This window comes from Nocardia sp. NPDC059154 (assembly GCF_042755705.1).
Lineage (GTDB): Bacteria > Actinomycetota > Actinomycetes > Mycobacteriales > Mycobacteriaceae > Nocardia.
On record NZ_JBHZCS010000021.1, the window covers coordinates 8,969 to 62,019 of the forward strand.

Genomic DNA, 53,051 nt, shown 5'->3' on the forward strand with positions numbered 1-53,051 from the left:
GTTACACCCTCGGCGAGCCATTGCCCGCCGGGGCGGATGCGGCGGAGGTGCTGGTGCCCGCCTTCCTGGCCAGCCGGCCGGAGAGCATGGCGGTGGCGCGGTCGCTGCCGAAGCTGCGGCTGGTACAGCTGTTGACTGCGGGCGCCGAGGCCTGGGTGGGCGCGCTGCCGGATCAGGTGATGATCTCGACGGCCCGGGGTGCGCACGGGGCGAGCACCGCCGAGTGGACGATCACCGGATTGCTCACGGTCTACCGGGAATTCATCGAATTCGCCGTGGCCCAGCGTGAGCACCGCTGGATCCAGCACCGCACGGACACCTTGCACGGCAAGCGAATTCTGATCATCGGTGCGGGTGATCTGGCGACGGAATTGCAGCGCATGCTGCTGCCGTTCGACACCACAGTCGAACTGGTCGGTACGCAGGCCCGGGAGGGCGTGCACGGCGTCGGTGAAATCCCCGACCTGCTCCCGCATTTCGATGCGGTCGTGCTCATGGTTCCGGTCACCACGGCCACCATCGGCATGGTCGACGCGGCGTTCCTGGCCCGCATGCCCGACCGCGCGATTCTCGTCAATGCCGCCCGCGGCCCCGTGGTGCGCACCGACGACCTGCTGGCCGAACTGCAATCCGGCCGGCTGCGCGCCATCCTCGACGTCACCGATCCGGAACCACTGCCCGCCGGGCACCCGCTGTGGGACGCACCGGGCCTGCTGCTCACCCCGCACGTCGGTGGCAGCAGCAGCGGAAACCTGCAGCGCGGCTGGACCATCGCCACCGCGGAGATCGCACGCTACCTGGCGGGCGAGCCGCCACAGAACCTGATCGACGGCGAATACTGAACCGGCGCAGCCGATCCCACCCCGCTACAGGGTGTCCTTCCCGATCGGCCGATTGATGCCACGCCACTCACGCTCCCAGCGCGCATAGCGTCTGGCATCGAACACCGTACCCGTGAACCATACGGTCGCGGCGGCCGCACACCACGTCTCGACCAGCACCGCGAGCCCGGTCCCGATCCCCTCGGCGGCCGCGGCTCCCGGCCGTGCGGGCGCCTGCGTCGGCTGCCCGTTCTTGATCCACACCGTCACCGTGGCCCCCGCGACCTGCGGCCCGGGCACGTCCACGGTGGCGGTCTCGGTCTTGCCGTCGCTGTTCCACTGCACGGGCGCCTGATACCGCGCCTGGTTGCCCGCGTAATGATCCGAATCCGGCAACCGCACGGCATCCGCGGTCTCGGTGGCCGTCACCCTGACCTTCCCCGCATCCTGCGCCGCGATCCGATCCTGCGCGCCGGTATAGCTCACGCTCCCCACCGCCCCCGCCACCGGCACCGCCGCGACCACGACCACCACGGCCACCGCCCGCAGCACCACCTCGGCCCGATCCGAGACACGCAGCAGCGGATTCCGGTTCCACGGCCGCACCCGCCAGAGCCGAGTCGGCAACGAAGGACGCATCGACACCTGGACCGCCTCTCTCCACGCGTCGTCGTACCGCTTACATAGGTAGCTCTACCCCATTCGATACGCCACCAACCGGCCGAACGTCAAGGTCACAGCGTCGCTCCCGCTTCACGCGGCCTCCAGATTCACACTTTGCTCACGTTTTGAGGGTCGCAGCGACTCCATTGCCACCACGTTGTCCACCGCTGGACGGGTGTACCCCTCCGGGTCGATGTAGTGCACAGTCACGATCGTGGACGCCTCTCTGTGCCCCAGCTGAGCGCTTGCCCGCAGCGGATCGTTCGTCTTGCCTGTTACGTGTGTCGCGGCAGTGTCTCGCAGGTTGCCGTACTGCACCCATTCCAGGGCTGTGCCCCGAACCACCTTCTGCAGCAGTTGATCCGCGGCGGCCGTCGACACCAGGCACGCCCGCTTGCTGACCAGTACATGAGTGGTCTCATCGGTGCGCCGATGCTCCCCTGCTCAGCGCTGCCGACGCACGCTGGTGCTGGGAACAGTACGTCGGCCCGAACCACCCCGGCGGCGATCAACTCGCCGCACCCCTGCGCGCCGCCTCGCTCCGCAACCTCCCACCCGCCCTGATCATCACCGCCGAGGTCGACCCCCTCCGCGACGACGCCGAGGCATATGCGGCACGCTTGTGGAGCGACCCAGGCCAAGCACGCGATCGACGAAATATGCCTGTACCTGCGCGAATTCGCGCACAGGTAGCGGTCAACCGGTTTCGACCGCCTCGCGCAGCGCGCGAAATTCCGAGGCGAGGGCGTCGAGTGTGTAGTGGGCGTTGAGCCCGCTGGGGTTGGGCAGAACCCAGACCGCGGTGTCACCGATCCGCTCGGGTTGGGGGCCGATCGTGGTGCGCGGACGACCGAAGGCCGTGCGGTAGGCGCCGATACCGAGTACGGCCAGTACCCGGGGTCGGTACTGCTCGACCCGATCGACCAGGGCGCGTCCGCCGGCGCGCAGTTCGTCGGCGGTCAGTTGCTCGGCTTTGGCGGTCGTGCGTGCAGCCACATTCGTGATCCCCAAGCCGAGCCCGAGCAGTTCTTGCTGCTCGTCGGGCCGCAGTTGGCGCGGCGTGAAGCCGGACCGATGCAATGCAGGCCAGAACCAATTTCCGGGACGAGCAAAGTGATTTCCGGTGGCCCCGGACCACAGGCCCGGATTGATTCCGCAGAACAGCACATGCAAGCCGAGCCCGATCACATCGGGAATGGTCTTGTCTTGCGCCGCGGCCAGATCCGCAGGCGACGGCCGAGCTGACGAACCAGAACCCATTCCCTCAGTCTGCCGGGTGCCCTGCCTCCCCACTGCGCACGGGTACCGACAGGTGCGCACCGATCCGGTCTACGACTCTGTTGACCTCGTAGGCCGCCATACCGAGGTCGGCGGTCTCGTCGGCGAGCAGGGCCAGGCAGGCGTTGGGGCCCGCAGCGGTGATGAAGAGGACGGCGTGATCGAGTTCGATCATGGTCTGGCAGACGTCGCCCGCCTGGAAATGCAGACCGGCGCCGCGGGCGAGGCCGTGCACCGCGGAGGCCATGGCGCAGAAGCGTTCTGCGTCAGCGCGGGTGAGAGCGGCCGAGCGGCCGAGGAGCAGGCCGTCGGTGGACAGGACTACCGAGTAGCGAACGCCGGGTAGGCGAGCGATCATGTCGTCGAGCAACCAGTCGAGGGTGTTGGCGGCGGTCATCGTCACCTTTCGTGGGGAGGCGTGTCGTGTGGGTCTGGGTCTCGCCGACCAGGAGCGGCGGCGGGCCCTGCGGCTGGCGTCCATCACTGCCGAGATTTGGTCACGTGCCTCGTCCGCGGTCCGTTGCCTCGGTGGCGCGGGCTGGTGACGGACCGGTTCGACGGGACCGGAGCGGCGGATGCGCTGCGGCAGCGGTCGGCGATGGTCGGACGGCTGTGGCGAGGCGGTTTCGAGCGGCGGCGAGCTCGAAACCGGGTGCGGGCGAGCGGATGCAGCGATCCGAGGCGAGACGGCCACGCCCAGCGTGGTTCGCGCCGCCTGCACGAGAGCGGGCTTCGCTGGAACTCGTGTCGGAACGACTGCGCCGAGATGATGCTCGTCGAAGTCGGTGATCACGCTGGACGGAATCAGCACTACAGCTCGGATGCCGCTGTAGACGGACTCGGCCAAGCGAACCGAAATCCCGTGCTTCACAGCGAGCTTCGCGACCACGAACAGTCCCAGCCGGATGTCATCGGTGAGGGCCGCCACGCTGAAATCGGGTGGATGTGCGAGGAGGTCGTTGCGTTCAGGCAACTCCGTGGCCGACATTCGGAGGCCCTGGTCCTCGATTTCGATAACCACACCCCGGCCGACGACAGTGCTCGACACCGCGACCTGCGCGTGCGGAGGCGAGAACGCGGTGGCGTTGTCCATCAGCTCGGCCAAGGCGTGGATGAGATCCGCGACGGCCTTTCCGGCGATATGGATCTCGGGCAGGCGTCCGGTCCGAATCCTGGTGTAGTCCAGGCTCTCCGCTACCGCGCCACGCACGACATCCACCAGCGGCACCGGGGTTCGCCAACGCCGGCCCGGTTGCGCACCGCCGAGAATGATGAGGTTTTCGGCATTGCGTCGACTCACCGGTCGACAAGATGCCGCTGGCCGAGGGCATCGATCCGGCGACCATCGAGCAAGCGGGTTCGCAAGCCGGCTACCCAGCCGCCCCACTGCAGCTCGCCGACGAGCTCAACTTGAAGCTCATGCAGAAGGTCGCGCTCGAGACCCGCGAGGCCGCGGAACGCGGTGACGCGACCTTGCCGTCGGACCATCCCGCGCATCGCGTCATGGAATTCATGCTGGAGCAGGGCGTCCCGACCGTCTCGAACAGGCGGGCTTCTACGAGTACGACGACAGCGGCAAGCGGCTGAGGTTGTGGCCGGGCCTGCGCACGCACTACAACACGACTGCGGGCGAGACCGTGCCGATCCGTGATCTCATCGACCGGATGCTGTTCGTCGAGGCCATCGAAACCCAGAAGTGTTTCGACAAGGGGGTGCTCACGGCGTCGGCCGACGCCAATATCGGCTCGATCTTCGGGATCGGCTATCCGGCGTGGACCGGTGGTGTGCACCAGTTCATCGTCGGCTATGCCGGCGAGGGCAGGTGGCGGTGAATGAGGCAACGTCCTCGGCGAATCGAGCGTGTCGGATCACTCCCATATGGGTCGCTCCGGGATAGATGATCAACCGCGCGCCGGGGATGCCCGCCGCAGTCCTGCGGAAGGTCTCGACGGGGTAGCCGGTGTCGCGGTCGCCGCCGATCACCAATGTCGGCGCGGTGATGTCACCGAGCCGGGCACCGATGTCGAATACGTCTTCCGCACGCAGGAAGGCCACGGCGTCGGCAGCGCAGGCCGGCCGCAGCAACGGGTCCGCGAGCCACATCACGACGCTCGCGAATCCGGCGAGGATTCGAGAGCCGGATACGGCGGGGGCGAGATGATGCAGTCCTCGGCGACCTGCCGCCAGCGCTGATGCGTAGTTCATCTGGGCTGTCCGGGCGGCTTCGGACAGCGCGTCGCCGGAGGACGCAACCGTCAGCGTCCGCACCGCATCCGGGTGATCCGCGGCCATCTGGAGGGCGATCACACCGGTGCCGGTAGCCAGATCCAACAGGCTCCCACCCGCGGGCGGTGCGGCCCGCTCGGCGACTTCACGGCACCATCGGCGGTGCCGACCGAGGGTCATGATGGCATTCATCCGATCGTAGTACCCGGCGACCTTCTGGAAGATCCCGTGCACCTCAACGCTTTTGCCGTGCGGCGTTCGTTCGATTGTCACTTCACGGACCCCTTCGATCGGTTCCCACCCGCCGTGCGGTTCAGGATCAGATCACCCGCGCGGGCGATCACCTCTTCGCGAGTGCGGCCAGGATGGTCGGCGGCGAGGAAGTGGCTACCGATGGCCGTGCAGAAGGCGAGCAGACTACGAGCCTCGATCTCGTCGGGATCCGAGCAGACCGTTGCGAGCGCGTCGCGGAGCAGGTCCATGCGCCGGTTGTCCACTCGACGTAGACATTCGGCGACGGCCCCGTCGCGCCGGGCCCAGTCGCGGATGGCCAGGTCGATGGGGAGCAACCGATCGTCGGAGAAGGTGAGCCGACCGGCCAGCTGAGCCTTGTCCAATGCGCTGCCGCCGGTCCGCTCGAGCTGCTCGAGCACATTGTCGACCGCCTCGCGTTCCCAGGTATCCAGCATTGCCGCCAGGAGCGCTTCGCGGTCGGCGAAGTAGCCGTAGAACCCGCCTTTGGTCACCCCTAGCGCCTTGGCCAGTACCTCGACGCGCACGGCATCGACGCCCTTCGCGGCCAGCACCCGCAGCCCTTCGTCGATCCATGTTTCGCGTCGTGTGCGCAGCGCGCCCATGCCGTGATCCACCTCACCCGTATCCAGCGTTGTACGGAACCGTATAACTGCCCTGGCCTCCAATTATACGCAACCGTATAACCAAAGAGAACGATGCCATGCCATTCGCAGCTGTGCTGCCCAATCGACTCCCCCACGCCGAGCACACCGACCGGCCATGGCGCATCCACGAGCTCGCGCCGGACTTCCGGGTGCAGGATGTGGACATTTCGCGCGCCGGGCGCCGGACCGGACGACTTTCCGGTCGTCCTCGCCGCGATCCGTGCGGGCGCTGGCCCGGCGACCGCTTCCGCGCCGGTGCGATTCCTGTTCGCGGTGCGCCGGCGGCTCGGTGCCCTGCTGGGCTGGAACGAACCCGCGATGATGCGGCGGTGGGATCACGCGTGGCGCCAGCATGATTCGGTCAGGTCCGTCGGGGCCGTGCGCGAAACCGAGGAGGTCCGGTGATCACGTGGGCAGGCCGATTGATCGTGTTGTTCGGTGCCGCACATACGATCCTGGCCCTGACCTGGATGCGCGCCGCGCGCTATGCCGGCGATTGGTTCAGTGGGGCGCTGTGGCATGACGACTTGGCCGCGATGAGCCCGGCCAACAGCGCACTGTGGCTGTCACTGGACAGTTTCGGAATTCCGCTGGTCCTGGTCGGGCTGACCGCGCTGTGGCTGGACCGTCGCGGCATCACGCCACCGCTTTTCATCGTGTGGGTGCTGGGACTGTGGACCGTGTTCGGCGCGGTGGTCCTGGTACTCACACCGTGGCCGATCATGGCGGTGGCGACCGGCCTGCTGGCGGTCGGCATCCGGCGCGCCATCCAGGCATCGGAGATGGCCGAAGCGGTGTAATAACTGTTGTAAGAGGGGGTTTCGACGAAAGCCCGTCGAATCCCCTCCTACAGCGACTCACTCGGTCGATCGGGGAGGTTTCGTCGGTATCGGTTCGCATCGACCGTCGACACATTCACGGATGACCAGCGGCGCCCGGGCCGACAGCGGTGCGTGACCCCGCGAAACATTGCTGTCGGCGAGACGTTTTCGCAGGTAGCGGTGGCGCGCGCAATGCCGATTCCGGCGTAACTCAGCATTAACTCGATACTCCGCCGCGTAACGGCGTGAGCATGCAACCTGGCGTCATGCACGATCATCGACAGCACCGGGTTCCAGGTGCGAACGTCGGCGACCGATCTGGCCGCCTGACGCTCCGCCGTCGGTTCGATCAGTTGTTGCCCGGCTCCATCCAATTGGCGGCACGGCGGGTGCGCGACCTGTTGCGGGCCGAGATTCGCCGAGGCGCTTTCGTCGATGGCCGGCTTCCGGCCGAATCCGAGCTCATGGCGCAGCATCAGGCGTCACGGGAGACGGTGCGTGAAGCGCTCGACCTGCTGCGCCGCGACGGACTCGTCGAACGACGACGGGGAGTCGGCACCATGACGATCCGCGAGGAGTACGTGGTGCCGGGTGTCCTTCCGCCACAAGGCAACTTGTTCGAGATGTATCTGGCCGACGGCCACATCACGCCGCGTCTACTGCGCTGGAACTGGATACCCGCGCCGAGCGCGGTAGCTGCTCAGCTCGACGGTGTCGCGGTCGACGACGACTGCCTGTGCATCGACTACGTGTTGCTCATCGACGACCGGCCGATGGCGGTTTTCACCAACTACCTCCGTTCCACGGAGGCGTCGCGAGTCGACCAGCAGGAGTTTCGGACCGACTTCTACTCGCTGCTGCACTCCAGCGATGTCACTGTCGCGGGCTTCGATCTGGCCGTACAGGCCGCCGCTGCCGACGATTGCTCCGCCACACTGCTCCACATCGCGCAGGGTGATCCGATCCTGCTGTGGGAACAGACGATTCGCAATCCAGACGGTGAGGCGGTCGACTACGCACTCGGTGCTCTTCGCGGTGATGTCGTCATGAAGTTCGGTGACATACCCCGCATCGATTTGACCCGCTCCCTGCCCCCGCGACAACCCCGCTGATGAGGACACCCATGACCACGACCACCCGGATCACCACCGTCACCGATGCCACGGCAGCACTGCGCCATGGCGAGATCACCGCGAGTGAACTACTCGAACAATGCCTGGCCACCGCCGACGCCCTCGACGACCGCGTCGGCGTGTACCTGACCCGGTTCGACGATATCGCCCGCGAGCGGGCCGCCCGGGTCGATGCAAAGATCGCGGCCGGGCGTCCCCTGGCGCCGTTGGACGGAATCCCGTTGGGCATCAAAGATATTCTCATCAGCCGGCACGGACCGACCACCGCACAGAGCCTGGTGCTCGACCCCGCCTGGGCCCTGGCCACCGGTGATGCCGCGGTGGTGAAACGGCTCGAGCAGGCCGGTGCGGTCATCACCGGCAAGACCACCACCATGGAATTCGCTGTCGGCGTGCCGGATCCGGACAAGCCCTTCCCGATTCCGCGCAACGCCTGGGACACCGACCGCTGGGCCGGCGGGTCGAGCTCCGGATCCGCCAGTGGCGTCGCGACCGGCATGTGCTTGGCGGCGATCGGCACCGACACTGCCGGAAGCATCCGAATCCCCGCCGCGTTCAACGGAATCACCGGACTCAAACCCACTTTCGGCCGCGTGCCCAAGTCCGGCGTGGTGCCACTGGGCTACACCCTCGATCACGTGGGGCCGGTGGCCCGCAGCGCCGCCGATTGCGCACTGCTGCTTTCGATCATCGCCGGGCACGAGCCGGCCGATTCCTACAGCGCGACAACACCTGTCGACGATTACCCGGGCGTGCTCACCGGTGATCTCGAGGGCCTCACCATCGGAGTCGACAACCTCGACCGCTACGCCGACGCGGGCATCGACCCGGCCCAGCCCGAGCGGTTCACCGCGGCACTAGATGTCCTCGCCGCGGCCGGGGCCCGCATCGTCCCCGTCGAAGTGCCGATGTATCCCGAGGTGGTGGCCATCGATGTCGTTGTCATGCTGGCCGAGGCTCATTCGTACCACCGTCCGGCATTGCGCAATCGCTGGGAGGATTACGGACAGGCCACCCGCATCATCCTGGCGTCCGGGTCGGCCGTCTCTGCATCGGATTACGTGCAGGCACAACGTGTCCGGCGGATCGCCGCGGCCCGCATGGCCGAACTGCTCACCGCCGTCGATCTGGTCGTCACTCCGACCGGGCACCTCGGCGCACCCCGGCTGGACGCCATCGATCAGTTGCAGCCGCTGAATGTGCTGGCTTCCCTGCACACCCCGTACTGGAATCCGCTCGGCAACCCCACTCTCGCCCTCCCGATCGGGCTGTCGGCGGACGGCATGCCGCTGTCGATGTCGATCAGCGGCAAGCACTTCGACGAGGCCACCGTGCTGCGCGCCGGCGACGCCTACCAGCGCCGCACCATTCACCATCTGGCCACCCCCACCATCCGGTGACACACGATTCGGAGCCGACGATGACCGAGCCGACCACCTGGTCCACCGACCCCGCCGAGAACACCGCGATCGAAGCCCTCGGCGGTGCCCTGCACGCGATGACGGAACTTCTGCACAGCGTCGCCGACGCTCAATACCTCGACCCTGCGGGGAGTTTCGACAGTCTTCGCTGATAGCCGCGGTGACGCGTACTAGCTGCTCGCGGAGCCATCGGGCAGCGTGACATTTCCACCGACCGCGCCGCGGACGATCCGGTCGACAGCCTCGGCGGCGTCGGCCAGGTCGGCGTCGGCATTGCGCGCGCAGCGGCGTACGGCCGCATGAGGCAACTCGATGATCAGCAAGGCCAACCGCTGTCGGTCGGCCGGGCTGCGATAGCCCAGCCGGTCGCCGAGTTCGCGCATGGCGTCGTCCAGCCGGGCCTGCTGCGCCGCTGCCATGTCTCGGGATTCCGCGCTCCACTGTGCGAACCCGAAGGATTCGCGGCCCCAGAGCAAGACCGCCGCGTCCGTCGGATGCTGTCGCGACCAGTTGGTCACGTGATGCGCGGCCCGCATGGCGGCCTGCTGCGGCGGATCGACCCGCAGTGCCGCGAAAAACCCGCTCTGGAATCGATCAATGGTGCGCAACCACAGGGCTGCCAGCAGCGCGGCTCGATCGGGAAAGCGGTAGTAGACCGAGCCGCTCGGGGCGCCCGTGGCTGCGGCGACCGCGCTCATGGTGACCGCCGCCGCGCCGTCGGCCGCGGCGAGGTCGGCGGCCGCGTCCAGTAGCGAGTCCGGGGTGTGGGCGGGCATTCTTGACATGCATTAGAGAGTAGCCTCTAATTGAAATTAGAGATTATTCGCTAAATGAAAGGTCCAGCTCATGGTGCGCAATGTCCACAGCCGGGTGATCGCAGCCGATGCCCGGGCGGTCGGCCGACTGCTCGATACGCTGTCCACCGACGACGACCGACTGTGGCCGGTCGGACAGTGGCCCGCGATGCGGTTCGATCGGCCGCTGGGCGTCGATGCCACGGGCGGCCACGGACCGATCCGCTACACCTGCGTGAAATACGTTCCGGGACGGGAGGTCCTGTTCCGTTTCCATCGCCCGCTCGGCTTCGACGGGACACACGGATTCATCGTGGAGGAACTGGACGCCACCCATACCCGCCTGACCCACGAGCTGGTCATGCGCACACACGGCAAGGACCGCTTCACCTGGGCACTCCTGTGGCGATGGCTACACGACGCCGCACTGGAGGACTCACTCGATCTCGCCGAGACAGCCCTGGTTCCGGGGACGGCCCCCAGGAGCCGCCACAGCCGATACGTGCGCTTTCTGCGCGGGCGGATTCACCGCGATCAGGTCCACAAGAACAAGGTCCACCAGTAGTAGCGCCGCCGGTCGATGCGGCACGACTTCATGCTGCAGCAGGCACCGCGCCCGCTGTGGAGACGAAAGGCTCGATGTGAATTTCACGATGACTCCGCTGGGCAGATCGTTGACCCGCCTCGCGATCGCGGGTGCAGTAGCCGCGGTCCCGCTCGCGGCCTCGACGGTCTCGGCCGTTGCAGAACCACCGACACAGGTGGCGCCTTCCGATCCGCGGACCTACGACGTGGCCGACTGCGATCGACCAGAACTCAAAGCCGACAGAGCTTTCCAGGACTGGTGCGTCAACGTTTGCTGGGCGAACGACCCTGGCAACCCGGCCAATCCGAACAGCCCGCTCAACCCGAATAATCCGCTCAACCCATCCAACCCATCCAACCCGAATAACCCGCTCAACCCGGCCAACCCGAACAGCCCGTTGAATCAGCACTGACGCCGAAACGCGATCGGCATAAACGTGGATGCCATTCGAATCCGAGCAGAGGAGCCCCTGTCCCCGCGAGCCAGGGCAGGGGCTCCGATCTCGCGGCAACCGACAAGGCGGCAGCACAACGACATCGCGTCTAGACCTCGATACCGTTGTGCTGCCGTCAATCCTGCGGCGGCAGCCCGATGAGTTTGCAGTAGGCATCGGCGATCGACGCGGGATCGAGCGAGCCGTCATGCTGATACCAGCGATGGCTTTCGCTGACCATATTCAGAATCGCGAAGGTCAGCACCGACGACGGCGCGTCCGGTAGCTGTCTCAGTGCCTGCACCTTCTCGACGACACCGCGGACAGTGGCGACGAATTCGCGTTCGTGGAGTTGCACCTCCTCGGCCACCGCCGGCTCCAGCCAGCGCTGCTCGCTGCGATAAACAGCGAAGGTGAGGTGGTTCGCGATCACCGCGTGGGTGAATCGGGTGACGATGGCGCGCAGTTGGGTGACCGGGTCGCTGCCCGCCGCCAAGCCGTCGTGCAGCGCGGTCGTCATGTCCCGATCGACCTGTAATGCGATCTCGCGCAACAGATCTGCCTTCGACCCGACGTAGTGGTAGATGGACGGCTGGCTGAGGTCGAGCTGGGCCGCGATCTCCCTGGTAGTGCCCTTGCTGTACCCGCGGGACGAGAAGACGGCCGCGGCACCGTCGAGAATGCGCCGCCGCTTGTCCTCCCAGGCCGATTCCCCCTCGACCGCCGTGTGCGCAGCCACGCGTGGGCCTCCCAAGTAGTCTCGCCGAAGTAGAAAATGTCAGCTTAGCCCGCGGAAGGATCCGGGAAACCCGCTGGACCAGGTGCCCGAGGGCCGGCTCAGGTGTCTGCCGCCATCTTGCGCAGCGCGAGCCGATCTATCTTGTTCGCGGCGGTTTTCGGCAAGTGCCCCACCACCCGGATGTCCCGGGGTTGTTTGTAGTGCGCCAGATTCGTCGCGCAGTAGTCGGCCAGCGCCGTCCAATCCAGAATCGCGTCGCGGTCGATGACGATGAACGACACCGGACGCTCGCCGCGCCGTTCGTCGGGCACGCCCACGGTGGCGGCATCGACGATTCCCGGAAAGTGGCACAGCGTCTCGTCGATCTCGCGCGGATAGACATTGAATCCGCCGACGATGAGCATGTCCTTCTTGCGATCGACGATGAACAGGTAGCCGTCGTCGTCGAGATAGCCGATATCCCCGGTATTGAGCCAGCCGTCGACGAAGGCCCCGTCGCCGTGCGCCGGGTCGTGGTACCCGACAGTCATGTGCGGCGCTCGAACCCGGATCTCCCCCGCCTCCGGGCTGGGAGCCGATCGGCTCGGATCCTCGAGATCGACCACCCTGACCTCGACCGATACCGCGGGCAGACCGACCGAACCCGGCCGTGGGTCGGTATCCCACCGATTGCAGGTGATCGGCGCGAGCTCGGTCATCCCGTAGGCCTCGCGAATTTCCACGCCGGTCCGGCGCATCCAGCGCTCGTGCAGTACGGCGGAGAACCTCGATCCGCCGCCCGGACAGACGCGAAGGGTGGACAGATTCGCGCGATTGGTGTGCTCACTCGCCAGCAGACCGGCGTAGATCTCGGCCGGACCTCCGCTGAACACGGTGACCCCGTGCTCGCGAATGGCCAAGGCGACCGCATCGGGCTTGAATCCCTGACAGATCACCACGGTGGCGTGGCCGTAGAGCGGGTTGAGGATGCCCATCAGCAATCCCCAAATATGAAACGACGGCGCCACATTCAGCCATACCTCGACGCCGAGCCGAGTCGGCCAGCACGACTCCATGCCGCCGACGGTCAGCATCAGGGTGTGGTGGGTGTGGTCGACCCCTTTGGGCACACCGGTGGTACCACCGGTGAACATCATGGTGGCCAACTGATCCGGCGCGGGTAGCTGGTCGTCGGCAATAGTGAGTGTCTCGTCGCGGCACCAGGATTCGAGAGGCAGGTCGGCCCCGCCGACCACGAGGACCTCGAGACCGAACGACTCGGCCGCGGTGGCGACCGGCCCGGCGACGCCCGCCGCGGCGAGAACCACACTCGCCCCGGATCGTTCGAGCAGCAGGCGCAGCTCACGACCGGTGAAGCCGGGGTTCATCAGGGCCACCTGCGCACCCGCCAGCCAGGCGGCGAAGATCGCGGCCGACAGCTCGAGGCCATTCGGCATGACGACCGCGACCGGGCGCCCAGCCACCACCGCCCCGGATAGTCGGCGGGCCAAACCCACGGCCGCCCGGCCCAGTTCGGCGTAGGACAGTGTCCGGTCGCCGCACACGATCGCGGTCCGATCGGGCGCCTCGGCCATTGCCCGGCGCAGGCATTCGACCATGCTGGCGGACGGCTCGCGTTCCGGGCGGGCCGTCATCTCCTCGGTAGTCACAGCGGCCACCACAACCTCCAGTAGAGCGAATTCAATCTTGTCGAGTTCTTGCGGGGTGATCAATCGGCACGGTGCGCGGCGAACCGCGTGAACTCGGGAATCGAGTCCGCTCGCACGCGCGCCAGCGCCGCGTCGTATTCGGCGCTGAGTGCGGACACCACCTCGGCGATCGATTCCCGCCCGCGCACCGCGCCGACGCCTTCCCCGGCCGACCACACGTCGCGCCAGGCTTTGGAATCGGCGATGGCGCCGGAGAAGTCGATGCCGGTCGGGCCGCCGGTCCTCGACCCGTGCCGGTCCAGGCTCGCGGTGAGCCAGTTCGCGGGTACGCCGGTCACACTGTCGGAGGTGATGATGTCCGCGATCGTCGCGTCGATCACCATTCGGCGATGCCCCTCGGCCGCACGGCTCTCCGCAGTCGCGAGCAACCGCGTGCCGACGGTGACGAGGTCGGCTCCAAGGACGCGCATGGCGAGGACGCCCGCGCCCGAGGACACCGCGCCGCCGGCGATCAGCGGTCCGTCCCAGAACTCCCGGATCGCGGCGATCAGCGCGAATGGACTGTACCTGCCGGTGTGTCCTCCGGCTCCCGAGCAGACGGCGGAGAGACCATCGGCGCCTGCGGCAATGGCCCGGCGGGCCTGGTCGGGTGCGCTGATATCGGCGAAAACCAATCCGCCCCAGCGATGTACGGCATCGAGCGCACGCTGGGGAGTCCCCAGCGCGGTGATCACCAGCGCGGGTGCGGCCTCGCTCAGGAGGGCGAGTTCGGCGTCGAGCCGGTCATAGGTGCGGTGCACGATGAGATTGACTCCCCACGCGCCCCCGTCGGCTCCGGCGGTGATGCCCTCGAGCATGACGCCCAGGTCGTCGATGGTGCGCGCGTTGGCGGCAGGAAAGGTGCCGATGATCCCGGATCGCGCTGCGGCAGTGACCATGTCGGTCCCCGACACCAGAAACATCGGAGCCGCCAGCACCGGAATCCGCAGCGATTCGGCGAGCTCGCCGAATCGTCGATTCGTGGATTTCATCTCCGCATCCCAATTCGTCATTGCGCCACACCGATTTCCGGTCGGCCCGCCGACTGGAGCGCGGTGCGGGCACGACGGACGAGATGTGGTGCGTCCAGGGCCAGTACGGCCGTCGGCTGTCCGCCGCGGGTCCAGGTCACCGCCCGCCCGGAGCGGGCATCCGGGCGGATCTCGCAGGTATCCGCCCGGCCGTGGCGGCCGAGGTAGTGCAGGCTGTGGCCGAGCTGGTGCGACCAGAAGTACGGCAGCGGATCGTAGGATTCGGCTGCGTCGAGGATGTTCCGGGCCGCGGTCTGGGCCGAGTCGGCCGCGTGATGCCAGTGCTCGAGATGCATGTCGCAGCCGTATCGGGCCGAGCGCCAGGCGATCGCGTCGCCCGCGGCGTAGACGCCGGGCAGACCGGTGCACAGATATTCATCCGTGCTGATGAACCCCGCCGGAGTCCGGGCTATCGGGGTGCCGTCCAGCCACGATGTCGCGGGTAACCCGCCGATCGCGGCGACCACCAGGTCGGCGGCGCGACGGCTGGAATCGCTGAGCAGCACTCCGGCGGGCGTGGTTTCGAGGACCTGAACCCCGATCGTGAGACGAATGCCGCACTCGTCGTACCACCCCCGGATCTCGTCGAGGACCGAATCGGGCACGGCGGCCAGGGCCGGGCCGAAGTCCGGTCCGACCACCGAGACCCGGCAACCGGCCGCAGCGGCGGCGGTCGCGACCTCCGCCCCGATCAGGCCCGCGCCGACGATCAGCACCCTTTGCCCCGCAGCCATTTCAGCGCGCAGCCCGACGGCGTCCTCGAGAGTTCGCAGCACCCGGGCTGGTTGCGCGCCGGTGCCGCTCCGCAGCGGCCGTGACCGCAGCCCAGGGGCCAAAACGGCGGCGTCGAACGGAAATGCCCCTGCGGTGGTGAGGATTTCACCGGGCTTGACCCCGACCGCGATGGTTTCGGTCCGCAGTTCGACCTCGAGATCGGCGAGGCCGGGGCTCAGTTGGGGCTGAATCGCGGTTCCCGCCAACAGTTCCTTCGACAGTGGTGGACGATCGTAGGGCTCGGTCGACTCCTGCGTGATCAGAGTGAGGCGCCCCTGGAAGCCGTACGAGCGCAGTGTCACCGCCGCCGTGTGCCCGGCCAGACCGCCGCCCACGACGACCACCCGTTCCGGCCGCGTCATGATTGTTCCTCGGCTCGGCCCGCGCGCGCGGCCCGCCGCCCGCGCACCTCGAGTCCCCCGTCACTGGGAAAGACCGCGCCGGTGACGAATCCGGTGTCCTCGGGGCAGGCCAGCGACACGTAAAGGCCGGTGTGCTGTTCCGGCTCGCTGACGAATCCCAGCGGGATCGTCCTGGCGATGTTCTCGAGCAGTCGAGTCTCCTCGCGCAGGTGGCGGGCGCCGCCGAGTCCGCCCACGCCGGTCAGGCCGCTGCGGGTGGCCCCTGGCGCTATGCCGTTGACTCGCACGTCCGGTGCGAATTCGTAGGCGAGCTGCCGTATCAGCCCCACGACAGCGTGTTTCGAGGCCACATACAGTGCGCCGCCGCCACCCGCGTAGGACCCACTCGACGAGCTGGTGAGAATGATCGAGCCCCGGCTCTTGCGCAGTGCCGCGCTCGCGGCCCGGACGCCGAGCAGGTAGCCCAGCACATTGGTGGCGAACAACTCGTGGAAATTGCCGGGCAGTTCCGCGAGTTCCGCGTCGTCGAGCTTCGCGCCGTAGTCGTACACGCCGACATTACCGACGTAGATATCCACTCGGCCGAACACATCGAGACTGCACGCGGTGGCCGCGAGGTGCGCGGCGGGATCGCGGACATCACCGACGACGGCGGCGACCCGGTCGGCATGCGCCTCTTCGAGCGCGTCGGCCAGCTGCTTGTCCCGTTCCAGCACAACGACATTCGCGCCTTCGTGCACATATCGTTCGACCACGGCGCGCCCGATGCCGTCACCGCCGCCGGTGACGAGGGCTACCCGCCCTTCCAGTCGACCCATCAGATCCGTCCCATCAGAAGAAGGTGTTGATGTTCTTGGCGGGCAGCGTCGCGTGGCTCAGCAGGACCTTTCGCGCCGCGATGCGCAGTCGCCCGTCCACGCGTCGCAAGCGGTCGACCCGCCTGCCGTACAGGACCGCGGAGTCGTTGCCGCCCTGGCCCCGGTAGTTCACGAAGACCGAGCGCACGGTCAATTCCCCGGGTATATCGCACAATTCGACTTCGATATTGGAGATGACATGCAGATGCCGAGTCGCCGGATCCTCGGCCCACGCCGTCGGCGCGGTGAATCGGTCCACCCGATGCCGGAGATCGGCGACGGTGTCGTCGAAGTACGCCATGCGGTGCGGCGCGTGGGTGCCGGAGCGGTCGTGGCGGCCACGGTTCTCGATGCCGGGCACCCAGTAGGTCGCGTCCTCGGTGAACAGCGCCAGCCATTCCGGATAGCGTTCCTCGTCGAGTAGTCGCGCTTCCCGCGCGGCGAATGCCGCGACCTCGACATAGCGGTTGGTATCGATGTTTTCGATCGTTTTCGGGTCAGCGGTCGGTGTCATCGCGAGGCCCCTTGTCCAGGAGTTCGTCCCAGTCGCTCGAGGTCATCATCTTCGACCACTGGCGGTAGAACGCTCGTTGATTGGCGTCGTTGATCTGCCCGCGGTACACGTTGCCGGGCAGTTCGGGGTGGTCGACGCGACTCTCCAGGCCGAGTCCGTAGTGCAGCGGCTGTTGGCGGGTCACGAATCCACGATTGCTGTGCGTCGAACCCTCCCAGTTCTCGCCGTCGTCCATTTCGAAGACGCCGGATGGCGAGAAGGTCAGCATCGCGCCCTTCTTCCAGGCGTCCTTGACCTCTTGCGGCGCATCACGATTGACCAGTACCCAGGTGCGCAGCTCGGTCTTGTGGGGGCCGAGCGGCTGCCAGGTGCGGAAGGTGTTCTGGCCGGGCAGGAACGAGAAGTTGGGGAAAACATTCGCCGAGCTGACCGAGCCGACCATCTTGGCCCGGGTCGATCCGAGTCGGGCCTCGAACACGTCGCGTTGCTCGCGCAGATAGTCCAGGATGCGTTTGTCCCCGAGCGTGGCCGCATTACCGACCCCGTCGAGGTTGAATTCCCAGCAGTGGCCGTTGGCATTGACGTGGTAGCTCTCGTTGGCCTCGTCGCCGAGTGTGGCCACCGGCCCGCCGAGCATCGCCTCGGCTCCGGAGGCGTGTGTCCATCCGGCGTGCAGCGCGTCGCCGGCGAAGTTCTCGGCGGCGATCTTCCAATTGCAGCCGAGAATCGAGGAGATGCAGCCGCCGGCGAATTCGGTTCCGCCCGGATCGTTGTCGAGCATGACGTCGAGATAGAACGTGAAATCGCCGAGGAATTCGGTGAGCGGCGGCGCGCTCGGGTCGAAGGTCGCGAACAGCAGGCCCTTGTAGCCCTCGACCTGGGCCATCGGGGTCAGGCCCACCCGGGAGCGGTCGAAGCCGGGTTCACGGTCGTAGGAACCGGATTCGTGCATGCCGCGCAGCGACCCGTCCAGACCGAACGACCAGCCGTGGTAGTTGCAGACGAAGCCGCGCGCGACCCCGACCTCCGCCGAACAGACACGGTTGCCCCGGTGCGGGCAGCTGTTCAGGAACGCCCCCACCCGGCCGTCGCGGTTGCGGACGACGATCACCTCGTCCTCTCCGATCCGGGTGGTGAGGAACGAACCGGCCTGCGGCAGTTGGCTTTCGTGTGCGATGAACACCCAGGCGCGGGCGAAGATCCGCTCGAGTTCGCGCTGGTAGATCGCCTCCGACCAGAAGATGTCGCGCGGCAGCAGGCCCTCGTTCAACAGCTGGAGGTCCAAGGCCGCCGATAGCGGTTTACTCATTGTTCGTCACTTCCCTTGCTCCTACTACTGCACACATAGATCTGGCCGTCGTCGACCGACGCCTCATAGGTGGCCAGAGCCTGGGTGGCCGGGAAACACAGCGCACGACCGGTGCGGATATCGAATTCGGCCCAGTGCACCGGGCAGACGATGGTGTGGCCCTCCAGCTCGCCCTCCGACAGCGACGCGGTGGCGTGGGTACAGGTATCGGCGGTCACGTAGATCTCACCGTCGACGCGGTAGACGAGCAGCGGCGGCCATCCGTCCGGAGTCACACGCACCATCTCCCGGCCGTCGAGCAGACCGACCGGCCCGAGATGGCACGCGGCCGAGGTACCGGTGGTCATGACACGATCGCTTCCGCGACCCGATTCGGGACGAGTTCGGCGAACCCGAGACCGGTAATCCATTCCGGCACAGCCTCATAGGCGATGACAGTGCCCGTGCACGGGCCGAGCGCGGCCATGGCGGCCACGAAGTTCCTGATCTCCAGACCGCCGTTGCCGCCGTGGTCGAGGATGTACTCATCGCGCAGCGAGGCGAGGGTCTCCACATCGCCCGCGGCGACGAGATCCAGGACCATGCGATCGAAGGTCTCGTTCACCCGGCCCATGTCGCCGGTGCCGACCCAGTGGCTGATGCCACCGCTTCCGATAACGACCACCCGCTCGTTCCCGTCCCAACTCTCCACGGCCTCCTTCAGATTCGCCCCGATCTGCGCGGCCCGCCGCAGCGGCAGCAGCGGCTCGACCCCGCAGGCCAGATAGATCGGAATCACCGGCAACTCCGCATCGGCGCCGATGCGGAAGTATGGGATCGCGACGGAATGGTCGACGGTCAGGGAATCGGCTACGGCCCAATCGATTCCGGTGTGGTGCCCGTGACTCACCAGATGGCGCGCCAGCGCCTGGTTGTCCGGAAACTGCCGCTTGCGCATGCCCGGAAGACGTTCCAGCGGCCCGTCGACATCCCCGATGCCGATCAGCGCCTGCGGCAAGCAGCCCGGGCCGAACAGTAGATAGTGGTCAGTGCCGATAATGATCAGGGTCGTGGCGGCGAGATCCGCTACCCGCCTTGCCACCTCGGCGTACGCGTCGAAGATTCGCTCCCGGATCGCCTCGGGCGGCGCCTGCGGATCGGTGAGGACCATCGGGTCGTGCGGCACAAGGAAACCGCCCACGAGCTCAGCCATTCTTACGGTCCTTCCAGATCGAGAGGGTTTGTCCGCCTTGGAGTTCGGCCAGATAGCCGGGCAGGCTGCGATCGCCGAAGGTTATCCACAGCCCCCACAGCAACATGGGATTCGCGCCCCGGTCCTGCAGCGCGGGGAGGTCGATGCCACCCACGGCCGCGCGCTCGTCCGGGTCGAGCCGGTACCTGTCGAGGAATCCACCGGTGTCCGAGACGAAGCTGTCGCGCGCCTGTTTGCCCGCAACGATGTCGTAGAGCGCCTTGTCCAACCCCGATCGACTCATGACAGCCCGCCCAGGAAATCGCGGACCTCACAGAGGAATTCGTCGCGTCGCTCCAACTGCACCCAGTGGCCGCACCGCGAGAACACTTTCAGGTCGGCGTTCGGGATGTGATGCGCTGCGCGCCAGGCAAGTTCGACCGGAATGACGAGATCCTCCCGGCCATGCAGGACGAGTGTCGGCTGCGCGATGGTGCGCAGCGACTCCTCCGGCACGCCCTTGACCGGCGTTCCCTCCGGGCCGGGTTCGGGAATGAGACGGCGGTAGGCGTCCTGTGCGCCGGGACGGGCACTGGCCTCGTACCGCTCGCGAACCATCTCGTCGGTCACGAGGGCAGGATCGTGCGCGAATATCCGTAGAATCCGGCGCATTTCGGCTTCGCTCGGTTCGTAATGCCAGCCGGAGCGCAGCCCTTCGGTCATCTCGAAGGTTCCGACCGGCGTACCGAGCAGGACGAGCCCGTCGACCCGCTCCGGATGTTTCAGCGCCGCGGCGAGGGACAGGCCGCCACCGAAACTATTGCCCAGCAGGGTCGCTGAGGGCAGTTCGAGCGCGTCGAGCAACTCGACGAGTTGGCGCACCCAGAGCTTGATCCCGTACGTGGTGCCCGCGGACCCGATCGAGGCGCCGAACCCGGCGATATCGGGTGCGATCACCTGGAAGTCCCGGGCGAGCTCCGGGATCAGGCCGGACCAGTTCGCCGCCGCCGAGACCCCCGGACCGGAACCGTGCAGTAGCACGAGCGGGCGGCCCGATCCCGCGGTCAGGACCTTGGTCGGAATTCCCCCGGCCTCGACGACATGTGTTCGCGTGACGTCACGGTCGGCAACGGTTTGCGCCATCTACACAACCTCTTCCGGTCGTTCGATTGATCAATTGATTGATTGATTGAACGATAAGACCGGCTGCGGCAAGGCGTCAAGAGGCGGGGGTGAGTCAGCGGGGATTCGGCCGCGACCGCCGGGCCAGGATGGCTTCCACGCCGACCGCGGCCGCGCGCACCGGACCGATATGTTCGCCGGGGCGAAAACGCGAGGTGGGACCGGTGACCGAGATCGCGGCAAGCTGGCCGCCGACGCCGCGGATGGGGGCCGCGATGCAGGCGATCCCGACCGAGGATTCTTCGTACTCGAAGGCGACGCCGTCTGCGTGCACGCGGTCGAGCTGGGCGCGCAGCAGGCCCGCTCCGACGATCGTGCGCGGGGTGCGGCGGATCAGACGGCCGGACAGGATCCGGTCGACGGTGGACGAATCACAGTGGGCCAGCAGGACCCGGCCGATCGCCGTGCAGTACAGGGGCATTCGACCGCCGACCCGCGATGGCGCGGGCGCCTGGCGGTGGCCGCCGATCTTGCTGAGGTAGACGACCTCGTCGCCGTCGAGTACGCCGAGGTGAACGGTCTCACGGGTGTGGGCGTACAAGTCCTGCATGAACGGGATCGCCACCTCGAGCAGCGCGCTCTCGACGGAGGCGCGCAGGCCGAGTTCGAACAATCCGCGCCCCAGGCCGTAGCCGTCCGAGGACGGGGTGAGCAGGCGCGCCGCGACCAGGTCCTGGCACATCCGGTGCACGGTGGCCTTCGGCAGGCCGGTTCGCCGGGCCAGCTCGGACAGGCCGATCGCGTTGTCCCCGACCTCGAAAGCGTCCAGGATCAACACGATCCGCCCCAGTACCGAGCGCGGATCCAGGCTCGAAGTCATGGGAATGCCTCAATTCCTGCGACCGGTCCACTCACCGGACCGGATTTACTGCGCGGGCCCCGAGGGCCGAGGTGGACTGATCGCCGCCCTCACAGTACGACACCAAGGAGGTTGTCATGTCATCGGTTGTCGACGAGGCGATCGTCGCCCGCGCGGCACGACGTCTGACGGAGGCCACGGCGACCCGCCGCCCCTGCGCGCCATTGCGCGACCTGATCGGCCCGGACGACGTGCGCACCGCCTACCGAATCCAGGAGCACTGCAACGCCATTCGGGCCGGCGCGGGAGCCGAGGTGGTCGGGCGCAAGATCGGCGCGACCTCGGCGGCGGTCCAGCGGCAGTTGGGTGTGGACCAGCCCGATTTCGGAGTCCTGTTCTCCGATATGGCCTTCGCGCATGGCGACGAAATTCCGCTCGCGCGGCTGTTGCAACCGCGGGTGGAGGCGGAGATCGCGTTCGTCCTCGCCGCGGATCTCGCCGACGGGCCGCTCGACGATGCCCAGTGCCGCCGGGCGGTCGGCGCGGCGCTCGCGGCGCTCGAGATCGTCGACAGTCGAATCATCGACTGGGACATCTCGTTCGCCGACACCGTCGCCGACAACGCCTCCAGCGGTGTCTATGTGCTCGGCGCGGAGCAGAAGACCCTCGACGAACTGGAACCGGCCACGGTGACCATGCGCATGGAGATCGACGGCGAGGTGGTGTCGACCGGCACCGGGGCCGCCTGCCTGGGCGATCCACTGCACGCGCTGTCGTGGCTCGCGCGGCAGGCACGGACCTTCGGGAATCCGCTCAGGGCCGGGCAAGTGATCTTGTCCGGCGCCCTGGGGCCGATGCGCCCCGTCCCTGCGGGCGCGGTCGTCGACGTGCAAATCCACGGACTCGGCCAGGTGTCGGCGTCCTTCTCGTGAAAGGTAATCCCTTGAGTGACAGCATTGTTCGCACCAAGGTCGCGATCATCGGATCCGGGAACATCGGCACCGACCTGATGGTCAAGATCCTGCGGCGCTCCCCGGTCCTCGAGACGGCCGCCATGGTCGGCATCGACCCGGCCTCCGACGGGCTCGCGCGGGCGGCGGCCATGAACGTTGCGACGACATCCGACGGCGTGGACGGGCTGCTCCGCATGCCCGGCTTCGACGACATCGACATCGTCTTCGACGCGACATCGGCGAAGGCCCACGAGCACAACCACACTCGGCTCGCACCGCTGGGTAAACGCATGATCGATCTGACTCCGGCCGCGATCGGACCGTTCGTCGTGCCCGCGGTCAATCTCGGCGATCACCTCGACTCCCCCAACGTGAACATGGTGACCTGCGGCGGGCAGGCCACCATTCCGATCGTGGCCGCCGTCTCGCGCGTGACGCGCGTCGCCTACGCCGAGATCGTCGCCTCCATCTCGTCGCGGTCCGCGGGGCCGGGCACCCGGGCCAATATCGACGAGTTCACCGAAACCACCTCGCACGCAATCGAAAAGGTCGGCGGCGCCGAGCGCGGCAAGGCGGTCATCATTCTCAATCCGGCCGAGCCACCGCTGATCATGCGCGACACGGTCTACTGCCTGGTCGACGCCGCCGATACCGGTAGCCACGAGCGAATCCGGGCCTCGATCGAGCAGATGGTCGGCGAGGTCGCGGCCTACGTGCCCGGCTATCGCCTCAAACAACAGGTCCAGATCGACCCGATTCCGTCCGGCGAGCCGGTGCACACACTGCTGACCGACGGCGCGCGCGGCATGCCGACCCACCGTGTCTCGGTGTTCCTGGAGGTCGAGGGCGCCGCGGATTATCTGCCCGCCTACGCCGGGAACCTCGACATCATGACCTCGGCGGCGGTCCGGGTCGCGGAGCGAATCGCGCAGTCGCAGAAGGAGAACGCTCGATGAGCCCGACCAGCCTCTTCATCCAGGACGTCACCCTGCGCGACGGCATGCACGCGGTTCGCCACCGAATCACACCGGAGGACGTCGGCACGATCGTGGCCGCCCTCGACGCCGCGGGGGTGGACGCCATCGAGGTCGCCCACGGCGATGGCCTCGCGGGCGGATCGGTCAACTACGGTCCCGGTTCACACAGTGACTGGGCGTGGCTCGAGGCAGCCGCCGCCAATATCAGCCGGGCCCGCCTGACCACGCTGCTGCTGCCCGGCGTGGGCACGGTCGCGGAGCTGCGCCGCGCCTACGAGCTGGGTGTCCGGTCGGTGCGCATCGCCACCCACTGCACCGAGGCCGATGTTGCCGCCCAGCATATTTCGACGGCACGTGAGATGGGCATGGACGTCGCCGGCTTCCTGATGATGAGCCATATGGCGTCGGCCCCGGATCTGGCCGCGCAGGCGAAGCTGATGGAAAGCTATGGCGCGCATTGTGTCTATGTCACGGACTCTGGCGGCCGACTCACCATGGACGATGTGCGCGAACGCATTCGGGTATACCGCGACACTCTCGACCACGGAACCGAAATAGGCATTCACGCCCACGAGAACCTCTCGTTGTCGGTGGCAAACTCCGTCACCGCCGTCGAACACGGCGCCATCCGCGTCGACGCCTCGCTGGCCGGTCACGGCGCCGGTGCCGGAAACACCCCGATCGAAGCGTTCATCGCGGTCGCGAACTTGCTGGAGTGGCGACACGGCTGCGACGTCTTCGCCCTGCAAGACGCGGCCGACGATCTCGTCCGCCCGCTGCAGGACCGGCCGGTCCGTGTCGACCGCGAAACCCTGACCCTCGGCTACTCCGGGGTGTACTCCAGCTTCCTGCGCCACGCCGAAACCGCCGGCGCGCGTTACGGCATCGACACACGCATCCTGCTAATGGAGGCCGGTCGACGTGGGCTGGTCGGCGGCCAGGAGGACATGATCGTCGACATCGCCCTGACCATCGCCGCAGCAGGGCGTCTCACCTGACGCCGGACATGGTCGGCGGTGTCCAGTAGCCGCAGCCGGATCGCGATCACCGCGATATAGCAGGGTGACGATGCCCCTGCCATCGCGATGGTCGCGATTGACCAATCAACCGAAAGTAAAAGCAGCGCAACATATCTGATTGGCATACCCAATCACAACGTGCCAATCACCACACCCACAGCATCTATAGGGAGCCACATACACGATCGTAAGCTCGGAGTTATACGGTGCCGTATAACTACCTGGAGGTGCGCGATGCAGCAACCCCGTGAGAATCAGATGATCAAGTGGGCAGGCGGCGTTCTCGCATTCATTGGCGCCGGGCACCTGACTGTCGGACTATTGCTCAGTTCGGCGCAGTTCGGGAACTGGCTGTCGCTACAGCTCTGGGGCCACTGGTGGGAAGACACCGAGTCGGCCAACGCCTTCTGGGCGAACCCAGCCGGCTTCGGCCTGCCACTCACCCTCGTCGGCTTGCTCGTGATGTGGATGACCCGGCACGGAATCGTTCCACCCGCCTCCCTGGCCTGGACAGTGCTCGCCTGGGGTGTCGTATGCGCCATCATCGCCGAGCCGACTCCGGCACCCCTGGTGGTGATCACCGCCGCCCTACTCTTGCGCGCCACCCGCAACACCACCAAGGCCGTCGAACAACACCCGATAACAGCCAGCTGAGCAGGTGGCCTCGACCTTACGGTGTCCGCGGCCCTTGCCCCAGATCCGGCCAATGAGTTGGGAACCAACAGAACTCCACTTCCCCAGGCTGCCGCAAACCTAGCGGACCATTTCATCGAATACCTGGCCGACATCGCGGGCGATCCACCCGGACGGGTGCGACTGCCGGAACGCGACGGGCCGCGCGGTGCGGTTCTTCCTCGAATACGACACCGGCACCGAGACCCCTGTCCACCGTCGCGGCGAAACTCGCCGACTACCAGAGCTTCCCGACCGACAGGTTCGGGAACCTGTTGTTCTTGTTCTCAGATACTGCGGTCGCGCCGGTACTTGTGACGCCCCGCCTACGCCGGACAGGGTTGGCGGCGTGCAATAGCCGCAGCCGGATAGCGATCACCGCGAATTAGCAGACGCCGACGCGGGTAGGAGATATAGCCCGCGAGCCGGGGCAGCGGCGAGGTGCCCCGCAACAGAGCCGCCGTCTCCGGGATCTCCGCGACGCCGTCGCGATCGATGAGACCCTCGAAGTCGGCGCGCTCCCGGGGCCCGGGCGCGGGGTCGATCATGAACCGGTCCCACGAGTAGCTCATGATCGCCGCAATTCCCAGCTCCGGCATGGCGGCCGCGAGCATGGCGGCAGTGATGGCATCACCGCCACCACCGGCGGCAATCGCGATCGCAGTGCGCATGACCTCCCGCCAACTGTTCGACGGTCCCCGTCTACAGCCGTCAGCCTTGCACGAATTGGTAGGTGTCGAGCACCAGCCCGTCACCGATCTTTCGTGTGTTGACCAGGTGCAGCGGCTTCCTGTCGCTGGTCTCGTCGAGGATACGCAGGCCGGTTCCCAGCACGACCGGGAAAACTACCAGCCGCAGTTCATCGGCCAGGTTCTGTGCTACAAGTGTGCGCACGAGCTGATAGCTGCCGTAGACCAGGATTTGCCCGTCCACTTGCCGCTTCAGCTCCGAAATCTCTTTTGCCGCATCGCCGTTGAGGACCGTGGTGTTGCTCCATTGAGGATGTTCGAGAGTCGACGACACGACGTACTTGGGGATGCTGTTCATTCTGTCCGCCCACTCGCGGCTTACGCGGACCTCCGCGCCATCGCGCATCCGGGACTCGAACCACTCACCGCTCCGCCTGCCCAGCAGTAGCGCCTCGGCACCCAGCAGTTCCTCCGTCTCGTTGGCGGCCCAGTATTCGAGGTCCTTACCCCCCACGAACTGGTGGAACCAGCCGCCCAGCTTGAAGCCTTCCTGGCCGTCCGGGTCTTGGACCACTCCATCGAGTGTGGCATTGGTGCTGATGACGATCTTTCCCATTTCCGTGCTCCTTTGACAATGTTGTCGGCTATCACTGGTGAAGACGCCCCGGCATCGGAAAAGGGGCGCTCCGCGGCCGCCCCGTTCGCGCCTCGGCCGGCGTCCATACGGGATGGAACTGCACACAAGGAATGAGGTGGCGGGAGTGGAGTTGGCGCGAACGGATCTGATGTCGAGGGCGCAGGCCGGCGACGGCGAGGCATTCCGAGCGCTGACCGAGCCACACCGTCGCGAGCTACAGGTGCACTGCTACCGGATGCTCGGATCGTTTCAGGATGCCGAGGACGCTCTCCAGGACACGATGCTCGCCGCTTGGCGAGGTCTCGAACGATTCGACGGGCGCGCCTCACTTCGCACCTGGCTCTACCGCATCGCCACCAACCGGTGCCTCGACGCGCTGCGCTCTGCTCGCCGGCGTCCTGCAAAGCAGTGGGACATCCCGGGAATCGAACTACCGGAACCCACTGGACTCGGCGAAATCCACTGGCTCGAGCCCTATCCCGACGCCCTTCTGGACGGTGCGATCAGTGTGCCGCTCGGTCCGGAGGCGCGCTACGAGCAAACCGAATCCATTTCCCTGGCCTTTGTGACCGCCCTGCAGATCTTGCCACCTCGCCAGCTCGCCGTCCTCATCCTGCGCGACGTCCTCGGATTCCGCGCGAACGAAGTAGCCGACATGCTGGACACGACCGTCGAATCGGTCAAAAGCGCCCTCAAACGCGCGCGTGCAGGCATGCAGCGCCGATTGCCGGTGACCACTGCCCGCGAGCAGCCGCCTGCCAGCGACTCACCGGCCGAGGACGCGATCGTGGCGAAATTCGTCAGCGCCTACGAATCTGCCGACATCGCCGCGCTGGTGGCTCTGTTGACCGACGACGTCTTCATGTCGATGCCACCGATGCCGCTGGAATACCAGGGCCGAGACATCGTGGCCCGCTTCTTCGCACTCATTTTCGGCTCGGCACAGAGATTCGAACTGGTGCCGACGCGAGCCAACGGTCAGCCGGCCTTCGGGGTCTACCGACACCCCTCCATCGGCATCCACGGATCCGGCCTCTTCGTCCTCACTCTCGCCGGCGACCGAATCGGCGCCATGACCCGCTTCGAAAGCACTGTCCTCCCCATATTCGGCCTGCCGCAATCCCTCCCGAGTGCACAGTAGACCGCCTTCGCTGAGAGTTGGACGCTGATTTGAGCCCGCGCGAGCCGCGGCGCGATGGTCATGCTCGGCGGGGAGGAGCGTTCGGAGCGGGTTGTTGTGTGAAATCGGTTTGGTGACAGTGAAATTCGATACGGGTCAAGGGCGGGTACCGGCTTCGGGCTGGCCGGCCGTGACGTCGTTGGTCGGGCGGGGGGTGTGGAGATGTCGGTGCAGGAAGGACAGTTCTGCTTCGACGGTCTCTTCGTGGGCTTCCAGGTACGTTGCGTAGTGACCGCCGGGTACGCGAACGAGCTCTGACGTCGGGGCTTGGGCGGCGACGCGGAGAGCGGGGCCGGCGAGGGCGGATTGGTCCTGGTTGCAGGCGATGACCAGGAGCGGGCAGTGGATGTCGGAGGCGTGGCGGCCGGGGCGGTAGAGGGCGGTGCGGAGGGCCGAGCGGGCGGCTACGGATTGTTGCCAGGTCGGGTATTTGCCGTGGGGGTCGAGTGCATGCGGCATGTCCGGGGCGTCCGGTGTCGTGAGGGCCGCGACGGTTCCCGGGGCGCCGACCAGGGGAATCAGCAGTGGTGGCCTGCCGGCCAGGCCGGCGGCGATGTCGAGGAGGGCGCGGCCGGCGAAGCGCAGCAGGGCGAGGGGTTTCTGATGGCGAGAGGCATTGCGGGAGATCGCGGGTCCGTCGGCGTGAGGGGATTGGGCGATCGCGGCCGCCACGCCCGGGTGATGCGCCGCGATGTTCAGGACGTGGCCGCCGGACAGCGAGTGGCCCCAGAGGGCGAGCTTGGCGGGGTCGACTTCCGGTAGGGCCGAGGCGAATTCGATGGCGGCCCGCCAGTCGTCGAGTTGCTCGCGGATGCGGACGAGCTGGCGGGGCATGCCGCCGCTTTCGCCGAGGTGCCGATAGTCGAAGGCGAGGACGGTGAATCCGGCCTGATGGAATCGTTCGGCGAAACGGTCGGTGCCGGGCTCCTTGGTGACCGCGATGGCTCCGGCCATGATCACGCAGGCGCCGTTGGCTCCTGGATAGTGCCAGGCCACGCATTCGTCACTGCCGCTGGTGAAGCGACGCTTCTTACGTTCGATGGACATTCGCACACCGGCCTTTCGGTGGGTCCTTTGACATCATGAAGTGAACCACCTGGTTCACTTCATGTCAACGACGAGGACCCCCGCTGTAATACCGTGCGGGACAGAGCTATTCGACGGCCGCTTCTTCCCGGTCCAGGGCGCGGGACAGCGCCTCGAGCCCGGCCTCGGCGCCGGCGGTATCCCCGCTGGTCAGCCAGTCGATCAGGAAGCCACGCAGGGCCGCCAGGATCAGCTCGGCCACCTCCCGCTTCCGGCGCTCCGGCCAGGCCACCGGGCACAGCGAAAGCAACAGCGGCAGATACTGTTTCGAGGCCTCCCGGCCCAGTGCGGCGTGCCGCTGCGGGTCGTACATCGCCAGCCCGATGGCCTGATCGAGAACTCGCAGCCCGGTTTCCGCGTCGACGAGCACCGGCCACAGCGCCCGCACCCGCGCCGACAGCGTCGGTAGCTGCCGGTCGAGTATCGCGAAGGCGGCGCCGATCCGCCTGTCCCGCAATCGCACGATCGCCTGTGCGAGCAGGTCGTCGACGCCGTCGAAGTGGTAGAGCAGCACCTTGTGGGTGGTGCCGGCCGCCCGCGCCGCCCGCCGCAGCGAGAAATCCACCAGGCCGTTGGCCGCGAGATCGTCGGTGACCCGGTCGAGCAGGTCGTCGCGCCGGGCCGTACCACGGGCCGAACCCGTGGATCGCCGGTAGCCCGCGGGCCCCGGAGTGCCGGGCTCGGTGTCCGCTTCCTCGGGCTGGGACGATGTCGTACGGGCCATGCGGATGAACCTACCCGCGGCGGGGCGGCGGGCTCAGCGCACGTAGGACAGGATGCTCATCATGCCCGCTTCTCCGTGGTAGGCGTTGTGGCAGTGCAGCATCCACTGGCCCGGGTTGTCGGCGTCGAGGTCGACTTCGACCGTCTGCATGGGCAGCACGATGGAGGTGTCCTTGCGCGGCCCCGATCCGGCTCGGTTGACGAGCTGGAAGGTGTGGCCGTGCAGGTGCATGGGGTGGTACATCATGGACTGGTTGCGGAAGCGCAGGCGGATCCGTTGCCCCTGGGAGACATTCAGGGCGGTGTGGTCGGGGTAGGCCTTGCCGTTGATGGTCCAGACGTATTTCTTCATATCGGAGCCGAGGGTGACGTCGAGGGTCTGGTCGGGCTGCTTCGCCTGCAGGCGAACCGGTTCCGCGGCGGTGAGGCGATCGGCCGTCAGCGGCGCCACCGCGAGTTCGGCCGGTTGCACGTCGGCCGGGGGTGGGGTGCCGCCGCCGGTGCGGATCAGCGCGAAGCCGCGGCCCGTCTTGCCTTCCGCGGCGGCGACCAGCGGGAAGACGCCGTCCGCCAGTTCGACGATGACGTCGTAGCGTTCGCCCATGCTGATGAGCAGGCTGGAGGTGGTGATCGGCTGCACCGGGAAGCCGTCGGTGTGGGTGACCCGCAACTGATGTCCGCCGACGGCGACCCGGAACGCTGTGTCCGCGGCGGCATTGATGATCCGCAGCCGGATGCGCTGCCCCGGTCGCGCGGTGACGACGGCGGGGTCGCTGCCCAGGCGGCCGTTGATCAGGAAGTACGGGTAGGTGACGTCGCCGGCGTCGGAGCCGAGCGGCGCGTTCGGGTCGGCGGGCGTGGACATTCCGCCCGAGCCCATGGTCATGCCACCGTTGTTCATGCCCGGCATCCCGCCCATGGCCATGCCCGCCATGCCCTTGTCCCGCAGGGCCTGCAACTCCTTGTCCGGGTCACGCCCGTTCACGCCGTCGAGCCAATCGTCCAGCACCACAACGGCTTCGGCGTCGTAGTCGCGGCCGTCGGCCGGATCCTCGACGATGAGCGGCGCGTACATGCCCCGGTCGAGTTGCACCCCGACATGCGGGTGGAAGAAGTAGGTGCCGGAGTCCGGCGCGGTGAACTCGTAACCGAAACTGCCTCCAGCCGCGATCGGCGCCTGGGTGACGTCGGGGACGCCGTCCATATCGTTGCGCAGGGCGATGCCGTGCCAGTGCACCGTGGTCGGAGCCGGGAGCGCGTTGATGACGTTGGCGCGCACCACCTCACCTTTGGCGATGCGGATTTCCGGGCCGGGCACCGTGCCTCCGAAGGCCCAGGTCGGCACCTGTACGCCACCGAGGTCGACGGTGGTCGCCTCAGCGCGCAGCGTCACGTCGCGGACGGTGGCGCCGGCCGTGCGACGCCCGGCCTCCGCGGCCCGGACCGCCTCGGAATCAGGCTGCACGAGGGCGGGTGCGGCTGTCGTGTTCGTCGTGCACGCGGCCAGTGTCGCGGCCGCCGCGGCACCCGCTCCGAGCGCTAGGAATCCGCGCCGGTTCAGCGGCGACGCGAGTGGAAATCGATTGGAGGACATGACTTCTCCCTGGTTGGTCGAATGTGGGGCACGCTGCGCCATGGTCGGCGGCGGCCGGGATCACGAAGTCGGCCGCGACCGCTGGGCGCGGCGGACCTGTCAGATCCGCAGAATCAACAGTTCGGCCAGGGTGGGGACCGTCCACGGCGGCGGACGGGCTCGATGGATTCGCCGGGTCGGGAAGTTCGGTGGGCGGGCGTCACGGGACCGGTCTCCGGCCCAGTGCAGCAGCACAAGGCCGATCACGACCGTCACCGCGGAGAGGACGAAGAATTCGCAGGCGTGGGTGATCCCGTGCCCGCCGGGCTTGTCGCCGTGCATTCCCGCGTCGCGTCCCGGCTGCGGGGCGGAGGGCATTGCCATCGTCGCCGAGGACATCTCGGAACCCGGCGCGTTGTGGTGTGCCGAGAACACACCCGCATGCATGGCGGCGATCCCGAGCAGGAGCGCCAGCACTCCGAGCAGCCGGACGTATCCGGTCACTCGCGGCGCAACGCGCTGATCAGCCACGTCAGCCAGCATAGCCCGACTCGACCCGCCACCCCCTGGGGGTATCTGCCACGCACCTGACGCGCGGTGGCCCGCATCACAGCACGCATACTTGCACATACCCCATAGGGGTATTAACTTCTCCCATGTCGAACCACCCACCGAGGAGCCATGAGATGTGCGAATGCGACTGTCCCCGCCCCCGCGACCCGCCCCAGCCCGTCTCCAGGAAGTGATTCCGATGCGTTCCGCTCCCATGCTCACCTCGCTCCTCCGCAACCGCGACTATCTGCGACTGTTCACCGCCCAGGTCTCCGGGCTCTTCGGTACCGGATTGACCACCGTCGCACTGGGATTGCTCGTCTACGACCTCGCCGGCGGTGCTGCCGCCGCGGTCCTCGGCACCGCGCTCACCATCAAGATGCTCGTCTACGTCACGGTCGCGCCGATCGTGGCCGCGTACGCCGATCGCTTTCCCCGCCGGGCCTTCCTGACGGCCCTGCACCTCACCCGCGCCGCCATCGTCCTGGCACTGCCGTTCATCGACCAGATCTGGCAGATCTACGTGCTCATCGCGGTCCTCCAAACCGCTTCCGCCGCATACACACCCACCTATCAGGCGGTCATCCCCGACATCCTGCCCGATGAGCGGGAATACACCCGGGCGCTCTCGGCCGCGCAGCTGGCCGCCACCATGGAGACCCTGCTCAGCCCGATGCTCGCCGCCGCGGCGCTGACGATCATGAGCTTCCACTGGCTGTTCGTCGGCACCGCCATCGGATTCGCCGTCTCGGCCGTACTGGTCATCGCGACCCGGATCCCGAACGCGACCGCCACCGGCGGAGACTCGTTCCGGGAGCGGATCACGGTGGGCCTGCGGATCTTCGCCGCGACGCCGCGCCTGCGCGGGCTGCTCGGCCTGAACCTGGTGGTGGCCGCCGCGGGCTCGATCATCATGGTCAACACGGTCAACTATGTCCGCGACACCCTCGGCGGCACTCAGACCGGAGTGGCAATGCTGCTGGCGGCCAATGGATTCGGCATCATGCTTGTGGCCCTGTCACTCCCCCGGGTGCTCGACCGCATCGGCGCTCGCCCGGTCATGCTCACCGGCGCGGCCATCCTGCTGGCCGGTCTCGGCGCGGCCATCGCCCTGTCGCTCGCCGGCTCGGGTGACTGGCGGTGGGGCGCGGCCATCGCGGTGTGGGCGACCGTCGGCGCGGGCACCGCCGCGATCCTGACCCCGACCGGCCAGGTGCTGCGCAGCTCCTCGCAACCCGCCGACCGCCCCGCCGTCTTCGCCGCCCAGTTCTCGCTCTCGCACCTGGCCTGGCTGCTCACCTACCCGGTCACCGGATGGCTCACCACCACAACCGGATTCACCACCACCTGGGTGACGCTAGCGGTATTCGCCACCGCGGGAATCACGGTCGCCCACCGGATGTGGCCTCGCCACGACCCGGAGCAGGTAATTCAACTGCACATCGAGCCTCGCCCTCAGGCCACCGCGGACCAACGCCCCGAACTAGCCGCCGCAGCCTGACCATCCCGATCGCCGCGCCGCCCTGCTTCCTGGCTGCGCGGCGGAGTGCAGATATCGACCGCTACTTCCAGGTCAGCAGCTCACCGACCGAGAGCCTGCCGTTCGGAATCGCATTCGGCGCACCCGCCGGCAACGGATCCGGGTACCCGAGGGCGATGGCATGCCGAGGCAGCCATCCCGGCGCGAGCTCGAGCAATTCGGCTGCGCGCGAGACATTCTCGGCGGGATACAGCGTGGTCGGGCAACTGCCGAGCCCCTGTTCGGCGGCGGCCAGACACAGCGACTGGGCCAGCCGGCCCATATCGAACTCGGTGTCGGCGAAGCCGTTGTCCTGCGAGGCCAGGACCAGCACCAGGGGCGCGGCGGCGAGATGGACGGCATAGCCGCCGAGCCGGGACAGCTCACCCCGCGCCGCCGAATCGGTGACGGCGATGAAACGCCAGGGCTGCCGATTGCGCGCGGAGCCGGTCCAGCGGGCCGCATCGACGATGCGCTCGACCACGCGGATCGATACGGGATCCGCCCGAAAATGTCGCACCGCCCGCAGTCCCCGGATCGCTTCATCCACCCGGCAACCCTATAGCCATCCCGCGACCGCCCGTGATCCGCTCTGCCACCCGAAAGCGGGCCGACGCTCCGCCTCAGCGATCGCGTTCTGCTCGCCTACCTAGTCGTTGCGGTACCGTCACCGTTGACGGTGCGCCTCATACCGACCCCGACTACCTCCCTGGAAGCAACGCACCGCCAGATCACCGGATCTGGTGATCCTTCGCAATACCTCGCATCTGCAAACTGCTAGCGCCCGGTCAATCCACCACCGCTCAGGAGGCTGCCATGGAAGACGAAGGTGTCTATCGAGTGCGGTTCAGCGAGTCGTGCAGCGCGACCGCCGCGGAGGCCGCGAAATTCCACGAACTGCTCAGGGCGCTGGGTGGGATGGTCGTGTACGGGGCCTATCCCGGCCCGCTGGTGATCGGTATCGCAGCGGACGCTGCCGGGCACGTCGCGTCCTTCCCGTTCGTCGAATCCGTGGTGTCGGTGACCGACAACTCGGTGGTGAGTGGTTAGCCGACCGCAGCACTAGGGTGTACCGGTGTCCTTCGCACCCGTGTCGACGCACAGCCCCTCGGCCTATCTCGCCGGCGATCCGATCATCGAGGTCGATCACCCGGCGGTCCGGGCACTCGCCCGCGAGATCCGATCGCAGTCCGACAGCGATATCGACTGCGCCCGAAGGGCATTCGAGTGGGTACGGGATGAGGTCGCGCACTCCTACGACGCGCGGGACTCCCGTGTGACCCTGCGCGCCTCGGAAGTGCTCGATCAGCGTGTCGGCCTCTGCTACGCGAAGTCCCACCTGCTCGCCGCGATCCTGCGCGGGCAGGGCATCCCCACCGCGCTGTGCTACCAGCGGCTCACCCACGGCGACGGGCACGTCCTGCACGGCCTCGTGGCGGTTCATCTCGACGGCGCCTGGCATCGTCAGGACCCGCGCGGAAACCGGGCGGACATCGCCGCCGAATTCTCCCTCGGCACAGAACGACTCGCCTTCCCGGTCGACCCCCAGCTCGGCGAGGTCGACTACCCGCGCCTGTTTCTCACGCCGCCAGAGGTCGTCGTCGATGCCCTGCGGCAGGCGACCGACATCCTCGCCATCTACGACGCCGGTCTGCCGACACAGCTGCGGTGACTCGTCCCGGGCTAGCGGCTTACATACCGGTCGGTCTATGTAGGCTGAACTCGCTCCGAGACCACAGTCACCACCCTCGCCGACGGACACCGCGCCGGCCGCCTCGTGGGCTTCTCCACACAGGTCAGCATCGAGCCGCGACGATCCGATCCTGACGGCCACGGCCGGCTGGTTTGTCGGTGAGATCCTCGACCATGCCGATTTCGGCGACCACATCGGCTTCCTTCTCGCCCCCACCGCAGCCCGACCACCCACGCCCGGCACTCCTTCGCTCCGCTACGGCGCGGTCGCCGGCCTCATCCCCGGCAACCAGCCCTGACACCGCATCGACACGTTCGGCAATCGCGCGGCCGGAGTGGACCGGCGGTTCACCGCTCGGCCCGGTGCTCCGGCGCGATCGGGGATGTCCGAACCCTGCGGGCGGGTGGCCGGCAGTTGTTTGCCCAGCTCGCCGCCCGTGCGGCTCTCGGTCTGGGCGCGGCGGAAGTGGTTCCCTTCCGCCGAGTGTTCGTTTCGACTCCCCGCGTGCCGCTTACCCTCGCCCGTGCCGGGTAAGCGGGCGGTATGGAACTTGTACATCTCGATCTCCGTGCCGGACCGAACGCCGTCCCGGTTCCGCCGATACGGCCGTCGGAACCGATCCCGCCGGTGGAGCCGGGGCAACCCATCCCGGAACCCGCGCCACCCGTGCCCTTCCCTGCACCCGGACCACCGATTCCGGCGCCGCCGGATCCGCTTCCGGAGCCCGGGCCATCGGAACCTATTCCGCAGCTGCGCCCGCGGCTGCGGTCGGGTTGGGCAGCTCTAGCGGGCTGTCGGTCAGGGTGATGCGCCGGCCGTGGTGGGTCAGGGTGACGCTGTCGCCGGATTCGAGTCGATAGGTGGTCGATTCGGCGGTGATGTCGACGGATATCCGGCTGCCGTGCCACAGGATTCGGAAGCACAGCCGGTGCAGCTGCTCCGGAAGGCGCGGGGCGAAGCCGAGGTCGCCGTCGTGGTCGCGCATGCCGCCGAAGCCGCCGACACAGCCGATCCAGGTGCCCGCGAGCGAGGCGATGTGGATGCCCGCGGCGACGTCGTGGTGCAGGTCGTGCAGGTCGGTGAACGCGGCCTCGCGGAAATAGTCGTAGGCGAGCGCGAGGTGACCGACCTCGGCGGCGAGGACGGCTTGGACGCACGCCGACAGTGAGGAATCGCGGACGGTCAGCGGGTCGTAGTACTCGAAGTTGCGAAGCTTCTGCTCACTGCTGAAGGCGTTGGGGCACAGGTACATTGCCAGTACGAGGTCGGCCTGTTTGACCACCTGCTGGCGATACAGATCGAAATACGGGTAGTGCAGCAGCAGTGGATAGTTCTCCGGCGGAGTGGCGGCGAAATCCCACGGGGCGTACCGGGTGAACCCTTCGGACTGCTCGTGCACCCCGAGTTCGTCGTTGTAGGGCAGATACATGGAGTCGGCACAGTGCCGCCAGCGGGTGCGTTCCGCGGGCTCCGCACCGAGTCGTTCGGCCAGATCGGGCCGCCGCGTACAGGATTCGGCGGCCTCGCGCAGGTTCCGGGCCGCCATCAGATTGGTGTAGACGTTGTTGTCGGCCAGGGCGGAGTACTCGTCGGGACCGGTCACGCCGTCGATGCGGAAGTCCCCGGCCGAGTCCTCGTGGCCCAGGCTCACCCACAGCCGTGCCGTCTCGACCAGCAGCTCGACACCGCATTCGGTCTCGAACTGCTCGTCGCCGGTCGCGGCCAGGTAGCGGGCGGTCGCGTCGGCGATATCGGCATTCACGTGCACGGCCGCGGTGGCGGTCGGCCAGTACCCGGACGCCTCCTCACCGTTGATCGACCGCCACGGGAACATCGCCCCGGCCTGCCCCAGCTCCCGGGCCCGCTGCCGCGCCTGCCCGAGGATCGAATGCCGCCAGCGCAGCGCGTCACCCGCCGCCATCGGCATGGTGTACGTGAGCACCGGCAGCACAAAGGTTTCGGTGTCCCAGAATGCGTGACCGTCGTACCCGGGACCGGTGAGGCCCTTCGCGGGAATCGCCCGCGCCTCACCGCGCGCACCCGCCTGCAGCACATGGAACAACGCGAATCGCACCGCCTGCTGCAGTTCGGGAGGGCCGTCCACTTCGATGTCGGCCTGCGCCCAGAAGTCGTCGAGGTATTCGCGCTGACGGTCGAGCAGCTGGTGCCAGCCGATCTGCAGCCCGGCCGCGAGCGCGGCCTCCACCTGGGCCCGCAGCGCGGACGCCGAGCGCCGCGCCGACCACCCGTAAGCCAGAAACTTGGTGAGGCACAGGCGATCCCCCGCGGGCACGCCCGCGGCGATCGTCATCCGGGCGAGGTCGTCCTCGGCGTGCACATCGCAGCGGGTGGCCACCCTGACATCGAACTCGTGGTCCATCGCGGCCGCCATACGCAGCTGCGACCGCCGGGTGTGATGGACCAGCACCGCGAAGAGGTCGCGCGCCACGGCGCACTCCCCCACGAGCGGGTGATCGAGCGCCGCGGCCAAGCGGGGATCGTCCGGTATCGCCGGCATCGGTTCATTGGCGAGCAGATCCGACTGCACGACCACCTCGAGATCACCATCGAGCGGCTCGACCTCGTAGCGGATCGCCGCCACCGCCCGCTCGGTGAACGACACCAGGCGCTCCGAGCTGATCCGCACGTTTCGGCCGGTCGGCGACGTCCACACGGTGGAGCGGCGCAGGGTGCCGGACCGGAAGTCCATGACGCGCTCGTGCTCGACCGTATTGCCGTAGCGCAGATCCATCGGCTCATCCTCGACGAGCAATCGGATGATCTTGCCGTCGGTCACATTGACGACCGTCTGGCCCTCCGCCGGATAGCCGTATCCGGCTTCGGCGTACGGCATCTTCCGGGATTCGTAGAAGCCGTTGAGGTAGGTGCCCGGTTTGCCGACCGGTTCGCCCTCGTCGAGGGTGCCACGCAGGCCGATGTGCCCGTTGGACAGCGCGAAGATCGATTCGGTGCGCTGCAGCGCATCGAGATCGAGCCCGCACCAACGCAACTCCCAGGGCGCTACCTCGAATCTCGCATCGCTCATGAGGATTCCTGCAAGTCGGCCAGGTCGTGGACGACGACGTCGGCTCCGGCCCGGTACAGCTGATCGGTATGGTCCGGGTCGCCGGTGCGGTCGACGCCGACGACGAATCCGAACGCGCCCGCGCGCCCGGCCTCCACTCCGGCGACCGCGTCCTCGAATACCGCCGAGCGCCGGGGATCGACGCCCAGGGCGTCCGCGCCCGCCAGGAATCCATCGGGTGCGGGCTTGCCGGGCAGCTCACGCTCCTCGAACGTGTTCCCGTCGATGCGGATCTCGGCATAGCGATCCAGGCCGGTGGCGGCCAGCACCGCAGCGGCGTTCGCCGACGAGGAAACAATGCCGATGCGCAGTCCGGCCTGCTGCACAGCGGTAAGATAGTTCACCGACCCGGGGAAGGCGTGCACGCCTTCTCGTTCGATCAGCGTGTGCACGAGCTCGTTCTTCTTCTCACCGATACCATGCACGGTCTGCGCGTCGGGACCGTCTTCGTCGGAGCCCTCGGGCAGCTCGATGTCCCGCGACTTCAGGAATTCGCGTACCCCGTCCAACCGAGGTCTCCCATCCACGTACAGTTCGTAGTCCCGCTCCGAGAAGGGCTGGAATCCAGCGCCGCAGCGCTGGTGCAGAAAGTCGTCGAAAGCGCTCTTCCACGCCTGCTCGTGCACCCCGGCGGAGTCGGTCAGCACGCCGTCCATGTCGAACAACACCGCGCTGATCGCACCCGGCAGCCCCAGGCGGGTCCCGGTGTCCCGGTCGTCGTGGTCCATACCGGTGCCGTACCCGCGGCAACCCCGAACAAACACGATTTCCCCGGCGCGAGATGTTTCGCGGTGATTCTCCCGGTTACTCGACCGACTGCCGGCAGTCCGGCCGGCGCTCACGACAGCGGAAAGGCGAAAACCATGCTGATGCTCACCCCCACTGCCGTCGAGGCAGTTCGCGATATCACCTCCGGAGACGGCGCGCCGCAGGACGCCGGACTGCGGATCTCCACCCCCGATGACGCCCAGAGCTTCCACCTGGCCGTCGCCGCCGAGCCGTCGCAGGACGACGAGGTGCTGACCGCCGAGGGAGCCCGCGTCTTCATGGACCGCAAGGCCGCCGAATTCTTCGACGACAAGATTCTCGACGCCGGCCTCGACGCGAAGGGTAATGCCACCTTCGTGGTCGGACCGCAGGCCGCCACCTCCTAGACCCGTCCACGACCATGTCGGCGAATCTGGCTCGAAAACTGATCGAGTCGCACCTGGTGTCCGGTGCGATGACGCCGGGCGCGGAGATCGCGATCAGGATCGACCAGACGCTGACCCAGGACGCCACCGGCACCTTGGTGATGCAGGAACTCGAGGCCTTGAACCTCGAGCGGGCGCGCACCGAGGTCAGCGTTCAGTACGTCGACCACAATCTGCTGCAGACCGATGAGAAGAACGCCGAGGACCACGAGTATCTCCGGACGGCCGCCCAGCACTTCGGCCTGTGGTTCTCCAAAGCGGGCAACGGTGTATCGCACCCGACGCACATGCAGCGGTTCGGTATACCGGGCAAGACGCTCGCGGGTTCGGATTCGCACACTCCGGCGGCCGGTGCGCTGGGCATGCTGGCCATCGGGGTAGGCGGATTGGAAGTGGCGCTGGCGATTTCGGGTCGGCCGCTGCACCTGAGGATGCCCGAGGTGTGGGGTGTCCGGCTGGAAGGCGAACTGCCGCAGTGGTGTTCGGCCAAGGATGTGATTCTCGAGATGCTGCGCCGCCACGGCGTGAGCGGCGGGATCAACCGCATCATCGAGTATCACGGCCCGGGCCTGTCGAGTCTGTCGGCGATGGATCGCCATGTGATCGCGAACATGGGCGCCGAACTCGGGGCCACCACAACGGTATTCCCGAGCGACGCGGCCGTGCAGGCCTTCCTCCGCGAGGAGGGACGCGAGAACGATTGGGTCGAGCTGGCCGCGGATGCCGACGCCGGTTACGACCTCGAGGACGCGATCGACCTGTCCACCGTCGAGCCCCTCATCGCGAAGCCGTCCTCGCCCGGCAACGTGGTGCGGGTGCGCGAGGTCGCGGGCACCGATATCGCGCAGGCGGTGATCGGCTCCAGCGCCAATCCCGGCCTGCGCGATTTCGCGATCGTGGCGGCCATGGTGGCCGGTCGGCAGACCGTGCCACAGGTCAGTTTCGACGTGAACCCCACCTCGCGGGAGATCCTCACCGATCTGACCGCGATGGGGGCCGTCACCGACCTGGTGGCCGCCGGGGCCCGCATCCACCAGGCCGGATGCCTGGGCTGCATCGGCATGGGCCAGGCGCCGGCCGTAGGTCGCAACTCGCTGCGCACCATGCCGCGCAACTTCCCCGGGCGCTCGGGCACCAAGGAGGACTCGGTCTGGTTGTGCTCGCCGGAAACCGCCGCGGCGTCGGCGCTCACCGGCGTGATCACCGATCCACGGGAGTGGGCGCGCACCGTGCGCATGGACTATCCGAAGCTCGACCTGCCCGCACGCGCCGCGATCAACACCATGATGCTGGTCGCCCCACTGGATCCGGAACAGGCCCGGCAGGTGCGGCCGGTGAAAGGGCCCAATATCTCCAGCCTGCCGCCCCTGGCCCCGCTGCCCGAACGGATCGAGGCGCCGGTGCTGCTGAAGGTCGGCGACAATATCTCGACGGACGAGATCTCCCCCGCCGGAGCACGGGCCCTGCCCTTCCGATCCAACATCCCCAAGCTGGCGATGTTCACCTTCACCCAGATCGACGAGACCTATCCGGAACGGGCACAACGGGTTTCCGAATCCGGCCATCTGATCGTCGGCGGCGAGAACTACGGTCAGGGCTCCTCGCGCGAGCACGCCGCGATCACCCCTCGCTACCTCGGGCTGCGAGCGGTCATCGCCAAATCCTTCGCCCGCATCCACTGGCAGAACCTGGCCAACTTCGGTGTCCTGGCACTCGAATTCGTCGATCCCGCCGACTACGACGGCATCGACCGTGACGACTTCCTGCGCATCGACGATCCGGGCGAGATCGCACACAGGACGACATTGCAGGTGCTCAACATGAGCAAGGAAACGACTTTCACCGTCCGGCATCGTCTTTCGCCACGACAGGTACAGGACATCCTGGCCGGCGGCCTGATACCCCGCCTGGCGCAACGCGCATGACCGACATGGAAGGGAGGAGTTCCGGGAACAGCGACAACGTCGAGCCCATGTAAGGCAAGTCTTCCGGAAAGGAGTCCACCATGCTGCGGCGAATTGCCCACCCCATGCTCGCGACCGTCTTCGTCGTCGACGGAATCGACACTCTCACCAATCCGGATCCCCGGGTCAAGACCGCGAACGCCGCGGTGCAGAAGGGCGAACAGAAGCTCCCGCCACAGCTGGCGAAGTACCTGCCCGACGATCCGGGGCGTGTGGTCCGGATCAATGCGGCGGTCCGCATCGGCGGCGGTGTGCTGCTGGCGCTCGGGAAGCTGCCGCGGCTGTCCACCGCGGTGCTCGCCGCGACCGTGGTCCCCGCGGCGCTGTCCGAACCGGGATACTGGACCGAGGAGGACCCGGAGCGGCGTGCGGCGAAACGCACTGCGCTGCTGAAGGATGTGAGCCTGCTGGGCGGCCTGCTCATCGCCTCCACCGATCGGCGGGGCAAGCCCTCGCTCGGCTGGCGCGGCCGTCGCGCTCTCGACAAGCTCCACTCGGAAACCGGCCCGGCCCATGATCGCGTCGCCCAGTTCGCCGATGCCGCGAAGGAACACGGACCGGAACTGGCCGCGACGCTCCGGGAGCAGGGCGAACGCCTCGCCGAGTCCGCCCGCGAGCATGGTCCCGAACTCGTTGCGGCAGTGCGCGATCGGGGTGAGCGCCTCGCCGAGGCCGCACAGCACCGCGGCGAACAGCTCGCGGAGACCACCCGTGATGTCGGCGCCCAGTGGGGCAGGACCGCCTCCGATCGCGGCGGCCAACTCCTCGAGGCGGCGCGTGAGCACGGCGGCCACCTCGCCGAGAGCGCACGGGAACACGGCGGGCCGCTCGCGGAGACCGTACGGGAGCACGGGGCACAGCTCGCCGGAACAGCGCGGGAGCAGGGTACGCAGCTGGCCACCACCGCGCGCGAGCGCGGCGGGCGGCTCGCACGGGCCGCGCGGGAACGCGGCGAGCGGGCGGCGGACGCGGCTCGCGACGCCGCCGGCCGGACACGATGACGGGAGCCGACAACATGACGTCTCAGCACGTCGTATCCCGAACGGCCCGAACGGGTTTGTGGCTGTGCGCGGCGGCGACGGCGGTCGCCGTCGCCGCCGGCTGCGCGAACAGCACCGCACCGGGCGTTCCGGGAACGCAGCCCTCCGGGCAGTCGTCCGGTGGGCCCACCATCACCGCGGATGCCGCGAAGCAACTCTGCGACATGATCCGATCCGAGGTCGACAAGTGGCGCGCCGACGGCCCCACCGAGGCACGGCTGAAATTCAATGCCACCGTTCAGGATTGGGCGTTGCGCAACAACGGCGTGAATTTCGCGGTGATGCGCAATCGCTCGGTCATCGACCAGACCACCATCGCCACCTGCCCGGACGTCCACGACGCGGCCGTGCAGGCGATCCAATTCCCGGACCTGGCTTCGGGATTGGTCGGCTTCTGAGGGATCTCAGTTCGCGAGGGATTCGTCGCGGAGCTGCCCGAGCGTCTTGGTCAGAATGCGCGATACCTGCATCTGCGAGACGCCGAGGCGTGCGGCTATCTGATTCTGGGTCATCGAGTCGAAGAATCGCATCACCAGAACCCGGCGCTCGCGATCCGGCAGCTCGGCGATGAGCGGACGGACCGCGAGGAGCTGGTCCACGTGTTCGTAGCCGGTCTCTTCGGCCCCCAGCGCGTCCAGCATCGCCAGCGGAGTGTTCTCCCCGTCATCCGGGCAGGCCGCTTCCAATGAGGCGCTCTGGTAGGCGTTGGACGCCAGCAGCGCCTGGGTCAGCTCTTCCGGATCGACCTCCAGCTCGGCGGCCAGTTCGCGGGCCTTCGGCATCCGGCCCAGGCGCTGCGCCAAGGTCTCGATGGCGGTACCGAGCCGGATCTGGGTCTCCTTGATTCGCCGCGGCACCCGCACGGCCCAGGTGCTGTCACGGAAGTAGCGGCGGACCTCACCCATGATGGTCGGGACCGCGAAGGACAGGAAGCGGGAGCCGCGATACACATCGAAACGATCGATGGATTGGATCAGCCCGAGCCGTGCGACCTGGAGCAGGTCTTCGAATGCTTCGCCGCGGCCGGAAAACTTGCGTGCGATGTGATCGGCCAGCGGCAGGCAGCGATCTATCGCTTCCTCTCGCAAAGCATTTCGCTCGGGAGCATCGGTTTCGACGGCGACGGTCAGTTGTTTGAGCAGCGGCTCGATATCGTCGTAGCTGTCACCCGTCATCGGAATCACCCCATATTCGGCTGAACTGCATGAAGAAGGGGTACCCAGTCCACGCACCATTGAACGCCTTCTTCGCAATTGGCCGCAAATTACCAGGTCAGGCGCTTTTGCCACGGTGCTGATGCCAGGGGTGCACCACCCATATCGCCGCGAACAGCGAGCCGAATACGATTCCTGCCACAATCCCCGCCCAGGTCCCGCCGACGGTGTCGAAAATGAGCACGGCCACCCCGGTGAGTGCGATACCGAATAGTCCCAGCCCCACGATGGCGTAACGGTGAGCGGCATTCACGACGTTCTCGATCCGATGCCGCCGGAACAACATTCGATGCGCAGCGACCGGCGCCACCAGGCAGATGGTGGCACCGATCGAAGCGGCGACGATCACCAGATACAGCACACGCAATGGCTCGGACAGCGTTCCGAACCGATTCTGGAACGGGATCGTCAGCAGGAATCCGGTCAGCAACTGCACACCCGTCTGCACCACCCGCAACTCCTGCATCAGGCTGTTCCAGTTCCGATCCAGCTGCTCGGTAGCGGTTTCATTCCGGCCGCCTCTCATTAGACCCGATTACCCGCGACCACCGGGATCAAGCGCTGCGGCAGCAGATATTTCGCCGCTCAGCAAAATTTCGGTAACCCGAGTTTGAGCGCCCGTCCGCCGGGAACAGCATGAATGTATCAATCGCCCGACAAAGGAATAATCATGATCATCCTGGGCCTCATTCTTCTGATCGTGGGAATTGTTTTCGGCCTCTCGATCCTGACGACCATCGGCGTCATCCTGATGCTCGTCGGCGCAGCGGCCTGGCTGCTCGGCATGGTCGGCCGCCCGATCGGCGGACGCTCCCACTATTGGTGATCCACCGTTCGCCGCAGGACATTTCGTAAAGACAGACGAACACATGCGGCCGGTGATCGCCCACCTCAGCGCAACACCCGACATCCCCTGACCTCTTCGAGTTCGCTTGCAGGTCAGGGGATACCAGCCTTCGACGAATGGCGTGGATCGAACACGTTCGTGGAGTGTCAGCAGCAGATGGTCGAACCTCGTCCGCAGCCCGGCACTCGAATCGGCGATCGAAGGCGGATCCGCGACCAGCTGGGTCGCGAGCAGGCGGCAATTTCATGTTGGTTTTCTGAGACCGCCAGATCAGAATGCGAAACGCCTGATCCGGACTGATGCCGTAGACGAGCATGAGCGCGCCCTTGGCCTGCTCGACCACCGCTCGCGCGGCGTACAATTCCAGCAGCCGGTCGTCGAGAGTCTCCTGGCCGTGCTCGGCGAGCGTCTCGGTCATGTCCATGTAGCACCCGGCAGTTCCGACCACCCGCCCTGCTTCGTCGAGCATTTGATCACCCACGACCAGCACGTCGTCCAGATTCGGGCAGTCGCGATATTTTCTGCTCTCTCGACGACCGGATGCCCCGTCAAGTACCGGCCCAACAGGGCCGTTCCATGGTGTTCCGGACGAGCAACACGGGACCCGCGAGTAACCTCATGGCAATGGACGCGGCACTGTCGACCGTCGGCGTTGAGGAAGAATTCCTGCTTGCGGACCCTGTGACGGGTGCGCCCGCCGCGAACAACGCAGAGGTGGCACGGACCGCCGCCGAGAGCGGGATCGACCTGAAGCTGGAACTCACCCGATGCCAGGTGGAGACCAATACCCGCGTGCACACCAGCACTGCCGAGTTGATGCAGGAATTGCGCGCGTTACGTCTCGGTGTGACATCCTGCGCCGAGCAGAACGGCGCTCGCTTGCTCGCGGTGGCCATTCCGCCGACCGTTCCGCACCAGTTCCCGTTCACCGACACACCCCGCTACCGGCGCATCGAGCAAAATTTCGGCCTGCTCGCCCATGAGCAGGGGCTCTGCGGCTGCCATGTCCACGTCGCGGTTCCGGATCGCGAAACAGCCCTCCAGGTCAGCAATTTCGTGCGCCCCTGGTTGCCGCTGTTCCTGGCACTGACCGCGAATTCCGCGATCTACCGCAGCGTCGACAGCGGGTTCGCCAGTTGGCGAAACATTCTGTGGCAACGCTGGCCCAGCGCCGGGCCTCCACCCTATTTCGCGTCGACGGAGGATTACGACGCCCTGGTCGCCATGATGATCTCGAGCGGCTCCATTCTCGACGAGACGATGGTGTATTGGGACGTCCGTCCGTCCTTGAACTATCCGACCGTCGAGATCCGGGTCAGTGACATCCCTGCCACGGTCGAGGAGACCGCGCTGCTCGCCACCCTGGTGCGAGCCACCGTAATGACCGCGCGAAATTCATTGGAGCAAGGGATCATCGCACCCCCGGTCCGGCATGAATTGCTGCGCGCGGCGTACTGGAAGGCTGCTCGTACCGGCATCGACGGCAACGGTGTCTACCCTATGAACGGCAGTGTCATGCCCGTTCGCGCGCTACTCGCCGAACTCGTCGATCACGTCGGGCCGGCACTCGAGGAGTTGGGTGACCGCGACTTCGTCACCAGCACCCTCCGGACCGTTCTCGCCCGCGGCAATGGCGCGCGTCGCCAACTCGGGGCCTTCCGGATACGTCGAGACGTCGGCGATGTCGTCACCGAGTTGGCGAATGCCACCCTGGAGGGTTGCCACCGGCACCCCGTCAACCTGCCTACCTGAGAAAGCAGTTGGGATCGGCCACGATCCGTCACCGATTCTGCTGCGCCCGCTGACGCGCTTCCTGGGCCTGGGCCAGGGCACGGTCCTTCTCGGCCTGGGCCTCCCGCTTGGCGGCGTCGCGCTGGGCTTGGGCCTTGTCCTGCTGAGCGCGGCCCTCCTCGCGCAGCCCCTCGTTGCCGAAAACCTTGCCCGCGGCCTCCTTGGCCGCGCCCTTGACGCCCTCGACCACGCCTTCGACGCCTTCCCGGGCTCCGCTCTTCTCGTGCTCGGACATGGGATGTACCTCCGTCTGTCTGATTGCAGGGACATTCGGGACCTACCCGAGGGTTCCGAGCCGAAACGGGCTGTCGGCCACATTGTTTCGAGTCCAGGGGACAGGGCAACCGATGGTCGGGCCGTCCGGGGCCGGTCGCTACTGTGCGAGCCCGTATGGCGCGACGGGGCGGTGATCGGCGTGCTGACTGCGGCGAACGGTGAAACGGCTTCGGCCCGACCGACCGCACCGCCGAGGAATCGGCGGTCGAGCAGTGATTGATCGAGGCCGCAGTGGGTATCGCGCCACTATGGCGACCTCCGTCGACAAACTGCTGCACGCGCTGACCAGGGCGGTGAACACGCTCGCGCAGACCGATATCCGATTCGCGGTGGCCGGTGGCTGCGCGGCGTACGCCCGCGGCGGTCCGGCATCCGAACACGATGTGGACCTGTTCATCAAGCCCGCCGATGTCTCGCGGGCCCGCAGCGCCCTGGTCGCGGGCGGTTTGCGCGTCGCCGACGCCCCGGAGGACTGGCTCACCAAGGCATACGACGGGGACGTCCTGATCGACCTGATCTACCGCCCCAGCGATCGCGAGGTCACCGACGAGATGTTGGATCGCGCCGAGGTCATGCGCGTCGGGTCCGCGGTGGCGCCGGTCATCAGCGGCACCGATCTGATGATCGACAAGATGCTGGTGTTCGACGCGCACCGGCTGGATCTGGCGCCGCTGCTCCGGATCGCCCGGGACCTGCGTGAGCAGGTCGACTGGACCGAGGTGCGCATACAGACCCGGCACTCGCCCTACGCCCGCGCATTCCTCGGCCTGCTGGCCGACCTCGAGGTGATCGGAGTGCCGTCATGAGCGAATTCCCGCAATATGACACGGCGCACGTGCATCGAGCGCTGGCCGAGGATCCCCGGACCTCCGAACTCGGCGTCCAGGTGCGGCTCCAGGCCGGCATCGTGGTGCTGACCGGCGCGGTGGCCACCGAGGAGCGCCGGCGGCAGGTGGAACTCGTTGTACGCGAACAACTTCCCGAATCCCGAATCCGCAACGAGGTCCGCGTGACCCCGCCGAGGACGCCCGGGACCATCGAAACGCTCGGGACCTGACCCGGGAAAGGACAGTGGCACATGCGGATAGCGGCCGTTGGCGATGTACACATTGGCACCGATTCCCAGGGCCTGTACCGTCCCGCGCTCGAGGACCTGCACCGGCACGCGGATGTCCTGCTCCTCGCCGGGGATCTGACGAAGTGCGGCACCGTGGCCGAGGCCCAGGTCGCCGCGCGCGAGTTCTCCGGGCTCGGCATCCCGGTTGCGGCGGTACTCGGCAACCACGATTATCACGGGGATGCGGCGGAGGAGGTCGCCGCCGTCCTCGCGGATGCCGGAATCGTGGTGCTCGAGGGCACCGGCGTCGCTTTCAGCATCGACGGGACAGTGCTCGGCATCGCCGGTACGAAAGGCTTCGGCGGCGGCTTCGCGGGCCGGTGCGCGAGCGTCTTCGGCGAACCCCTGATGCGGGAATTCGCCTCGCACACCGTTGATCTCGCCAACGCACTGCACACGGCGCTGAGTGCGCTCGATACCGATATCCGCATCGCCCTGACCCACTACTCACCCATCGAGGCCACCCTCGCCGGCGAGCCCCGCGAGATCTATCCCTTCCTCGGTTCCTACCTGCTCGGTGAGGCCATGGACACGGCCGGCGCCGACCTCGCCCTGCACGGCCACGCCCACGCGGGCACCGAGCACGGCGAGACGCCCGGTGGGATACCGGTCCGCAATGTGGCCCAGCCCGTGCTGGGCACCGCGTACGCGGTCTACGAGCTCCATCCGGCCCCGCCCGTGCCCGCCACCCGCTCCCGCGCATCCAGCTGACCCCAACGGCCAGTCCCGAGGAAGGGCCGCGCGGCAGCGAACCGCGCGACCCGAGTGCCACAGCCCGGTCTGCGCCGGATCGGGGATACCGGACCGTGGCGGCCCGTGGTCGGGCCGGCGTGGGTGATGCGCCGCCAGATCCGTTGCCGGGCAAGCAGTTCCGCGAAGACGTCCGCGAACCGATCGGGTGTGTCACGCCCGCAGTCCGCCGCCGGCGAAGGCCGTCGTGCCGATCACCGCCATCCCCCGCGCTGAAACCGTTGTCGGTCGGCGCGCTGGACTGCCCGGCTGCCCCTTCGTCATCCGAGATCGTCGAATCGTGACGCTGGGACACCGAACGAATTCCTGCCCCGGTCAGCCGGGGAGAGTGTCCCCACGGAGCCGGGTGAGCTCCACGACGACCGGGTACCCGCACTGCACCACATCGAATTCCGCACTGCTCACCGCGATCGAATCGGTCAGTGTTTCCACGAAATGCCAGCCGAAGCTGTGCTCGATCAATCCGGCATCGCTCCCGGTCACCGCGCCCACGCGCACCCGGACCCGCTGTTCGTCGAACCGGAATTCGCACTCGATCGAGGCGGCCGGCACGGCGGCCGCGATCAACGTCGTCGCCACCTCGTCCAGTGCGACCCGTACATCGGTCACCACGTCGATCGTGAAATCGGCTGTGAGCATGATGGTTTCGGCGAGCGCGCGCAGCATCGCCAGTTGCCCGGCGTCGGCCGGGATCCGCAGCGCCACCGGACCGGTCGGCGCGGGCGACTCCAGCGCCGCGGAGTCGATGAACCGGTGCGCCTTACCGTTGTTCTGCTGGTCGGTGAATACCGGGCTCGGCGCTCGGCCGTCGCCGATCCCGTCACCCTGTGGCGATTCACTCATCGGTCACCACCCAATCGAATCAATCCCGTTTTGCGATCGGTCCCCGTTTTCGTTCATCGCGTACCCCGCGAAGCGGTCGGGAAACCGCCGGAACTCATCGATCGGGTATTCGCTCGTGCACGCTCCACAGCAGGCCCGCGCCGGATGTGCCGATCAGGTGCTCGACGGGTCCGGCTCCCGATGGACCAGGGTCCGTACCCCGGTCACGTCGAGTACTCGTTCGACGGCGGGCGGCGCGTTCGGTACGAGAATGCCGACACCACGCCGGGTAGCGCACTGAACGGCATCGAGGAGCACGACCGCATTGCGCACGCTCAGAAATCGAGTATGCCGCAGATCCACGATCACCGTGGGCGGCGCGGCATCGACGGCGACGGACAGCGCGGTCCGGAACGCGGGCAACCCGTTCATGTCGAGTTCGCCCGTGACCGCGATGATGAGGCAATCGGTGGATCCGGTCCCAGCGGTCCGCCGTCCGTTCCCATTGGGCGTGCAGCGCGAGCGGCGGCCGGGCATCTCATTCGCAATATGGCTATGTGCGAGGGACACCGTTGACATGACATACCTCCCAGCAGGGAGTGGCCGATCCGCCTCGACGACAGACTCCGGGCTCCGGTCGTATCGACGACACGCTCGAACTGTGAGAAGGCGTGCGGGATCGGGATCGGCTGGAGTCTCAACCTGCACTCAGTGTGCCACCTGACCGCCGGGGCGGCTACTCCCAGCCCGGCTTCGCCACGTCCTCTCCGGGTATCGCGGCATCGAGTGGACATAAGAAGCCGATGGCATCCCTCCCCTGACCGAAAGGCGCGATCATGCCCAAGGAATGGACCGGCAAAGAGGAACGTCAGTACGAACACATCCGCGATTCCGCCGAGGATCGCGGCGCATCCCCGAAGCGCGCCAGGGAGATCGGTGCTCGCACCGTTAACAAGAACCGGGCCCGCGCCGGTGAGACCAGGACCGCCGGCCGGACCTCGATCGAGGGCAGGTCACCGCAGCAGCGCGGTGGCCAGCGCTCCGGGCGCCGGGGTCCCAGGGGCCTCGCCCGGGACCAGCTCTACAACGAGGCCGAGCAGCGTAATATCAAGGGCCGCTCCAGCATGTCCAAGGCTCAGCTCGCGCATGCTCGCGGCCGCGATTGATCCATCGAGGCAGGAGGCGAACGACGATGCCGCGCTCGGCGTCGCTACCCATTCGGATCCACCGGACCGCTCCGTGGAGCCGCAATCGGCTGATGCGTTCCTCGGACCGTCTGCAGGCGGCCTGGCGGATGGCCGCCGTGCTCGTGGCCGTCGCATCCATTCCGCTGGCGGTCGTCGTGGGAATCTCCGCCGCCACCACCACCGGCGCGCACATCCGCGCCGAGAATGCCGCCAAAACCGCGGTGACGGCCACGGTCGTCTCCGATCCCCTGCGCATCGCGGTTCCGGTCGGGCAGGGGGTGGTGGCGTCCGGACCGCCCCAGGCCACCGTGGCGTGGAATATCCACGGCCGCAGCGATATCGCCGTGGTCGTCGTCCCGAACTCGGCGAAGCGGGGCAGCACCGTGACCCAGTGGCTGGACTCCTCGGGCCGGGCCACCACCGCGCCGCGGCCCACGTCCGACGCGGTGGTCCAGGGCATCGACACCGCCGTCCTGACAGTGATCGCAACCTGCTGCGGCGCAACCGTTCTGGTCTGGTGTGCCGACCGTATCCTCCTGCACCGCCACCACGCCGCCTGGGCGCGCGAATGGCGAGACTTCGCCCCGGGGATCGGACACAACAAACCGTCCTGACACCGGCACTCCCGCGAGCCGACGCCGAGCCGATCGCACACGCCAGGCCAACGCCATGATCCTCGAAGCCCTCTGAGCGTTCGGAGCGTCGGAGTCAGGCGACCGCGCCTCGGAGGCGCAGTGCTGCAACGGGAATGCAGCCACCCGCACCGATACCCGTGCCACGGGCGGGCGTCAGCCCAGAGCGGCGGTGCGGAGGGCGGCAGCGAGACGGGCGGCCGGGTCGGGCATGGGTGTGGGCAGGCGGGCCAGCAGCAGTCGGCGGGTTTCGGTGGGGCCGCCCCGGACCGGGAGGGCCCGGACGCCGGCGGGCAGGGCCGGGCGCGCGGAGGCGGGGATGGTGGTGATCCCGGCGCCGGAGGCGACGAGCTGCAGTTTGGCGAGCCAGTCGTGAGCGGTGTGGACGATCTCGGGACGTTCGCCGAGCCCGGGCCAGACGCCCATGGCGTGCTCACCGTGCGAGCCCGCGATCCAGTGCCGGCCGTGCAGGTCGTGTACGTCGATGTAGTCGCCCCGCGCGAGCGGGTGGTCCGCCGGAACCGCCACCAGCAGTGGGCGTTCGGCGAGGACCTGCGTCAGCAGGGCGGGAGTCTCGCCGTCCAGCGGGCGGAACGGCGGCGCCGAGGACACCAGTGCGAGATCGATCGTGCCCGCGCGCAGCGCCCGGACCAGCGCGGGCGTGCGGCCCTCGCGGGTGATCACGGTGATCCCCGGATGCGTTCGCCGCAACTCGGCCAGCGCGTGCGGCACCAGCCAGGCCCCGGCCGTCGGGAACCAGCCCAGCCGCACGCTGGCCCGATCCTCCGGCAGTCCGGCCAATTCCCTTGCGGTGGCGTCCATCTGGTCGATCACCGCGGCCGCGCGCCGCGCCACCACCTGCCCGGCGGGCGTCAGCCGCACCCCGTCGTGGCGCCGCTGCAGCAGCGCGGTACCCGCCGCCCGCTCCAGCGCGGCGATCTGCCGCGATACCGCCGACTGGGTGTACCCGAGCGCGGTCGCCGCGGCGGTGAGCGTTCCGCGTTCGGCCACCTCCCGGAAGACACGCAGCGCGGTCAGGGACGCATCACCGAAGGCCATGACATTCACGCATACCACGTCTGACAGATTCTCGCTGGCTGCATGCCCCGGTCCACAACTTCGGCACCACCCGGCTGCTGCGCGCCTTCGCCCCGCTGCTGCGCGCGGGCGGCCGTCTGTTCGTGGTCGCCGGCCGGCTGGGCACCCTGCACCATCTCGCCCCGGTCCTGCACGACCGCTTCGACGGCCTGACCTCGCTCGACGAGGTGGATGCCCAGGTCGCCGCGTGGCGCGACGCCGTGGCCGACGGCAGTGCGCGCGGCGAGGCCTGGCCCGGTTTCGTGAACATCCCGTCCAAGATCGGGCAGGTGGCCGCGGTCCGTGCCCTCGCCGGCACCCGCCGCGACAGTGACCTCGCCCGCGACATCCTGATCGCCGCCGTGTGCCCGGGCATGATGAACACACCCACCTCGGCGCTGTGGTGGGATGTCACCCGCGCACCAACTCCGGCGCAGGACGCCGCACAGCTACTCGACCTCGCGGTGAAACCGGCCGAGCCCGAGCACTACGGGCAATTGATCCGCTATGGCAGCGTCGTGCCGTGGTCTCCCGGTGAGAGCGGATAATCCCGCCGATACCGGTCCCGAGCGGGCGATCCGCTTCGGGCCGTCACCATTACTCCCGGCCATAAGCCAACCGGGCGGTGAATTCGAAGTGTATGGAAAGTGAACGAGCAGTGGCCGAGCCGCGAAGGCCGCAGCTATCATTCAGCAAATTCTTGTATTTTCCTGGCATAACGGACGGGCAACGGGATAGCGTCGGGTTCCGTCGATTGCACACCGGCAATGCCGGAACGGATGCCCAAGCGGTGATGTTTCGCTCGACGGATGACGGCACGGGTCGGGGGATCCCGCCGAGCGGAGGACCGCAATCATGAATAGTGTCCCGAAATCGACTACGACGGCGCACGCACGTTCACCACAGAGTGAGCGGGCCACCGCGCCGGCGAAGGTCCTGGTTGTCGAGAGCAATCCGGCCGTCGCCGAAATCACGGTGCTGGTGCTCGCCGCGGCGGGGTACCACACCTTCCAGACCGCCAGCGGACGGCAGGCCCTGCGCACCCAGGATCGCCTGAAACCCGATGTGATCCTGCTGGACCGGGCGGTGCCCGATGTCGCAGCGGCCGAGCTGTGCCGCGAGCTGCGCGCGCGGACCACCGCGCCCATCATCGCGCTCAGCACCGACCACAATCCCGAATCCCTGGAAACGATCCTGGCCGCGGGTGCTTCGGAATGTCTGCTCCTGCCGGTGCACACCCGCGAACTGCTGGAATGCATCGCCTTCCGGCTGCGCGCCCAGC

The 53,051-nt window shown here is 67.5% G+C and carries 64 protein-coding genes and 2 pseudogenes (1 of these 66 cut by a window edge); 31 read left to right on the top strand and 35 right to left on the bottom strand.

The window, feature by feature from the left end; all coding sequences use genetic code 11:
- Positions 1–842 (top strand): 2-hydroxyacid dehydrogenase (locus tag ACFXN1_RS19355; protein ID WP_379463640.1); only part of this gene is annotated, 842 nt, incomplete at its 5' end.
- A gap of 24 nt (positions 843–866) precedes the next feature.
- On the opposite strand, the gene ACFXN1_RS19360 is transcribed toward ACFXN1_RS19355, so the two are convergent.
- Together ACFXN1_RS19360 and ACFXN1_RS19365 are read right to left on the bottom strand one after the other, a co-directional pair.
- Positions 867–1,460, bottom strand: a complete 594-nt coding sequence (locus tag ACFXN1_RS19360; protein WP_379384934.1) for a hypothetical protein — start codon at positions 1,458–1,460, stop codon at positions 867–869.
- A 114-nt stretch (positions 1,461–1,574) separates the two neighbouring features.
- Entirely contained in the window at positions 1,575–1,865 is a 291-nt protein-coding gene (locus tag ACFXN1_RS19365) for a hypothetical protein (protein ID WP_379442487.1), read from the bottom strand.
- 59 nt (positions 1,866–1,924) lie between these two features.
- Between ACFXN1_RS19365 and ACFXN1_RS19370 the strand changes: the two genes are divergently transcribed.
- Positions 1,925–2,254 carry an alpha/beta hydrolase fold domain-containing protein gene (locus tag ACFXN1_RS19370; protein ID WP_379442506.1) on the top strand — a complete coding sequence of 110 codons (330 nt, stop codon included), beginning with the start codon at positions 1,925–1,927 and terminating at the stop codon, positions 2,252–2,254.
- On the opposite strand, the gene mug is transcribed toward ACFXN1_RS19370, so the two are convergent.
- Both mug and ACFXN1_RS19380 read right to left on the bottom strand, forming a co-directional pair.
- Complete coding sequence (gene mug / locus ACFXN1_RS19375) at positions 2,181–2,744, bottom strand: G/U mismatch-specific DNA glycosylase (protein WP_379442486.1); 564 nt, start codon at positions 2,742–2,744, stop codon at positions 2,181–2,183. The two genes, ACFXN1_RS19370 and mug, sit on opposite strands and share 74 nt — an antisense overlap.
- 4 nt (positions 2,745–2,748) lie before the next feature.
- On the bottom strand, positions 2,749–4,062 hold the full coding sequence (locus ACFXN1_RS19380; protein WP_379442485.1) for a roadblock/LC7 domain-containing protein: 1,314 nt from the start codon (positions 4,060–4,062) through the stop codon (positions 2,749–2,751).
- Positions 4,063–4,079: 17 nt separating this feature from the next.
- On the opposite strand from ACFXN1_RS19380, the pseudogene ACFXN1_RS19385 reads away from it, so the two are divergent.
- Positions 4,080–4,576: pseudogene (locus ACFXN1_RS19385) on the top strand (3-hydroxyacyl-CoA dehydrogenase family protein); the annotation flags it as partial.
- Here the strand turns inward: ACFXN1_RS19385 and ACFXN1_RS19390 are convergent.
- A complete protein-coding gene (locus tag ACFXN1_RS19390) occupies positions 4,557–5,261 on the bottom strand; it encodes a class I SAM-dependent methyltransferase (RefSeq protein WP_379463641.1) in 705 nt (234 codons plus the stop codon). The pseudogene ACFXN1_RS19385 and the gene ACFXN1_RS19390 sit on opposite strands and share 20 nt — an antisense overlap.
- Positions 5,258–5,845, bottom strand: coding sequence for a TetR/AcrR family transcriptional regulator (locus ACFXN1_RS19395; protein WP_379442483.1), 588 nt, complete (start codon positions 5,843–5,845; stop codon positions 5,258–5,260). The genes ACFXN1_RS19390 and ACFXN1_RS19395 overlap by 4 nt, the downstream gene beginning before the upstream one ends.
- A gap of 198 nt (positions 5,846–6,043) precedes the next feature.
- On the opposite strand from ACFXN1_RS19395, the gene ACFXN1_RS19400 reads away from it, so the two are divergent.
- The 5 genes from ACFXN1_RS19400 (at position 6,044) to ACFXN1_RS19420 (ending at position 9,414) form a co-directional block, all read left to right on the top strand.
- Positions 6,044–6,292 carry a hypothetical protein gene (locus ACFXN1_RS19400; RefSeq protein WP_379442482.1) on the top strand — a complete coding sequence of 83 codons (249 nt, stop codon included), beginning with the start codon at positions 6,044–6,046 and terminating at the stop codon, positions 6,290–6,292.
- On the top strand, positions 6,289–6,687 hold the full coding sequence (locus ACFXN1_RS19405; RefSeq protein ID WP_379442481.1) for a DUF6463 family protein: 399 nt from the start codon (positions 6,289–6,291) through the stop codon (positions 6,685–6,687). Before ACFXN1_RS19400 ends, ACFXN1_RS19405 begins: the two co-directional genes overlap by 4 nt.
- 287 nt (positions 6,688–6,974) lie before the next feature.
- On the top strand, positions 6,975–7,820 hold the full coding sequence (locus tag ACFXN1_RS19410; protein WP_379463642.1) for a GntR family transcriptional regulator: 846 nt from the start codon (positions 6,975–6,977) through the stop codon (positions 7,818–7,820).
- A gap of 11 nt (positions 7,821–7,831) precedes the next feature.
- Positions 7,832–9,241, top strand: coding sequence for an amidase (locus ACFXN1_RS19415; RefSeq protein WP_379442479.1), 1,410 nt, complete (start codon positions 7,832–7,834; stop codon positions 9,239–9,241).
- Positions 9,242–9,261: 20 nt separating this feature from the next.
- Positions 9,262–9,414 (top strand): hypothetical protein, encoded by a 153-nt coding sequence (locus ACFXN1_RS19420; RefSeq protein ID WP_379384959.1) that lies wholly within the window; start codon positions 9,262–9,264, stop codon positions 9,412–9,414.
- Between the two features lie 18 nt (positions 9,415–9,432).
- Here ACFXN1_RS19420 and ACFXN1_RS19425 read toward each other — a convergent pair whose 3' ends face one another.
- Positions 9,433–10,047 (bottom strand): TetR/AcrR family transcriptional regulator, encoded by a 615-nt coding sequence (locus ACFXN1_RS19425; protein WP_379384960.1) that lies wholly within the window; start codon positions 10,045–10,047, stop codon positions 9,433–9,435.
- A 61-nt stretch (positions 10,048–10,108) separates the two neighbouring features.
- On the opposite strand from ACFXN1_RS19425, the gene ACFXN1_RS19430 reads away from it, so the two are divergent.
- Entirely contained in the window at positions 10,109–10,621 is a 513-nt protein-coding gene (locus ACFXN1_RS19430) for an SRPBCC family protein (protein WP_379401435.1), read from the top strand.
- Between the two features lie 76 nt (positions 10,622–10,697).
- On the top strand, positions 10,698–11,054 hold the full coding sequence (locus ACFXN1_RS19435) for a hypothetical protein (protein ID WP_379442478.1): 357 nt from the start codon (positions 10,698–10,700) through the stop codon (positions 11,052–11,054).
- Positions 11,055–11,211: 157 nt separating this feature from the next.
- Here the strand turns inward: ACFXN1_RS19435 and ACFXN1_RS19440 are convergent, their stop codons facing one another.
- The 12 genes from ACFXN1_RS19440 to ACFXN1_RS19495 form a co-directional block, all read right to left on the bottom strand.
- Positions 11,212–11,814 carry a TetR/AcrR family transcriptional regulator gene (locus ACFXN1_RS19440; RefSeq protein WP_379401433.1) on the bottom strand — a complete coding sequence of 201 codons (603 nt, stop codon included), beginning with the start codon at positions 11,812–11,814 and terminating at the stop codon, positions 11,212–11,214.
- A gap of 98 nt (positions 11,815–11,912) precedes the next feature.
- Positions 11,913–13,472 carry a class I adenylate-forming enzyme family protein gene (locus ACFXN1_RS19445; RefSeq protein WP_379442477.1) on the bottom strand — a complete coding sequence of 520 codons (1,560 nt, stop codon included), beginning with the start codon at positions 13,470–13,472 and terminating at the stop codon, positions 11,913–11,915.
- A gap of 50 nt (positions 13,473–13,522) precedes the next feature.
- Entirely contained in the window at positions 13,523–14,494 is a 972-nt protein-coding gene (locus ACFXN1_RS19450) for an NAD(P)H-dependent flavin oxidoreductase (protein WP_379442475.1), read from the bottom strand.
- 17 nt (positions 14,495–14,511) lie between these two features.
- Positions 14,512–15,669 (bottom strand): NAD(P)/FAD-dependent oxidoreductase, encoded by a 1,158-nt coding sequence (locus ACFXN1_RS19455; RefSeq protein WP_379442474.1) that lies wholly within the window; start codon positions 15,667–15,669, stop codon positions 14,512–14,514.
- Complete coding sequence (locus ACFXN1_RS19460; RefSeq protein WP_379442472.1) at positions 15,666–16,487, bottom strand: SDR family NAD(P)-dependent oxidoreductase; 822 nt, start codon at positions 16,485–16,487, stop codon at positions 15,666–15,668. Before ACFXN1_RS19460 ends, ACFXN1_RS19455 begins: the two co-directional genes overlap by 4 nt.
- A gap of 13 nt (positions 16,488–16,500) precedes the next feature.
- A complete protein-coding gene (locus ACFXN1_RS19465; protein ID WP_379442470.1) occupies positions 16,501–17,040 on the bottom strand; it encodes a 3-phenylpropionate/cinnamic acid dioxygenase subunit beta in 540 nt (179 codons plus the stop codon).
- A complete protein-coding gene (locus ACFXN1_RS19470; RefSeq protein ID WP_379442469.1) occupies positions 17,024–18,349 on the bottom strand; it encodes an aromatic ring-hydroxylating dioxygenase subunit alpha in 1,326 nt (441 codons plus the stop codon). The genes ACFXN1_RS19465 and ACFXN1_RS19470 overlap by 17 nt, the downstream gene beginning before the upstream one ends.
- On the bottom strand, positions 18,346–18,696 hold the full coding sequence (locus tag ACFXN1_RS19475) for a non-heme iron oxygenase ferredoxin subunit (RefSeq protein WP_379442467.1): 351 nt from the start codon (positions 18,694–18,696) through the stop codon (positions 18,346–18,348). Before ACFXN1_RS19475 ends, ACFXN1_RS19470 begins: the two co-directional genes overlap by 4 nt.
- Entirely contained in the window at positions 18,693–19,541 is an 849-nt protein-coding gene (locus ACFXN1_RS19480) for a hypothetical protein (RefSeq protein ID WP_379442465.1), read from the bottom strand. The genes ACFXN1_RS19475 and ACFXN1_RS19480 overlap by 4 nt, the downstream gene beginning before the upstream one ends.
- Positions 19,534–19,824, bottom strand: a complete 291-nt coding sequence (locus ACFXN1_RS19485) for a hypothetical protein (protein ID WP_379442463.1) — start codon at positions 19,822–19,824, stop codon at positions 19,534–19,536. Before ACFXN1_RS19485 ends, ACFXN1_RS19480 begins: the two co-directional genes overlap by 8 nt.
- On the bottom strand, positions 19,821–20,663 hold the full coding sequence (locus ACFXN1_RS19490; protein ID WP_379384982.1) for an alpha/beta fold hydrolase: 843 nt from the start codon (positions 20,661–20,663) through the stop codon (positions 19,821–19,823). The genes ACFXN1_RS19485 and ACFXN1_RS19490 overlap by 4 nt, the downstream gene beginning before the upstream one ends.
- Positions 20,664–20,757: 94 nt before the next feature.
- Entirely contained in the window at positions 20,758–21,522 is a 765-nt protein-coding gene (locus ACFXN1_RS19495; protein ID WP_379442461.1) for an IclR family transcriptional regulator, read from the bottom strand.
- Positions 21,523–21,638: 116 nt separating this feature from the next.
- Between ACFXN1_RS19495 and ACFXN1_RS19500 the strand changes: the two genes are divergently transcribed.
- From ACFXN1_RS19500 to ACFXN1_RS19515, 4 genes are all read left to right on the top strand, one after another.
- Entirely contained in the window at positions 21,639–22,433 is a 795-nt protein-coding gene (locus ACFXN1_RS19500) for a 2-keto-4-pentenoate hydratase (RefSeq protein ID WP_379442459.1), read from the top strand.
- A gap of 23 nt (positions 22,434–22,456) precedes the next feature.
- Entirely contained in the window at positions 22,457–23,410 is a 954-nt protein-coding gene (locus ACFXN1_RS19505; RefSeq protein ID WP_379385379.1) for an acetaldehyde dehydrogenase (acetylating), read from the top strand.
- Positions 23,407–24,429: a 4-hydroxy-2-oxovalerate aldolase gene (gene dmpG, locus ACFXN1_RS19510; RefSeq protein WP_379442457.1), complete on the top strand. Its 1,023-nt coding sequence runs from the start codon at positions 23,407–23,409 to the stop codon at positions 24,427–24,429. The genes ACFXN1_RS19505 and dmpG overlap by 4 nt, the downstream gene beginning before the upstream one ends.
- A gap of 255 nt (positions 24,430–24,684) precedes the next feature.
- Positions 24,685–25,104 carry a DUF6463 family protein gene (locus ACFXN1_RS19515; protein ID WP_379442455.1) on the top strand — a complete coding sequence of 140 codons (420 nt, stop codon included), beginning with the start codon at positions 24,685–24,687 and terminating at the stop codon, positions 25,102–25,104.
- Between the two features lie 344 nt (positions 25,105–25,448).
- On the opposite strand, the gene ACFXN1_RS19520 is transcribed toward ACFXN1_RS19515, so the two are convergent.
- Complete coding sequence (locus ACFXN1_RS19520; RefSeq protein WP_379442453.1) at positions 25,449–25,793, bottom strand: DUF1152 domain-containing protein; 345 nt, start codon at positions 25,791–25,793, stop codon at positions 25,449–25,451.
- A gap of 40 nt (positions 25,794–25,833) precedes the next feature.
- Positions 25,834–26,427: a dihydrofolate reductase family protein gene (locus ACFXN1_RS19525; protein ID WP_379442451.1), complete on the bottom strand. Its 594-nt coding sequence runs from the start codon at positions 26,425–26,427 to the stop codon at positions 25,834–25,836.
- Positions 26,428–26,596: 169 nt separating this feature from the next.
- On the opposite strand from ACFXN1_RS19525, the gene ACFXN1_RS19530 reads away from it, so the two are divergent.
- Positions 26,597–27,589 carry a sigma-70 family RNA polymerase sigma factor gene (locus ACFXN1_RS19530; RefSeq protein ID WP_379442502.1) on the top strand — a complete coding sequence of 331 codons (993 nt, stop codon included), beginning with the start codon at positions 26,597–26,599 and terminating at the stop codon, positions 27,587–27,589.
- A 135-nt stretch (positions 27,590–27,724) separates the two neighbouring features.
- Here the strand turns inward: ACFXN1_RS19530 and ACFXN1_RS19535 are convergent, their stop codons facing one another.
- The 4 genes from ACFXN1_RS19535 to ACFXN1_RS19550 form a co-directional block, all read right to left on the bottom strand.
- Complete coding sequence (locus ACFXN1_RS19535; protein ID WP_379442450.1) at positions 27,725–28,675, bottom strand: alpha/beta hydrolase; 951 nt, start codon at positions 28,673–28,675, stop codon at positions 27,725–27,727.
- A gap of 106 nt (positions 28,676–28,781) precedes the next feature.
- Positions 28,782–29,438 carry a TetR/AcrR family transcriptional regulator gene (locus ACFXN1_RS19540; RefSeq protein WP_379442448.1) on the bottom strand — a complete coding sequence of 219 codons (657 nt, stop codon included), beginning with the start codon at positions 29,436–29,438 and terminating at the stop codon, positions 28,782–28,784.
- Between the two features lie 33 nt (positions 29,439–29,471).
- The gene (locus ACFXN1_RS19545; RefSeq protein WP_379442446.1) at positions 29,472–31,031 is read right to left on the bottom strand and encodes a multicopper oxidase family protein; all 1,560 of its coding nucleotides are present in this window, start codon (positions 31,029–31,031) and stop codon (positions 29,472–29,474) included.
- Positions 31,032–31,130: 99 nt separating this feature from the next.
- Positions 31,131–31,541, bottom strand: coding sequence for a DUF6153 family protein (locus ACFXN1_RS19550; RefSeq protein WP_379442444.1), 411 nt, complete (start codon positions 31,539–31,541; stop codon positions 31,131–31,133).
- A 220-nt stretch (positions 31,542–31,761) separates the two neighbouring features.
- Here ACFXN1_RS19550 and ACFXN1_RS19555 point away from each other — a divergent pair, with 220 nt between their 5' ends.
- Positions 31,762–33,063, top strand: coding sequence for an MFS transporter (locus tag ACFXN1_RS19555; RefSeq protein ID WP_379442442.1), 1,302 nt, complete (start codon positions 31,762–31,764; stop codon positions 33,061–33,063).
- A gap of 61 nt (positions 33,064–33,124) precedes the next feature.
- Here ACFXN1_RS19555 and ACFXN1_RS19560 read toward each other — a convergent pair whose 3' ends face one another.
- Complete coding sequence (locus ACFXN1_RS19560; RefSeq protein WP_379446268.1) at positions 33,125–33,631, bottom strand: nitroreductase family protein; 507 nt, start codon at positions 33,629–33,631, stop codon at positions 33,125–33,127.
- A gap of 266 nt (positions 33,632–33,897) precedes the next feature.
- Between ACFXN1_RS19560 and ACFXN1_RS19565 the strand changes: the two genes are divergently transcribed.
- The gene (locus tag ACFXN1_RS19565) at positions 33,898–34,131 is read left to right on the top strand and encodes a hypothetical protein (protein ID WP_379385046.1); all 234 of its coding nucleotides are present in this window, start codon (positions 33,898–33,900) and stop codon (positions 34,129–34,131) included.
- Between the two features lie 25 nt (positions 34,132–34,156).
- Positions 34,157–34,753 carry a transglutaminase family protein gene (locus ACFXN1_RS19570; protein ID WP_379446267.1) on the top strand — a complete coding sequence of 199 codons (597 nt, stop codon included), beginning with the start codon at positions 34,157–34,159 and terminating at the stop codon, positions 34,751–34,753.
- A gap of 760 nt (positions 34,754–35,513) precedes the next feature.
- Here ACFXN1_RS19570 and ACFXN1_RS19575 read toward each other — a convergent pair.
- Both ACFXN1_RS19575 and ACFXN1_RS19580 read right to left on the bottom strand, forming a co-directional pair.
- Positions 35,514–37,820, bottom strand: coding sequence for a glycoside hydrolase family 65 protein (locus ACFXN1_RS19575; RefSeq protein ID WP_379446266.1), 2,307 nt, complete (start codon positions 37,818–37,820; stop codon positions 35,514–35,516).
- Positions 37,817–38,587, bottom strand: a complete 771-nt coding sequence (locus ACFXN1_RS19580) for a beta-phosphoglucomutase family hydrolase (protein ID WP_379401409.1) — start codon at positions 38,585–38,587, stop codon at positions 37,817–37,819. The genes ACFXN1_RS19575 and ACFXN1_RS19580 overlap by 4 nt, the downstream gene beginning before the upstream one ends.
- A gap of 135 nt (positions 38,588–38,722) precedes the next feature.
- Here ACFXN1_RS19580 and ACFXN1_RS19585 point away from each other — a divergent pair, with 135 nt between their 5' ends.
- From ACFXN1_RS19585 to ACFXN1_RS19600, 4 genes are all read left to right on the top strand, one after another.
- A complete protein-coding gene (locus ACFXN1_RS19585) occupies positions 38,723–39,013 on the top strand; it encodes a hypothetical protein (RefSeq protein ID WP_354850629.1) in 291 nt (96 codons plus the stop codon).
- A 14-nt stretch (positions 39,014–39,027) separates the two neighbouring features.
- Positions 39,028–40,977 (top strand): aconitate hydratase, encoded by a 1,950-nt coding sequence (locus ACFXN1_RS19590; protein WP_379446265.1) that lies wholly within the window; start codon positions 39,028–39,030, stop codon positions 40,975–40,977.
- An 80-nt stretch (positions 40,978–41,057) separates the two neighbouring features.
- Complete coding sequence (locus tag ACFXN1_RS19595; RefSeq protein ID WP_379446264.1) at positions 41,058–42,017, top strand: DoxX family membrane protein; 960 nt, start codon at positions 41,058–41,060, stop codon at positions 42,015–42,017.
- A gap of 14 nt (positions 42,018–42,031) precedes the next feature.
- Positions 42,032–42,454 carry a hypothetical protein gene (locus ACFXN1_RS19600; protein ID WP_379463643.1) on the top strand — a complete coding sequence of 141 codons (423 nt, stop codon included), beginning with the start codon at positions 42,032–42,034 and terminating at the stop codon, positions 42,452–42,454.
- A 6-nt stretch (positions 42,455–42,460) separates the two neighbouring features.
- Here the strand turns inward: ACFXN1_RS19600 and ACFXN1_RS19605 are convergent, their stop codons facing one another.
- Together ACFXN1_RS19605 and ACFXN1_RS19610 are read right to left on the bottom strand one after the other, a co-directional pair.
- Positions 42,461–43,231, bottom strand: a complete 771-nt coding sequence (locus ACFXN1_RS19605; RefSeq protein ID WP_379401405.1) for an RNA polymerase sigma factor SigF — start codon at positions 43,229–43,231, stop codon at positions 42,461–42,463.
- Between the two features lie 97 nt (positions 43,232–43,328).
- Positions 43,329–43,796, bottom strand: coding sequence for a DUF6328 family protein (locus ACFXN1_RS19610; RefSeq protein ID WP_379385065.1), 468 nt, complete (start codon positions 43,794–43,796; stop codon positions 43,329–43,331).
- 144 nt (positions 43,797–43,940) lie between these two features.
- Here ACFXN1_RS19610 and ACFXN1_RS19615 point away from each other — a divergent pair, with 144 nt between their 5' ends.
- A complete protein-coding gene (locus ACFXN1_RS19615; protein ID WP_379401404.1) occupies positions 43,941–44,096 on the top strand; it encodes a hypothetical protein in 156 nt (51 codons plus the stop codon).
- A 313-nt stretch (positions 44,097–44,409) separates the two neighbouring features.
- Here the strand turns inward: ACFXN1_RS19615 and ACFXN1_RS19620 are convergent.
- Positions 44,410–44,586 (bottom strand): annotated as a pseudogene (locus tag ACFXN1_RS19620) (antitermination regulator); the annotation flags it as partial.
- A 155-nt stretch (positions 44,587–44,741) separates the two neighbouring features.
- Between ACFXN1_RS19620 and ACFXN1_RS19625 the strand changes: the two are divergent.
- A complete protein-coding gene (locus ACFXN1_RS19625; RefSeq protein ID WP_379446082.1) occupies positions 44,742–45,869 on the top strand; it encodes a glutamate--cysteine ligase in 1,128 nt (375 codons plus the stop codon).
- Positions 45,870–45,897: 28 nt separating this feature from the next.
- Here ACFXN1_RS19625 and ACFXN1_RS19630 read toward each other — a convergent pair whose 3' ends face one another.
- Positions 45,898–46,143 carry a CsbD family protein gene (locus ACFXN1_RS19630; RefSeq protein ID WP_379446081.1) on the bottom strand — a complete coding sequence of 82 codons (246 nt, stop codon included), beginning with the start codon at positions 46,141–46,143 and terminating at the stop codon, positions 45,898–45,900.
- Positions 46,144–46,432: 289 nt separating this feature from the next.
- Here ACFXN1_RS19630 and ACFXN1_RS19635 point away from each other — a divergent pair, with 289 nt between their 5' ends.
- Genes ACFXN1_RS19635 through ACFXN1_RS19645 form a run of 3 tightly spaced genes read left to right on the top strand, consistent with a single transcriptional unit; the run spans position 46,433 to position 48,012 of the window.
- Entirely contained in the window at positions 46,433–46,990 is a 558-nt protein-coding gene (locus ACFXN1_RS19635; protein ID WP_379446079.1) for a hypothetical protein, read from the top strand.
- Entirely contained in the window at positions 46,987–47,241 is a 255-nt protein-coding gene (locus tag ACFXN1_RS19640) for a BON domain-containing protein (RefSeq protein ID WP_379401398.1), read from the top strand. The genes ACFXN1_RS19635 and ACFXN1_RS19640 overlap by 4 nt, the downstream gene beginning before the upstream one ends.
- Before the next feature lie 21 nt (positions 47,242–47,262).
- On the top strand, positions 47,263–48,012 hold the full coding sequence (locus tag ACFXN1_RS19645) for a metallophosphoesterase (RefSeq protein ID WP_379446078.1): 750 nt from the start codon (positions 47,263–47,265) through the stop codon (positions 48,010–48,012).
- A 354-nt stretch (positions 48,013–48,366) separates the two neighbouring features.
- On the opposite strand, the gene ACFXN1_RS19650 is transcribed toward ACFXN1_RS19645, so the two are convergent.
- Both ACFXN1_RS19650 and ACFXN1_RS19655 read right to left on the bottom strand, forming a co-directional pair.
- Positions 48,367–48,894 (bottom strand): ATP-binding protein, encoded by a 528-nt coding sequence (locus ACFXN1_RS19650; protein WP_379401396.1) that lies wholly within the window; start codon positions 48,892–48,894, stop codon positions 48,367–48,369.
- 153 nt (positions 48,895–49,047) lie between these two features.
- On the bottom strand, positions 49,048–49,452 hold the full coding sequence (locus ACFXN1_RS19655) for an STAS domain-containing protein (protein ID WP_379446077.1): 405 nt from the start codon (positions 49,450–49,452) through the stop codon (positions 49,048–49,050).
- A 257-nt stretch (positions 49,453–49,709) separates the two neighbouring features.
- On the opposite strand from ACFXN1_RS19655, the gene ACFXN1_RS19660 reads away from it, so the two are divergent.
- Positions 49,710–50,039: a plasmid stabilization protein gene (locus tag ACFXN1_RS19660; RefSeq protein ID WP_379446076.1), complete on the top strand. Its 330-nt coding sequence runs from the start codon at positions 49,710–49,712 to the stop codon at positions 50,037–50,039.
- A gap of 92 nt (positions 50,040–50,131) precedes the next feature.
- Entirely contained in the window at positions 50,132–50,674 is a 543-nt protein-coding gene (locus ACFXN1_RS19665; RefSeq protein WP_379446075.1) for a hypothetical protein, read from the top strand.
- A gap of 174 nt (positions 50,675–50,848) precedes the next feature.
- Here ACFXN1_RS19665 and ACFXN1_RS19670 read toward each other — a convergent pair whose 3' ends face one another.
- On the bottom strand, positions 50,849–51,751 hold the full coding sequence (locus ACFXN1_RS19670) for a LysR family transcriptional regulator (RefSeq protein WP_379446084.1): 903 nt from the start codon (positions 51,749–51,751) through the stop codon (positions 50,849–50,851).
- Between the two features lie 122 nt (positions 51,752–51,873).
- Here ACFXN1_RS19670 and ACFXN1_RS19675 point away from each other — a divergent pair, with 122 nt between their 5' ends.
- Both ACFXN1_RS19675 and ACFXN1_RS19680 read left to right on the top strand, forming a co-directional pair.
- The gene (locus tag ACFXN1_RS19675) at positions 51,874–52,317 is read left to right on the top strand and encodes a hypothetical protein (RefSeq protein WP_379446074.1); all 444 of its coding nucleotides are present in this window, start codon (positions 51,874–51,876) and stop codon (positions 52,315–52,317) included.
- A gap of 307 nt (positions 52,318–52,624) precedes the next feature.
- A protein-coding gene (locus ACFXN1_RS19680) for a response regulator transcription factor (RefSeq protein WP_379446073.1) crosses the window boundary here: on the top strand, positions 52,625–53,051 show its 5' portion. 71 nt of this gene lie beyond the right edge of the window; 427 of the gene's 498 nt are visible here — the first part of the coding sequence; its start codon is at positions 52,625–52,627; the stop codon falls past the right edge of the window.

Excerpts from the sequence above, each read along its gene's own strand:
- ACFXN1_RS19360 (WP_379384934.1), bottom strand. The coding sequence starts at position 1,460 with ATGCGTCCTTCGTTGCCGACTCGGCTCTGGCGGGTGCGGCCGTGGAAC.
- mug (WP_379442486.1), bottom strand. The coding sequence starts at position 2,744 with ATGGGTTCTGGTTCGTCAGCTCGGCCGTCGCCTGCGGATCTGGCCGCG.
- ACFXN1_RS19395 (WP_379442483.1), bottom strand. The coding sequence starts at position 5,845 with ATGGGCGCGCTGCGCACACGACGCGAAACATGGATCGACGAAGGGCTG.
- ACFXN1_RS19400 (WP_379442482.1), top strand. The coding sequence starts at position 6,044 with ATGTGGACATTTCGCGCGCCGGGCGCCGGACCGGACGACTTTCCGGTC.
- ACFXN1_RS19410 (WP_379463642.1), top strand. The coding sequence starts at position 6,975 with ATGCACGATCATCGACAGCACCGGGTTCCAGGTGCGAACGTCGGCGAC.
- ACFXN1_RS19415 (WP_379442479.1), top strand. The coding sequence starts at position 7,832 with ATGACCACGACCACCCGGATCACCACCGTCACCGATGCCACGGCAGCA.
- ACFXN1_RS19420 (WP_379384959.1), top strand. The coding sequence starts at position 9,262 with ATGACCGAGCCGACCACCTGGTCCACCGACCCCGCCGAGAACACCGCG.
- ACFXN1_RS19425 (WP_379384960.1), bottom strand. The coding sequence starts at position 10,047 with ATGTCAAGAATGCCCGCCCACACCCCGGACTCGCTACTGGACGCGGCC.
- ACFXN1_RS19430 (WP_379401435.1), top strand. The coding sequence starts at position 10,109 with ATGGTGCGCAATGTCCACAGCCGGGTGATCGCAGCCGATGCCCGGGCG.
- ACFXN1_RS19450 (WP_379442475.1), bottom strand. The coding sequence starts at position 14,494 with ATGAAATCCACGAATCGACGATTCGGCGAGCTCGCCGAATCGCTGCGG.
- ACFXN1_RS19455 (WP_379442474.1), bottom strand. The coding sequence starts at position 15,669 with ATGACGCGGCCGGAACGGGTGGTCGTCGTGGGCGGCGGTCTGGCCGGG.
- ACFXN1_RS19460 (WP_379442472.1), bottom strand. The coding sequence starts at position 16,487 with ATGGGTCGACTGGAAGGGCGGGTAGCCCTCGTCACCGGCGGCGGTGAC.
- ACFXN1_RS19465 (WP_379442470.1), bottom strand. The coding sequence starts at position 17,040 with ATGACACCGACCGCTGACCCGAAAACGATCGAAAACATCGATACCAAC.
- ACFXN1_RS19470 (WP_379442469.1), bottom strand. The coding sequence starts at position 18,349 with ATGAGTAAACCGCTATCGGCGGCCTTGGACCTCCAGCTGTTGAACGAG.
- ACFXN1_RS19475 (WP_379442467.1), bottom strand. The coding sequence starts at position 18,696 with ATGACCACCGGTACCTCGGCCGCGTGCCATCTCGGGCCGGTCGGTCTG.
- ACFXN1_RS19480 (WP_379442465.1), bottom strand. The coding sequence starts at position 19,541 with ATGGCTGAGCTCGTGGGCGGTTTCCTTGTGCCGCACGACCCGATGGTC.
- ACFXN1_RS19485 (WP_379442463.1), bottom strand. The coding sequence starts at position 19,824 with ATGAGTCGATCGGGGTTGGACAAGGCGCTCTACGACATCGTTGCGGGC.
- ACFXN1_RS19490 (WP_379384982.1), bottom strand. The coding sequence starts at position 20,663 with ATGGCGCAAACCGTTGCCGACCGTGACGTCACGCGAACACATGTCGTC.
- ACFXN1_RS19495 (WP_379442461.1), bottom strand. The coding sequence starts at position 21,522 with ATGACTTCGAGCCTGGATCCGCGCTCGGTACTGGGGCGGATCGTGTTG.
- ACFXN1_RS19500 (WP_379442459.1), top strand. The coding sequence starts at position 21,639 with ATGTCATCGGTTGTCGACGAGGCGATCGTCGCCCGCGCGGCACGACGT.
- dmpG (WP_379442457.1), top strand. The coding sequence starts at position 23,407 with ATGAGCCCGACCAGCCTCTTCATCCAGGACGTCACCCTGCGCGACGGC.
- ACFXN1_RS19515 (WP_379442455.1), top strand. The coding sequence starts at position 24,685 with ATGCAGCAACCCCGTGAGAATCAGATGATCAAGTGGGCAGGCGGCGTT.
- ACFXN1_RS19520 (WP_379442453.1), bottom strand. The coding sequence starts at position 25,793 with ATGCGCACTGCGATCGCGATTGCCGCCGGTGGTGGCGGTGATGCCATC.
- ACFXN1_RS19525 (WP_379442451.1), bottom strand. The coding sequence starts at position 26,427 with ATGGGAAAGATCGTCATCAGCACCAATGCCACACTCGATGGAGTGGTC.
- ACFXN1_RS19530 (WP_379442502.1), top strand. The coding sequence starts at position 26,597 with ATGTCGAGGGCGCAGGCCGGCGACGGCGAGGCATTCCGAGCGCTGACC.
- ACFXN1_RS19535 (WP_379442450.1), bottom strand. The coding sequence starts at position 28,675 with ATGTCCATCGAACGTAAGAAGCGTCGCTTCACCAGCGGCAGTGACGAA.
- ACFXN1_RS19540 (WP_379442448.1), bottom strand. The coding sequence starts at position 29,438 with ATGGCCCGTACGACATCGTCCCAGCCCGAGGAAGCGGACACCGAGCCC.
- ACFXN1_RS19545 (WP_379442446.1), bottom strand. The coding sequence starts at position 31,031 with ATGTCCTCCAATCGATTTCCACTCGCGTCGCCGCTGAACCGGCGCGGA.
- ACFXN1_RS19555 (WP_379442442.1), top strand. The coding sequence starts at position 31,762 with ATGCGTTCCGCTCCCATGCTCACCTCGCTCCTCCGCAACCGCGACTAT.
- ACFXN1_RS19565 (WP_379385046.1), top strand. The coding sequence starts at position 33,898 with ATGGAAGACGAAGGTGTCTATCGAGTGCGGTTCAGCGAGTCGTGCAGC.
- ACFXN1_RS19575 (WP_379446266.1), bottom strand. The coding sequence starts at position 37,820 with ATGAGCGATGCGAGATTCGAGGTAGCGCCCTGGGAGTTGCGTTGGTGC.
- ACFXN1_RS19580 (WP_379401409.1), bottom strand. The coding sequence starts at position 38,587 with ATGGACCACGACGACCGGGACACCGGGACCCGCCTGGGGCTGCCGGGT.
- ACFXN1_RS19585 (WP_354850629.1), top strand. The coding sequence starts at position 38,723 with ATGCTGATGCTCACCCCCACTGCCGTCGAGGCAGTTCGCGATATCACC.
- ACFXN1_RS19590 (WP_379446265.1), top strand. The coding sequence starts at position 39,028 with ATGTCGGCGAATCTGGCTCGAAAACTGATCGAGTCGCACCTGGTGTCC.
- ACFXN1_RS19595 (WP_379446264.1), top strand. The coding sequence starts at position 41,058 with ATGCTGCGGCGAATTGCCCACCCCATGCTCGCGACCGTCTTCGTCGTC.
- ACFXN1_RS19600 (WP_379463643.1), top strand. The coding sequence starts at position 42,032 with ATGACGTCTCAGCACGTCGTATCCCGAACGGCCCGAACGGGTTTGTGG.
- ACFXN1_RS19605 (WP_379401405.1), bottom strand. The coding sequence starts at position 43,231 with ATGACGGGTGACAGCTACGACGATATCGAGCCGCTGCTCAAACAACTG.
- ACFXN1_RS19610 (WP_379385065.1), bottom strand. The coding sequence starts at position 43,796 with ATGAGAGGCGGCCGGAATGAAACCGCTACCGAGCAGCTGGATCGGAAC.
- ACFXN1_RS19615 (WP_379401404.1), top strand. The coding sequence starts at position 43,941 with ATGATCATCCTGGGCCTCATTCTTCTGATCGTGGGAATTGTTTTCGGC.
- ACFXN1_RS19625 (WP_379446082.1), top strand. The coding sequence starts at position 44,742 with ATGGACGCGGCACTGTCGACCGTCGGCGTTGAGGAAGAATTCCTGCTT.
- ACFXN1_RS19630 (WP_379446081.1), bottom strand. The coding sequence starts at position 46,143 with ATGTCCGAGCACGAGAAGAGCGGAGCCCGGGAAGGCGTCGAAGGCGTG.
- ACFXN1_RS19635 (WP_379446079.1), top strand. The coding sequence starts at position 46,433 with ATGGCGACCTCCGTCGACAAACTGCTGCACGCGCTGACCAGGGCGGTG.
- ACFXN1_RS19640 (WP_379401398.1), top strand. The coding sequence starts at position 46,987 with ATGAGCGAATTCCCGCAATATGACACGGCGCACGTGCATCGAGCGCTG.
- ACFXN1_RS19645 (WP_379446078.1), top strand. The coding sequence starts at position 47,263 with ATGCGGATAGCGGCCGTTGGCGATGTACACATTGGCACCGATTCCCAG.
- ACFXN1_RS19650 (WP_379401396.1), bottom strand. The coding sequence starts at position 48,894 with ATGAGTGAATCGCCACAGGGTGACGGGATCGGCGACGGCCGAGCGCCG.
- ACFXN1_RS19655 (WP_379446077.1), bottom strand. The coding sequence starts at position 49,452 with ATGTCAACGGTGTCCCTCGCACATAGCCATATTGCGAATGAGATGCCC.
- ACFXN1_RS19660 (WP_379446076.1), top strand. The coding sequence starts at position 49,710 with ATGCCCAAGGAATGGACCGGCAAAGAGGAACGTCAGTACGAACACATC.
- ACFXN1_RS19665 (WP_379446075.1), top strand. The coding sequence starts at position 50,132 with ATGCGTTCCTCGGACCGTCTGCAGGCGGCCTGGCGGATGGCCGCCGTG.
- ACFXN1_RS19670 (WP_379446084.1), bottom strand. The coding sequence starts at position 51,751 with ATGGCCTTCGGTGATGCGTCCCTGACCGCGCTGCGTGTCTTCCGGGAG.